Raw genomic sequence first — 55,862 nt, forward strand, 5'->3', positions numbered from 1 at the left:
CGCATCACCGCGTCGTGCGCACCGGCGCAGCCGCGCCCGCAGAACAAGGTGACCTTGCGACCACCGGCCAGCAGCCCGGCCAACTGGTCGAGCTGGTCCGGCGTAGGCACCACCACGGGCGCCACCGGCAACAGGCTGGCGGCATCGGCGACCGGGCCGGAGGCCTCGGCCAGCGCGACGTCGCCGGGAATCACCAGCACGGACACGCCGCGTTGCGCGACCGCCGTGCGCACCGCGATCTCGGCGGCGCGATGGATCTGGCTGGGGCTGCTCACCAGTTCGCAATAGTGGCTGCATTCCTGGAACAGGTTCTGCGGATGGGTTTCCTGGAAGTAGCCACTGCCGATTTCCACCGACGGTATGTGCGCAGCGATCGCCAGCACCGGCGTGCGCGAGCGCTGCGCGTCGTACAAGCCGTTGATCAGGTGCAGATTGCCGGGGCCGCAGGAGCCGGCGCATACCGCCAGCTGGCCGGTGAGCTGCGCTTCGGCGCCGGCAGCGAACGCCGCAGCCTCCTCGTGCCGATAGTGGATCCAGCGCATCTCCGGACGCTGGCGCAGCGACTCGGTGATGCCGTTGAGGCTGTCGCCGACCACGCCATGGATGCGGCGCACGCCGGCGTTGGCCAGGGTTTCGACCAGCACGTCAGCGACATTGCGGATGGCCATGACGCGCTCCTGAGGAAGGGGAGCGGCCATGCTGTCATGGGGATTCTTCGGGCGGCGTGAAGGGTGGCCTGCACGGTACGTGCACGGCCACCTTCATGCTCGTCCTTCAGCTGCCGGGGGGGGCTTCGCTTCAACAACGAACAATGGCGAAATTGAATTTGCTCGGACCCGCACGAGTGAATCCCTCTCCCTCCGGGAGAGGGTGCCCGAAGGGCGGGAGAGGGTTCGGGCAGAGCGAGATGACGGTGACTTGCGCAAGACGCCAGCAACGCGCTTCGCCCGAACCCTCTCCCCCAGCCCCTCTCCCGGAGGGAGAGGGGAGAAGAGCGCTCGCGAAATATCCCCGACAGCAGTGGCTCAGCGCGCGCCGACCACCACCGGCTCCGGCTCCAGCCGCACGCCGAACTTCGCCGCCACGGTGGCGATCACGTGTTGCGCGAAGGCCCACAGCTCGCCGCCGCTGGCGTGGCCGTGGTTCACCAGCACCAAGGCATGGCGGTTGGAGATGCCGGCGTCGCCGTCGCGGCTGCCCTTGAGGCCGGCGGCCTCGATCAGCCACGCGGCGGAGAGCTTGCTGCGGCCATCGGCTTGCGGCCACGCCGGCAGTTCCGGGTGGTCGCGCTTGAGCGCTTCGGCCTGTGCCGCGCCGACCACCGGATTCTTGAAGAAGCTGCCGGCGTTGCCGATCACCGCGGGGTCGGGCAGCTTGCGCGTGCGCAGGTGCACCACGGCTTCGGCGACGTGGAACGGCGCGGGCCGGGCCACGCCCATGCGCGCCAGCTCCTCGCGGATGCCCGCGTAGTCGAGCCGCAGTTCGCGCGAGCGGGGCAGGGCGAAGCGCACGGCGGTGACGATGTAGCGGCCGGGCTCGTGCTTGAACAGCGAGTCGCGGTAGCCGAACGCGCAGCTGGCGCGGTCGAGCTGGGCGACGCGGCGCTCGCGGGTGTCCCAGGCTTCCACGCTTTCGATGAACTCGGCCACTTCGGTGCCGTAGGCGCCAATGTTCTGGATCGGCGCGGCGCCCACCGTGCCGGGAATCAGGATCAGGTTTTCCAGGCCGGCGTAGCCCTGGCCCAGCGACCAGCGCACGAAGTCGTCCCAGCGTTCGCCGGCGGCCACCGCGATGCGTGCGGTGTCGCCATCTTGTTCCACCTGCACGCCGCGGGTTTCCATCGCCAGCACGGTGCCGTCGAAGTCGCCGGCGAGCAGCAGGTTGCTGCCTTCGCCCAGCACCAGCAGCGGCGCGCTGCGCACGGCTGGGAAATCCAGCAGCTCGGGCAGCTTGCTGGCGTCGCGCAGTTCGGCCAGCAGCTTCGCCCGAGCGTTCACGCGCAGCGTGTTGCGGCTGGCGAGCGGGGCGTTTTCGGTGAGCGTGTAGCCGCCCATGTCGATGCGCTCAGCCGGCATGCCGGTTTTCCTGTTGGCGGCGGATCTCGTCCACGCATTCGGCGATCAGGCGCGGGCCGCGGTAGATCAGCCCGGAATAGATCTGCACCAGGTTGGCGCCGGCAGCCAGTTTTTCCGCCGCGTCATCGCCGCCGAGGATGCCGCCCACGCCCACGATCGGCATGTGTTCGCCCAGGCGCTGGCGCATGCCGCGCAGTACATCGGTGGCGAGCGCGAGCAGCGGCTTGCCGGACAGCCCGCCGGTCTCGTGGCCGTTCGGGTCGTTCGCGACCAGGGCGCGGTCGACGGTGGTGTTGGTGCAGATCACGCCGTCGATGCCGCTGGCCAGCAAGGCTTCGGCGACACCGTCCTGTTCGTGTTCGGAGAGATCGGGTGCGATCTTCAACAACATCGGCTTGCGCGCGCCGCTCTGCGAGCCGAGTTGTTCCTGCCGCTCGCGCAGCGTGTCGATGAAGCGGCGCAGCGTGGCTTCTTCCTGCAGGTCGCGCAGGCCTTGCGTGTTCGGCGACGAGATGTTCACCGTGATATAGCTGGCGCGGGCGTACACGCGGTCGAGGCACAGCAGGTAGTCGTCCACCGCCTGCTCGTTCGGCGTGTCCTTGTTTTTGCCGATGTTGATACCGAGCACGCCGCGGTAACTCGACTGCTCCACGTTGCGCACCAGCGCATCGACGCCGGCGTTGTTGAAGCCCATGCGATTGATGATGGCTTCGTGCTGCGGCAGCCGGAACAGCCGCGGCTTGGGATTGCCGGCCTGCGGCCGCGGCGTCACCGTGCCCACCTCGACGAAGCCGAAGCCCAGCGCCCCCAGCGCGTCGAGATGGTCGGCATTCTTGTCCAGGCCGGCGGCGAGGCCGACGGGGTTGGGAAAGCGTATGCCGAAGGCTTCCATCGGCAGTTCGCCGGCGGGCTTGGCGACGAAGCGCATCAACTCGCTGCGATGGGCCACGTCCAGGCCATACAAGGTGAGGCCGTGCGCGGTTTCGGCATCCAGTGCGAACAGCAGCGGGCGGAGCAGGTCGTACATATTCAATCCAGGGAGCCGACGATGATGCGCGTGTCGTAGTCGAAGCTGATGCGGCCATTTCGCTGGCAGCGGTCGAACAGCTCGCGCAAGGCGGCGAGCATGGGTCCGTGCTGCGAATGACCGGGTTTCGGTGCGTAGGAAGAGGACATCAGACGCCCGCGCAGGCCGTCGAAATCCAGCAACTGCTTGTGTTCGAAGCGTGCCGTGCCGCGCCAGCCGGCACCGAACCACGCGCGCATGCTGTCGTCGTCCGCATAGCGCTCGGCCACGCTGGTGTAGTCGGTGCCGTAGCGCAGCAGCAGCGCCTCGTAGCCTTCGAGGAAGGGCGTGCCGGTGAGTCGGCGCGAATTCCAGAAGATCGCGGCAAGGCCGCCGGGGCGCAGGATGCGCGCGAACTCGCGCCGCGTGCTGGCCGGGTCGAACCAGTGGAAAGCCTGCGCCACCGTGACCAGGTCGACGCTGGCGTCGGGCAGCGTGGTGGCATCGGAGGTGCCATCGATGGCGCGGAAGCGCGGGTTGCCGCCCAGCCAGGCGACGGCGGCCTCGCGCATCGCCGCGTTCGGTTCCACCGCGGTCACCTCGTGGCCGGCGTCGAGGAACAGCTGGCAGGAGATACCGGTGCCGGCGCCCACGTCGGCCACCTTCCATGCAGGCGCAACGCCTTGCTCGCGATGCAACCAGTCGAGCATCGCGACGGGGTAGTCGGGGCGATAGCGCACGTAGTCGGCAACGCGGTCGCTGAAGCGTTCGGTGCTGTGCAGCTTGTTCATGGCGTCACCCCGAAAGCCCCTGGCCGCCATCCACGCACAGTGTCTGGCCGGTGATCCAGCCGGCGTAGGGCGAAGCGAGGAACAGCGCGGGGTGGGCGATCTCCTCCGGCGTGCCGTAGCGGCCGAACGGGATCTTCGCCAGCGTGGCGGCGTACAGCCCGGGTTCGTCGCGCTTGCGCCTGTCCCACAAGCCGTCGGCAAATTCGATGGAGCCGGGCGCGATCGCGTTGACGCGGATGCGCTGGCCGGCGAGCTGCAGGGCTTGCGAGGTGGTGTAGTGGCTGAGGGCGGCCTTCATCGCGGCGTAGGCGGAGCCGTTGCGGCGCGGATGAAAGGCAGCGATCGAGCTGGTGTGCAGGATGCAGGCGTGCGGCGAGGCCTGCAGATGCGGCAGCGCGCAGCGCGAGGCGCGAACCGCGGCCATCAGGTCGATGTTGAAATTCGCCAGCCAGGCCGCGTCGTCTTCGCTGAAGCCGTAGCCCGAGGCGTTGTTCACCAGTACGTCGATGCCGCCCAGCGCATCGGCGGCGTCGTCGATGTAGGCGGCGATGGAGGCATCGTCGCCAAGATCGCAGCTGGCGGAGTGCGTCGGGTGGCCGAAGCCGGCGATGTCGTCATGGGCGGCTTTCAACGCCGCGGCGCCGCGCGCGCAGACCGACACCGACGCGCCGGCCTGGGCGAAACCCAGCGCGATGCTGCGGCCGATGCCCTTGCTGCCGCCGGCAACGACGATGCGCCAGCCGCGGAAATCGAACGCTCCGGGCGCATCCGGCACGGTCAGTGCCATGCGTGGAGGCTGAGGCCGAGGAAGACGAAGCCGATGGCTACGATGATGAAGAGTACGCCGAACGCCAGTTGCAGATAGCCCAGCACCAGGCCGGCGACAGCCATGCCGTCGCCCTCCATGCTGCCCGGTGGCGCGCGGCGGATTTCGCCGCGGGCGAGATGGCCGCAGACCACGGCGATGATCGCCCCCAGCACCGGGAACATGCACCAGGCCGAGATGCCGGACACCAGGCTGACCACGGCCAGCGCATTGGTGCTGCGGCTTGCAGGAGGCTGATAGCTCATGGCGTACGTCCCTTGCGAGGTGCGGGTCGGCGTCGCAGCGCCCCGGTGCCGGGGCGCTGCAGGGGTACTGCGTTACAGGTCGAACTTGATGCCCTGCGCCAGCGGCAGCGAATCGGAGTAGTTGATGGTGTTGGTCTGGCGGCGCATGTAGGCCTGCCACGCCGTCGAACCCGACTCGCGGCCGCCACCGGTTTCCTTCTCGCCACCGAACGCGCCGCCGATCTCCGCGCCCGAGGTGCCGATGTTGACGTTGGCGATGCCGCAGTCGCTGCCGGCAGCGGACAGGAAGGCTTCCGCGCGCTTCAGGTTGGTGGTGAAGATCGAGGACGACAGGCCTTGCGGCACCGCGTTCTGCATGTCGATGGCGTCTGCGATGTCGCGGTACTTCATCACGTACAGGATCGGCGCGAAGGTCTCGTGCTGCACGATCTCGGCGTCGTTGGTGAGGCCGGTGACGATGGCCGGCAACACGAAGTTGCCGGGGCGCTCGATCGCGGCGCCGCCGCTTTCCACCTTGCCGCCCGCGGCCTTGGCCTTGGCGATGGCGTCGAGATAGGCGGCCACGCCTTCCTTGCTGTTGAGCGGGCCCATCAGGTTGGCTGGGTCGGTGGGATCGCCGATCTTGCCCTCCACCTGCTTGTACGCGGTGATCAGCTTGGCCAGCACCTCGTCGTACACCGACTCCTGCACGATCAGGCGGCGCGTGGTGGTGCAGCGCTGGCCGGCGGTGCCGACCGCGCCGAACACGATGGCCGGGATTGCCAGCTTAAGATCGGCGGTCTCGTCCACGATGATGCAGTTGTTGCCGCCGAGCTCCAGCAGCGAACGGCCCATGCGCTGCGCCACGCGCTCGCCGACCTGGCGGCCCACCTTGGTGCTGCCGGTGAACGAGATCAACCCGATGCGCTTGTCGTCCACGAACTGCTGCGCCAGCGCGCTGCCGGCGTCGTTGAACAAGAAGAACAGGTCGGGGAAGTCGGCCTTGTTCAGCGCCTCGTTGCAGATCTTCATCGAGGCGATGGCGGACAGCGGGGTCTTGGGCGAGGGCTTCCAGATGCTGATGTCGCCGCAGATCGCCGCGATGAAGCTGTTCCACGCCCACACCGCGACCGGGAAGTTGAACGCGCTGATGATGCCGACCAGGCCGATCGGGTGCCACTGCTCGTACATGCGGTGGCCGGGGCGCTCGCTGTGCATGGTCAGGCCGTACAGCTGGCGCGACAGACCCACGGCGAAATCGCCGATGTCGATCATCTCCTGCACTTCGCCGTCGCCTTCCGGCTTGGACTTGCCCATCTCCAGCGCCACCAGCGAGCCCAGCGCATCCTTGTGCGTGCGCAGCGCGTCGGCGCACAGGCGGATCGCCTCGCCGCGGCGCGGCGCCGGCGTGGTGCGCCACACTTTGAAGGCGGCCTGGGCGCGCTCGACGATGGCGTCGTAGTCGGCCTGCGAGGAAGCGTTCACGCGGCCCAGCACCTCGCCGGTGGTCGGGTTCACCGGCTCCAGCACGCCGGCGTCGCTGGTCTTCGACCATTCGCCGTTGCCGAGGTAGGTACCAGAATTCGTCTCGGCCAGGCCGAGCGCGGAGAGGATGCTGTGGGACATGCGGACTCCAGTGCCGGACGCGCGTAGGCGCCCCGTTTCAAAAGGGGGATTCTAGCAGGGGAGGCCGTGTCCCCGGTTTGCAGCGGGCGGCGATCTATGCCGGGGCGGCCGTCCGCGCCCATAGGGTGGCCGGGGTGCGCAGGCGTCCGCGGCGCCCGGTGCTTCAGGGGGCATGTGGCGGGGACGAGGGCGGCGTTCCTGCTGCGGGCACAGGGCCGGGCTCCGGAAGTCGGGTCGGGCCGCCGTCGTTCGCTCAGTCGTCGTCCTCGACCGGTGCGGACTTGCCCGGCTTCAGTCGTCCCGACTTGCGCAGCGCGTCGCGCAGCACGTATTCGATCTGGGCATTGAGGCTGCGCAGCTCGTCATCCGACCAGCGCTGCATCGCCTCCAGGACAGCAGCGCTGATACGCAGTGGATAGGCTTTCTTTTCGCCAGCCATGCTGCCGTCAGTTGTACAGCGTGCCGGTGTTGAGCACGGGCTGGGTGCCGCGCTCGCCACACAACACCACCAGCAGGTTGCTGACCATCGCGGCCTTGCGCTCCTCGTCCAGTTCCACCACGCCTTGCTTGCGCAGCTCCTCCAACGCCATGCCGACCATGCCTACCGCACCTTCCACGATGCGTGTGCGGGCGGCGACGATGGCGCTGGCCTGCTGCCGTTGCAGCATGGCCTGGGCGATTTCCTGCGCATAGGCGAGATGGCTGATGCGCGCCTCGGTGACCTCGACACCGGCCTTGCCCAGCCGGGCCTGGATCTCGTCGCGCAAGTGCGTGTTGATATCGTCGCCGTGGCTGCGCAGCGAGGGCTGACCGCTGTCGTGGGCATCGTAGGGATAGCTCTGCGCCATCTGCCGCAGCGCCGACTCGCTTTGGATGTGCACGTAGTTCTCGTAGTCGTCCACGCAGAACACCGCCTCGGCGGTGTCCACCACCTGCCACACCACCACTGCGGCGATCTCGATCGGATTGCCGTCGCTGTCGTTGACCTTCAGCTTACTGCTTTCGAAATTGCGCACGCGCAGCGAAATCATGCGCTTGGCATAGAACGGATTGGTCCAGCGCAGGCCTTCCTCGCGGACGGTGCCGGTGTACTTGCCGAACAGCTGCATCACCTGTCCGGTGTTGGGCGCGACCTGGAAGAAACCCTTGAGCAGAAAGACGTCGAGCACCCCCAGCAGGACGCCGAGCACTGCGTACGGACTGCGGGAGAGCAGCAGGATGAGGCCGGCGATGGCCACCAGCACACAGAGTCCGACAACCGGAATGCCGGCGACCGAAGAACCCTTGCGTTCGTTCATGGGTGATCCTCCTTAGGCTGCGGCTAGTAGATATCAAAATGATATCTACTTCAAGAGGGCGCGCAGGGACGCGGCGGCGGGGCGCGCTCGGACGATCACGGTTCCAGCGCTGCCGTGGCGATCGGCAATCTTGCTATGCTTGTCGGCTATGGCCCCGTAGCTCAGCTGGATAGAGCATCCCCCTCCTAAGGGGAAGGTCGCGCGTTCGAATCGCGCCGGGGTCACCAGATGCGCAAAGGCCGGCGAAAGCCGGCCTTTGGCGTTGGTGTTTCGAGGCTGCCATTGACGTCAGAGTTGGTTAGTGAGCGTCGCGCTACATGGGCGAAGTCTGTCGATAGGGCGACCAGCGCACATGTCGATCAATTTGTTGGATTGTGCCTAGAGGCCTCGTATAGGCGCTGACTTCTGCCGTTAAATACTTCCGAAGACGGCAGTTTCAAGTTCAGAGTATGTTCGGGTGTTCGGCTTGACCAGCGGGGCTAGAGTAATTCGTGCGAAGTCAGTTGCGTTATTCCCACACTGCGTCAACTGAAGGCGTCTCTTGCATTCGTTATACATTTGACCAGCTATAGCCTTGATGTCGTCGACAGGTTTTCCTAGTTGCGGGAGTTGATCGATCAGCCGTTTCTTCTCGGCGACAAGGGCCGGGGTCTCCGATGCGCGCCCGGAAGCTGCTGCGAGTTCGGAAAGAATTTCGTCATCCCAGAGGTAGCTCTCAAGATCTCGTCTAGCTAAGACGCGTGTTCCAGAGGCATTGAGTTCAGTTATCTCCGCAGCACTTCTGTCATCGCGATCGAACACCTTCCATGTACGTATACTTGGAAGCATTTGTGTCAGGACGGTGCTAAGTAATAGAGCATCCCTATCTAACTCACTTGTTCCGCCAAGTGGAACAAATTCGGTATCAGGGTGAAGAGCTCCAAAGATAGTGCGGTATACCGCGGCGTCAAAGGTTGATGTACTTCGGCTACCACCAGATTCCCGCCGGCCTTCACAGAAGACGATCTGCTTTGGCGATACAAGTTCTGAAAGATCGTCCAGCGCCACGGCAAACATCTTCTTCCAGAAAGTTCTGTCGATCACTGCTGGCTTCATCACAGTTGGCTGGTCGAAATCGAATGCTCCGAAGTCGAGAAAAACCACTTCATCGGGATTCGCGCGGTGCAATTCCATTGCGCGTCGCATCATGCCGATGGAGTGCGTGGAGAGCCAAAGTTGGCAGTGGGTCGGTATCTGTCGCAAAAGCTCATCGAGCAATTGACTTTGTAAGCGTGTGTGCATATGCAATTCAGGTTCATCGATGCAGAAGATTGAGTCATCGAAAACTTCTGTCTTCACTATGAAGTCCAAGAGAAGATCAAACGCGGCCTTCTCTCCGCCAGATAAATTCTTGTAGTGGTAACCCGTGCTTGCGCCCTTGGAAAAGAAAAAAGATCCGTCTTGCATAGGTCTGCCTGGCCCGTCCAAGCTGAGGTCATCGAACACGCGGCCGATCCCTTCTCTTATACGGCCGATAAGCCGGTCCACAATCTGGCCAGCTGTTGTGCTCTGGTTCGAGGGATTAAATAGGGCTTCTACGCTCGCTGACACTATGCGCTGGTAATTGTCAGAGACGCGAGCCTCGCCAATTATCAACTTCGGAGGCCTGCGACTGTCGAGGAGCATATCATCGGCTCGGTTCAACTGATTTACTGTGAAGTCAGGCTCGTGCCGATATGCAGATCTAATGTAGAACGACTTAATGGATTGTTGCGAATGAGCTTGAGGGTTGATTTGTTGCGTGTCGTGAAATTGCAGATCAATTTTCTGCAACATCTGAGACCAATCCGTGACGACGGGGCGCCCTGCCTTGGCATGGTATAGGGCGTCAAAATTGTTGTACTGCTGCCTCGCAATGGAGACCCAGTAGTTGAATGCTTCGAACAGCGAAGTTTTTCCAGCGCCATTTGGTCCGACAAGTACCACCAGCTTAGCTTTGGCCGGCACGTTTGTGATTGTTAGATCCGTAAAGCGTTTGAAATCTTGAATGTGTGCAGATGCCAGTTTCATTGTGGGTTTTCCTTCCGCCACGTCAATATGACACATCTGCGCCATTTGGTGGTTGATTCAAGTTGCGCCTCAAAATGATCCAGGTTAAATGGATTCCACGACTATGTTCAACGTGCCTGCTTCAGCATCCCAGTGAGCCGATCAAGCTGCGCCCGATACCCATCCAGCACCTTGGCCGTGATCACGGCATACCGATCCGCCTCATCCCACCGCCGCGCCTCCAGCGCCTCGCGGACACCCGGCACGGTCTTCACGCCATAACCCGTGAGCATCCCGGGCGCATAGATCATGTGCCGGAACCAGGTGCGGTCAGGCAGGCCGTCGGGGCTGGCGAGTGACTGTTCCATGCGGCCCATCAGCGCGTTCAATGTGCTGCGCTGGGCGTCGCTGAGGTCGAGTCCGCTGGCGGCGCGGGCGTGGTAGGCGGTTTCGTACGCTTGCGCGCTCTGCTTCAGCTTTTGCGCGGCATGGTCCAGCGGTGCGAGGTCGATCGCCGGCACGTCGGAGTCACGCGCGGGCGGCGCCAGCGGGCGGGTAGGGTCGTTGACCAGCGCGTAGGCGTGCAGGTCGAGCAGGTGGTGCTGTTCCTCGGTGGCCTTGCGGGTGTCGGCGACCAGTTCGTGCAGCTGCTTCATGTAGCGGTCCAGCGTGTCGCTGAAGTCGCCGAAGCGCAGCGGCAGCACGCTGGCATCGGCGGTGCGCAGCACGATGTGGCCGGCGACCTTGGACAGTGCCACGCCGTATTCGAAGCTGGGGTCGCCGAAGCGCACGTAGTGGTCGAACGAGTCGTAGCGCGAGTGGTACACGCCGCCGTTGTCGTCCTCGCCGCCGAAACCGAGATCCAGCGAGGCGATACCCAGGTGTTCGAGGAAGGCGCTGTAGTCGGAGCCCGAGCCCAATGCGTCGATCGGCAGGTCGCCGCCGGCGGCGGCCAGTCTGGCGTTTTCCTTGGCCTCCGGGTCCACGCCCTTGGCCGCACCGTCCACCAGCATGTGGGCGCGCCGGCGCTCGCGCACGCTGACGTGGGTCTCCGGATCGGCGACACCGGCGGCGACCTGGTTTACCAGGTGCTGCAGCGAATGGCTGCCGCCGGCGCCGAGGAAGCCGCGGCCGTTGGTGTCGGAGTTGACGTAGAGCACGGCCTTGGCCTGCAGTTCCTGCGCGTGCGTTTCGGCCCATTCGGTTGAGCCGAGCAAGCCGGGCTCTTCGCCGTCCCAGCTGGCGTAGACCAGGGTGCGCTGCGGCCGCCAGCCCTGCTTGTACAGGGCGCCGATCGCCTTGGCCTCGGCCATCAGCGCCACGTTGCCGGCGAGCGGGTCCCAGGCGCCGAACACCCAGCCGTCGTGGTGGTTGCCGCGGACGATCCACTGGTCTGGTTCGGTGGTGCCCTTGAGCGTGGCGATCACGTCGTAGACCGGCTTGCGGTCCCAGTTTGACTCGACGACCAGGTGCGCCTTCGCGGTGCCCGGGCCGACGTGGTAGCTGAGGGGCAGGGCGCCGCGCCAATCGGCGGGAGCCACCGGGCCGCCCAGCGAGGCGAGCAGCGGCGTGGCGTCGGCGTAGGAGATCGGCAGCACCGGGATCTTCATCAGCGTCTTCGCGTCTTTCAACGCGAGGTGCTTCGCGCCGGGGACCGAGCCGTAGCCGGGCGTGGTGGGATCGCCGGGGTAGACCTGCATGTCGGCCACCGAGCCGCGCTGCACGCCGTCGGCGGGGCGCCAGCCGCCGTCCGGATACGCGTCGCCGCGGTAGTAGCCGTCATCGCGCGGATCGGAGTAGATCAGGCAGCCCACCGCGCCGTGTTCCTGCGCGAGCTTCGGCTTCAGGCCGCGCCAGCCGCCACCGTAGCGCACGATCACGATCTTGCCCTTCACGGCTATGCCGCGCCGGGCCAGCGCCTTGTAGTCGTCCGGCATGCCGTAGTTGACGTAGACCAGCGGCGCGGTGACGTCGCCGTCGGCGCCGTAGACGTTGTAAGGCGGCAGCGTGCCTTCGCGGATCGAGGAGGTGGCGTCGCCGGGCAGCGGCGGCTCGCTGAGCTTCGCGGTGAACGGCTTGGGCCCGAGCAGCGACAGCGCCACTTTCTTCGGCGTGGGGTAGAGCACGTCGAAGGTCTCGATGTGCGCATCCCAGCCCCATTCGCGGAATTTCGCCAGCATGAACTCGGCGTTCGCCTTGTCGTGCGGCGCGCCCACCTGGTTCGGCTGCGAGGACATCTGCTTCAGCCATGCGCGCTGGTCGGCGGGATCGAGCAAGGCGTCGAAGCGCTGTTCCAGGCTTTGCTGCTGCGTGGCGCCGTCGGCGGTGAAACCGAGCATGCCGCCAGCGGGTGACAACGGGTCGGCTGGCAGGGCGGCAGCGCCGGTGAAGCTGAGCAGCAAGCAGGCCAGGGCCAGTGCCGGGCGGACGGTCGGGTGGATCATGCAGGGACTCTCCTTCGCGACGTGTAGCGTGGCGGCCGGTCAGCCGCTGCCATAGCGCCGCAGTACGCCGGGTTGGCAGGCTTGCGTCAACTAGTGCTGCCCCGGGCGCTTAGCGGCCGGGTCGCCGTTGCCACCCTTCGCCGGCACGGTGATGTTCCGGTGGTAGAGCGGATCGCCGTTCTCGGCGCTGAAGCGCAGGCGGTACTTGCCGGGGCGCAGGTAGAGATCGGAGCCTGGCACGCCTTGCACGTTGGCCGTCACCAGCATGTCGAGCGTGCCGACCAGCGGAGCCCGGTCCAGCACCATGCGGTCGGCCGGGATCGCGTCGTCGCTTTCGTCGGCGTAGCGCGCCTCGACCAGGCAGGGGAAGTGCTGCTGGCAGCGCGAGCCGTCGACGAACGTGGGGCGGCGCAAACCGCCCAGGCCCAGCCAGTCGGGCCGGCCGTGCACCGGGCGGATAGCCGGGAAGAATACGCTGACGTCATAGCCCGGGTGCAATGACCAGGGCTTGTCTGCGGTGCTGGTGAACACGATCGGCACGTCAGGATGCAGCTGTTCCATCACGGCAGCGTAGATCGGGTGGTCGTCGCTGGCGAGTGCGTGCGGATAAAGCATGGTCTGCTCGACCGACAGCATCGGCAGGCCGGTAAGCTTGTACAAGTGTTCGGCCATCGAGGAGCCCTCGAGGTAACGGCCGGACTTCACGATGTGCCCGTAACCGGCATCGACCACCAGTCGTGCCTTGGGATCGCGCTTGAACACGGCCTCGTAGAGGTTGCGCGCCTGCTCGGCCTCGCGCGCGTCGCCGGTGGCGTTGGGGCCGGCCTCGTAGGCGACCACCTTGAAACCCAGCTTCAAGGCGGTGCGGACCATCTCGGCGCATACCGGCTCCTCGGTATAGAAGCCGCTTTTGTCGACGGGGTAGCCGCGCGTCTGCAGGCCGGTGTCGGTCTGGTACAGCGTCTCGGCGGCGAAGTAGTCGAAACCCTCCTCGCGCAACCGGCCCAGCAACTGCACGGTGAGGCTGCGGGTGAGCGCCACGTTGTGGGCCTCGTTGAGCAGCACGATGGGGTAGGGCTTCGCCAGCTGCGGGATCGTCGCCAGCGCCGGATGGGCGTGGTAGTCGGACAGGTTCAGTGGCGAGGGGCTGTCATCCTGTTCGGGCACCTGCTTGATGGAGAAGCTGGCCGCTGCGTCCGGATAGTCGCCGATGAAACTCTGGTACCAGCTGACGTACTGGCTGAAGATCAGCCGGAATGCCGGTGACTTGTCCTCGTTGAAGGCGTTGCGCATCACCTGGTATTGCGCGAGTGGTCCCTGGCGCCGGTTTGCCGCAGCCATGATCCGTTCGGACTTGCTGGCCGCGGCGAGCTGCGGCGCCTGCCACTGTTCCGCTGTCTGGGCCGGTGCCTGGGCCGGCGTCTGGGCGGAGGCGGCACGCGGCGCGCACGCCAGCGACGCGCAGACGAACAGGACTAGCAGGCGACGGTGAGGGAACATCGGCTACCTCGGGGAGGGACAGCCCCGCCGCCTGCCGTTTTACCAGCCTGGCCGGAGGCTGTCCCGTGGCGGCCTCCGGAATGGGTCACGGGTCGTGGGCAAGTGTCATTGCAGGCCTTGCCACACCGCCTTGAGCAGTTCGTCGTCGGGATCGCTGGCCTGTTCCCAGTACATCAGGCCGCCGAGGTGCTGCGCCTTGACGTAGGCGCCCTTGGCGGCGATGGACTGCGGATCGTCGTAGGTGACGAAGCGGTGCGTCTGCTCATTCCACAGGTAGGGCGCTTCGGCTTTTGCGTCCCAGTAGCGCACGTAGCCGTTGTGGCCGATGAGGTTGGCCTTGAGCTCGGGCCAGTCGTGGCCGCCCTGGTAGTGGCCGAATTTCTGGAACATGCCGTGGTGGGCCGGGTCTACGTCGGCGAATTCGCGGCCGTAGAACGCCACGCCCGGCACCAGCTTGCGCGGCGGCACGCCGGCAGCGAGGAATTGCCGCACCGCGCGCGACAACGTGCGCGCATCGGCCGGCGCCAGCTCCGACGCGTGCAGGCCGGTGTGGTTGCAGGTGGTCGGCGTCATCACGTTGCAGAAGTCGTAGGTCATCAGGTTGAACCAGTCCAGCGACGGCGCCACCGCAGCGATGTCGATGCCGTCCACGAACGGGCCGTCGGCGGCGGCGATGCTCAGCAGGTAATGCTTGCCGTTGTTCTTGCCGGCACGATCCAACGTAGTGCGCAGCGCCTTCATCAAGGCGGTGAAATTCGCGCGGTCCTGCGGGCTGGAGGCGATGCCGGACTCGTGATGGCCGGGATATTCCCAGTCCACATCGAGGCCGTCGGCGTGCGTTTCGACGAGCAGCGCAGCAGCGCTGTCGGCAAAGCGCTGCCGGCCGGCCGCGGTGGACGCCGCCTCGGAGAAGCCGCCCACGCTCCAGCCACCCACCGACACCGTCACCTTCAGCCCGGGATGCGCGGCCTTCAGCGCGATCCGCTGCTGCAACCGCTCGCGGGCGGCGGGGACCAGCGTGACGCGGCCGTCGGCCACCCCCGCGAACGCGAAGATCAAGGTGTCGATGCGATCCACGTCTTCGGCGGGGATGGGGTGTTGCACGGTGTCGTAGGCCACCACGCGATAATGCGCAGGCTGCGCGGCGAGTGCGCAGGTGGGCAGGGTCAGCGTGGCCAGCAGTGCGAGCAGGCAGCGGATACGGCGCGACGTCATCAGGGGAGCTTCCGCAAGGGGGAACCCCGATCATCGCAGCGCATGGGCCGCGAGGCCAGCGCGGGGCGATACACTGCGCGGGCTGTTTCCGACCGGAACCCCTGCACGTGAGTCCTGCCGACACGTCCGTCGATTTCCCGGACGACCCGCGGCCCCAGCCGCCCCCCGAGCCCGATCCCGGCGAATGCTGCGGCAATGGCTGCGATCCCTGCATCTACGACCTCCACGGAGAGGCGATGGAGCGCTACCGGGCCGCGCTGGCCGCGTGGCGGGCGCGGCATCCCGGAGCCTGAATCCGCGGCGGCGGATTGGCAACGGCCGCCGGTGCCCCCAGATCAGGGCGCATCGTGTTACCGGATGCCACCATGATTCCCTTTTCCGTCCTCGACCTCGCGCCGATCACCGAAGGCAGCGACGCCTCGCAGGCGTTCCGCAACACTCTGGACCTGGCGCAACGCGCCGAGCAGCTGGGTTACGCACGCTACTGGCTGGCCGAGCACCACAACATGCCCGGTATCGCCAGCGCGGCGACGGCGGTGCTGATCGGTCACGTGGCCGCCGGCACCGCGACCATCCGCGTGGGCGCGGGCGGCATCATGCTGCCGAACCACGCGCCACTGCAGGTGGCCGAGGCGTTCGGCACGCTGGCCTCCTTGCATCCGGGGCGGATCGACCTGGGGCTTGGCCGCGCGCCCGGCACCGACCAGCCCACCGCGCGGGCGTTGCGCCGCTACTACGACAGCGCCGATGCGTTTCCGCAGGACGTGGCGGAACTGCTCGCTTATTTCGAACCGGCGGAGCCGGGGCAGGCGGTGCGTGCGGTGCCCGGTGCGGGCAGCGACGTGCCAGTGTGGCTGCTCGGCTCCAGTTTGTTCGGCGCTCAGCTGGCTGCGCAGCTGGGCCTGCCGTACGCCTTCGCCTCGCACTTCGCGCCCGACGCGATGGACGAGGCGCTGGCGCTGTATCGCCGCGACTTCCGGCCATCGGCGCGACTGGCGAGGCCTTACGCGATGCTCGGCCTCAACGTGGTGGCGGCCGGCAGCGACGCCGAGGCGCGGCGGCTGTTCACTACCCAGCAGCAGAGCTTCATCAATCTGCGCCGCGGCCGGCCGGGGTTGATCCCGCCGCCGATCGACGACATCGAGTCGTATTGGACGCCGCCGGAAAAACTGATGGTAGAGCGGTCACTGGCGTGTGCCGTGGTGGGGGACGCCACTACCGTGAAGCAAGGCATCACGGAGTTCATCGCACGCCATCGGCCGGATGAGCTGATGATCACCAGCAATGTGTTCGACCACGCGCTGCGGCGACGTTCGTATGAACTGGTGGCCGCCGCGCGCGCCTAACCCGCGCCCCTCTCCCGCTTGCGGGAGGGGGCTTTTGCTCCTGCGCGCAGGAGCAACGGTCGAAGCTGGGTGCCGCGCGACTTGAGGCGGTGCGTTTGCGGCTTACTACTGCCCCACGCCCACCAGCTTCACGTCGAACACCAGCGAGGCATCGGGCGGGATCACTCCGCCCGCGCCGCGCGCGCCGTAGCCGAGTTCGGCCGGGATCAGCAAGGTGCGCTCGCCGCCCACGCGCATGCCGGCCACACCTTGGTCCCAGCCCTTGATGACCTGGCCCTGGCCCAGCGGGAAGGAGAACGGTTCGCCGCCGTGGTCGTCGGTGCTGTCGAACTTGCTGCCGTGCTTGTCCTTGGCGTGCTCGTCGTACAGCCAGCCGGTGTAGAGCACCTGCACGGTCATGCCCGGCTTCGCCTCGGCGCCGCTGCCGACCTTCGCGTCGACAATGCCTAGCTTGTCCACGTGGCCGCTGCTGGCCGGTGCGGGCGGCGGCGCGCCGTTGTTGCAGGCGGTCAGCGTGGCGAGCGCGAGCGCGGAGGAGGCGAGCAGGGCGAGCGAACGGCGCATGGCGGGTATCCGTATGGGCAAAGCCGCATCATCGCAGATCGTCGCCAGCCCGGATCGCCGTTGCCTCAAGCCGCCGCGGCCTGCACCTGCGGCCATGCGTGCGCCGGATAGTAGAGACGCATCATGCGCGCCACGTAGTCGACCAGGTTGGGGTGGCGTTCGGCGGCCGTGCGCAGCGGCGTGTTGAAGAACGGCGTGAGGATCGCCGCGAGCACGCCGAACGCGGTCGCGTCCACCGCGTGCGGTCGCTCGCCGAACAGGTACGCGCGGTCGCCCAGCAGCGCCGCCAGCGTGTCGATCGAGCGGGTGCCGAGTTCGGCGATCTGTTCGCGGGCGTGCCGGCCCAGGCCGTGCGCATGCAGCTCGTTCTGCTTCGCGGCCTGCATGTCCTCGCGCAGGCGCTCGCGGATCGCCTCGGGCGCGCGGTCGGCGAAATGCGCCGGACCCTTGGCGAAGTTGGCCGCATCGATCCAGCGGAACCACACCATCGCCCAGTACAGGTGATCCTCGACCAGTCGTTCGATGGCCCAGGCCTCGGCGCGCTGGCGCGCATCGAGCCCGGCGTCCAGATCCAGCGCGTGCTTGCGCTCGAGATGGGCGCGGATGAAGCTGGAATCGCACACCACCTCGCCCTGGTCGTCGATGTACGGCAGCTTGCCCTTGGGCGCTTCCGGCGGTATCGCGAACAGCTTGCGGTAGGGCAGGCCGGCCATTTGCAGCTGCACTTCGGTCTTGGTGACGAAGGGGCTGGGATCGGGCAGGCCGAAGGCCGGGGCGCAGCCGTACAAGGTGATTTGCGGTGTGGTCATGGCGGGACTCCTCGTTGGGACGGAGCCGAGTCTGGCCGGGTGCTGCTGACAGCCTGCTGTCAGCAGGCCGCCGCCGTCAGCCTGTCGACTTGTGTGCGTCCAGCAGCGGCTTGATCAGCTCCATCGGTAGCGGGAACACGATGGTGGATGCCTTGCCGCTGTTGGACATATCGGCCATCGTCTGCAGGTAGCGCAGCGACAGGGCCTGCGGCTGTTGCGCGAGCAGGGCGGCGGCATCGCGCAGTTTCTCGGCAGCCTGCAGTTCGCCGTCGGCATGGATCACCTTGGCGCGTCGTTCGCGCTCGGCCTCGGCCTGGCGAGCGATGGCGCGCACCATGGTCTCGTTGAGATCCACGTCCTTGAGCTCGACGTTGGTGACCTTGATGCCCCAGGGGTCGGTGGCCTCGTCGAGGATCTGCTGCAGGCTGTGGTTGATCGAATCGCGCTGCGACAGGATCTCGTCCAGCTCGTGCTGGCCCAGCACCGAGCGCAGCCGGGTCTGCGACAACTGGCTGGTGGCCTGCAGGAAGTTCTCCACCTGCAGCACCGATTTGTCCGGCTCCACCACGCGGAAATACACCACCGCGTTCACGCGCACCGAGACGTTGTCACGCGAGATCACGTCCTGCGGCGGCACATCCATCACGGTCACCCGCAAGTCCACCCGTGTCATGCGCTGCACGATCGGCACCAGGAGCACCAGGCCCGGGCCTTTGATGCCGGTGTAGCGGCCCAGTGTCAGCACCACGCCGCGCTGGTATTCCGGCAGCACCTTGATCGTCAGGAACAGCAGCATGACCACCACGATGACGACGACACCACCAAATCCGATCATGGGAGCTCTCCTTTGTTCGCCTGCAAGGGCGTGACTTGAAGCAGCAGACCGCGCCGCCCGGTGACGCGTACGCGCGCCCCGGCAGGCAGGGCGACTTCGCAGTGCACCTGCCAGCTTTCGCCGCCGATGCGGGCCCAGCTTTCGCCGCCGGCGGACACCGCCTGCAGCAGATTGCCGCTGGCCTGCAGCATCGACGCGTCGCCGACGAAGGGCTTGGCCCGGCGCGCGCGCGACACCAGCCGCAGCAGCATGGCCAACAAGGCGACGGCGCAGAAGGCGAGGCCGGCGATCACGCCAACGTTCACCTCGTAACCCGGCACGCCGCGGTGGAACAGCATGATCGAGCCGATCACGAACGCGATCACGCCGCCGATGCCGACCACGCCCGCAGTGGGTACGAAGGCCTCCGCCAGCAGCAGGCCGATGCCTAGCGCCATCAGGACCAGCCCTGCGTAGTTCACCGGCAGCAGCTGCAGCGCGTACAAGCCCACCAGCAGGCAGATGCTGCCGGTGACGCCGGGCAGGTAGGTGCCGGGGTGGAAGGCTTCCAGGATCAGCCCGTAGATGCCGGCCAGCAGCAACAGATAGGCGATGGTCGGGTTGGTGATGGTGCCGAGCAAGCGTGCCCGCCAGTCCGGCGGGTAATCGCGCACCGGCAGGCCGCGCAGCTTCAGCATCACCGTCCGTTCGCCCAGCCGCACGCCGCGGCCGTCGGCCTGTGCCAGCAGCGAGGCGACATCGGCGGCGACGAAGTCGACCACGTGCTGGCTGGCCGCCTCGCTGGCAGTGAGCGTGGATGCGCCGCGCACCGCCTGTTCGGCCCAGGCCACGTTGCGTCCGTGCAGTTGCGCCAGCGAGCGGATGTAGGCGATCGCGTCGTTGAGCACCTTGCGGGATTCGGCATCGGCGGAGGAGTCGCCGGAGGCGGGCGTGCCGCTGCTCCTGGATGAGGCGGGCTGCATGCCGCCGCTCGGCAGCGGCGAGTCGCCGCCGAGGCTGACCGGGGTCGCCGCGCCCAGGTGGGTGGCCGGCGCCATTGCCGCGACCGGGCAGGCGTACAAGATGTAGGTGCCGGCCGAGGCGGCGCGCGCGCCGGCCGGTGCCACGTAGCCGAGCACCGGCAAGCGCGATGTGAGAATCGCGCTGACGATCCGCCGCATCGATCCGTCGAGGCCGCCGGGCGTATCCACCTGCAGCACGATGGCGGTGGCGCCGTCGGCATTGGCCTGTTGCATCGCAGCATCCACGTATTCCGCTGCGGCCGGGCCGATCGGGCCGTCCAGATCGAGGCGCGCCACGAAGCCGGCGTCGCCGTGCGCGGCCAGCGGCGATCCGGCCGCGAGCGCGAGCAGCGCCAGTGTCAGCGCAGTGGCGGCGCCCAAGACGGTCCACGGTCTGCGCCACATGTACTCGCCTCCCTAAAGGGAATCCCGAAAACCGCCTGCGGGCGATTCGTTGAGTCGACGAGGCCGGCGCCTGCCGGGACTCGTCGCCGTCGACCAGCCGCCTGCGTGCTTGCTGCGTTCCAGCGTCGACACAGTGCGCCGGCAGGTGTTGCGGCAGTGTCTAGATCGTGCCCGGGGGCGTGCCTGCCATGCCGGGCGTTGCGGCAGCAATATTTCGCGGTTTGCCCGATCCACGCTATCTTGCGCGGCAGCGTCCATCCGGGGAGTACCAGTGTGAACCCACAGCCAGCGTCCAGCGCGCCCGCGCGCGCCGAACTCACCCTGCGCGGTCTGATCATCGGCATCGTGATCACCGTGGTGTTCACTGCGGCCAATGTTTTCTTCGGCCTCAAGGCCGGCCTCACCTTCGCCACCTCGATCCCGGCGGCGGTGATTTCGATGGCCTTGCTGCGCGGGTTCAAGGACTCCACCATCCAGGAAAACAACATCGTGCAGACCATCGCTTCGGCGGCGGGCACGTTGTCGTCGATCATCTTCGTGCTGCCCGGCATGATCATGATCGGCTGGTGGGCCGACTTCCCGTTCTGGACCTCGTTCGCGATCTGCGCGCTGGGCGGCACCCTGGGCGTGATGTATTCGATCCCGCTGCGCCGCGCGCTGGTGACCGATACCGATCTGCCGTACCCGGAAGGCCTGGCCTGCGCCGAAGTGCTCAAGGTGGGCGCCGGCGACGACGCGAATGCCGATAGTGCGGAAGAGGGCCGAGCCGGCCTGCTTGCCGTGATGTGGGGCTCCATCGTCTCGGCGTTGTTCGCCGTGGTGGTCGCCACGCAGGTGTTCGCGTCCGATTTCGTGCGCAACTTCCGGGTGAACGACAAGGGCGCGGTCAGCGGCTTCGATTTCAATCTTTCGTTCGCGCTGTTCGCCATTGGTCACCTGGTCGGCTTGTCGGTGGGCATCGCGATGCTCATCGGCGCCATCATCGGCTGGGGCTGGGGCGTGCCGCATTACTCGGTGCTGGGCGACATGTCCGCCACGGTGTCGGACCTGGCCAACGCCACCTGGAGCCACAAGGTGCGCTTCGTCGGCGCCGGCGCCATCGGGGTGTCGGCGATCTGGACGCTGGCCAAGCTGGTGAAGCCGGTGATCAGCGGCCTGACCTCGGCGATGGCCGCTTCGCGCGTGCGCAAGGCCGGCAAGGCCGACTCGCTGCCGCGCACCGAGCGCGATATCCCGATCGGCATCGTGGGCCTGATCACGCTGGCCTGCTTCGTGCCGATCGCCTGGTTGCTCGGCTACTTCGGCGAGATCAGCGGCCTGGGCGATCACGTGGCCGTACTCGCCATCGGTGGCGTGGCCTTCGTCGTGCTGATGGGTTTCTTCGTATCCACCGTGTGCGGCTACATGGCTGGCCTGATCGGTTCGTCCAACAGCCCGCTGTCGGGCGTGGGCATCCTGGTGGTCATTGCTGCCGCGCTGCTTCTCGTGGCATTCGTGAAGCCGCACGTGGGGCCGCAGGAGGGCAAGGCGCTGGTGGCGTTCGCGTTGTTCATCACCTCGGTGGTGTTCACGGTGGCGGCCATTGCCAACAACAACCTGCAGGATCTGAAGACCGGCCAGCTCGTCGACGCCACGCCGTGGCGCCAGCAGGTCGCGCTGGTGGCCGGCGTGGTCGCCGGCGCGGCGGTGATTCCGCCGGTGCTGGACATGCTCAACAAGGCCTACGGTTTCGTGGGCGTGGCCGGTGCGGGCGCGCACGCGCTGCCGGCGCCGCAGGCTGGCCTGATCTCCGCGCTGGCACAAGGCGTGATCACCAACAACATCGACTGGAGCCTGATCATCACGGGCATCTGGATCGGCGTTGGCGTCATCGCGATCGACGAAATCCTTGCGCGCACCACCAAGCGCATGCGCGTGCCGCCGCTGGCGGTGGGCCTGGGCATCTATCTGCCGACCGTCAGCACGCTGATGGTGGTGGTGGGTTCGGTGGTGGGCTGGTTCTTCGATCGTCGCGCCGACCGCGCGAAGAAGCCTGAAACCACTAAGCAGCTCGGCGTCCTGCTTGCGTCGGGCCTGATCGTGGGCGAGAGCGTGATCGGCGTAGTCATCGCGTTCATCGTCGGGCTCTCCGGCAAGGCGGCGCCGCTGGCGCTGGTGGGCGTGGGCTTCGGCGAGGCGGCGCAGTGGATCGGCGGCATTGCTTTCGCGGTCATCGTCTTCGTCATGTACCGCTGGGTCGCGCGCCTGGCGCAGGGCACGTCCGCGAAGTGACGGCGGGCGCTGTTCATCGCCTGCAACAAGGCCTGCTTTAAACTAGCGGGATACCGGGTCCGGCGCCGTGTCGGCTCCGGCGGTCGGTCGCTTGGGCGATCGGCCGGCGATGATCCATCCGTGAATCGAGTCATCGGGTCGTTTCTCAACGGCCCACCAGGTACCTCCCAGGGAAACGAGCGTCGCGTGGAGCAGGAAAAAATCGAGCAGGTGCCACGCACGGATGATGTCCTGAACCCGCCCAGCCAGCGGGTGGTGCTGCTGCGCCGGATCGCCGGGCCGCTGCTGTCGGTGGGCATGCTGGTGCTGGCGCTGTGGGGGCTGCGCCAGCTGGCGCGCCACGTCACCTATCACGAGATCCGCGAGTACGTGGCCAGTGTGTCGCGCACGCGGCTGCTGCTGGCGATCGTGTTGACCACGCTGGGCTTCGGCGTGATGTCGCTGTACGACCGCTTCGGCCTGCAAGCCATCGGCAAGTCGCTGCCGTGGCGACGGGTCACCCTGATCTCCTTCATCAGTTATGCCTTCAGCAACGCGGTGGGCATGTCGTTCCTGGTGTCGGGGTCGATCCGCTACCGCTTCTACGTGCAGAACGGCCTCTCCACCGCCGAGATCGCCAAGCTGGTGCTGTATTGCACGCTGAGCTTCTGGCTGGGCTTGCTGGCGCTGACCGGCGTGACCTTGCTGATCGTGCCCCTGCCGGCGGGCCTGCCGCTGAGCGACTGGCGCATCACCGTGGCTGTCGCGCTGACCGCGATTCCGCTGGCCTGGATCCTTGGCGGTTTCATCCGCAAGCCGATCAGCCTGTGGCGCTGGCGCGTGCTGCTGCCGCGGCCGCTGTCGGCGTTGCGCCAGGTGCTGGTGGGTGCATTGGACTGGTGGCTGGCGGCGGCGGTGATGTACGTGCTGATGCCGGACAGCTTGCATGCAGGGTTCGGGCATTTCCTGGCGATCTTCGTGATCGCGCAGATCGTCGGCCTGATCAGCCACGTGCCGGGCGGGCTGGGTGTGTTCGAGACGGTGATGTTGGCCGGCTTCCACGCCACCGACGACAAACATCTGGCCGCGCCCATCCTGGGGGCGCTGGCGATGTTCCGCGTCGTCTACTACCTGATGCCGCTGTGCGCGGCGACCATGCTGGTGCTGCAGCGCGAGGCGCGCGGCCTGCGCCAGCAGTCGCTGTGGTCGCCGTGGTTCAACAGCTTGCTGCCGTCGTTCTTCGCGGGGTTGACCCTGGTGTCCGGCGCGGTGCTGCTGTTCTCCGGCGCCACGCGTGCGTTGCCGGAGCGCATGGCGATCCTGCGCGATGTGTTGCCGCTGTCGGTGCTGGAAGTCTCGCACCTGCTGGCCAGCGTGATCGGCATGCTATTGCTGATACTCGCCCGCGGCCTGCAGCGGCGGTTGGATGCGGCTTACTGGGTGACCCTGGTGCTGCTGGTGGCCGGCGCGGTGCTCTCGCTGCTCAAGGGCATCGACTACGAAGAGGCCAGCCTGCTGGGCTTGCTGGCGCTGGCGCTGGCGCCGGCGCACCGGCTGTTCTACCGGCGCGCCTCGTTGTTCAGCACCAATTTCTCGGTGGGCTGGATCGTGGCGATCCTCGCCGTGTTCGGCTGCGCCACCTGGCTGGTGATGTTCAGCTACAAGCACGTGGACTACAGCAACAGCCTGTGGTGGGAGTTCAGTTTCCACGAGGGCGGTGCGCCGCGCGCGTTGCGCGCGCTGGTGGGCGCGGCGGCGGCGGGCCTGCTGTTTGCGTTGGCTGCCTTGATCAAGCCGCAGCGCCTGCGTCGGGCGCCGCCCAGTGAGACGGAGCTGGAGCGGGCGTTGCCGCTGATCCGCAACTTCCATTCCGCCCAGGCGCATCTGGCGCTGATGGGCGACAAGCGCCTGCTGTTCGATGCCGACGGCAAGGCCTTCCTGATGTACGACACCGAGGGCCGCAGCTGGGTCACCATGGGCGATCCGGTGGGCGAGGACGACGACGCGCGGCGCGAGCTGGTGTGGAGCTTCCTCGAACAATGCGAACGCGCGGGCGGCTGGCCGGTGTTCTACCAGGTCAGCCCCGAAGACCTGGACATGTACCTCGAAGTGGGCATGAACCTGCTGAAGATCGGCGAAGAAGCGCGCGTGCGGCTGGAGGACTTCAACCTCGACGGCAAGTCGAAGAAGACCTTGCGCGGCACGATCAACAAGCTGGGCCGCGACGGCCTGCGGCTGGAGATCGTGCCGGCGGACGCAGTGGCGCCGCTGTTGCCCAGGCTCAAGGCGATTTCCGACGCCTGGTTGCGCGACAAGAACGCGCGCGAGAAGCGCTTCTCGCTGGGCGCGTTCGATCCGCGCTACCTGGTACGCACGCCGATGGCGCTGGTATGGCAGGGCGAGCAGATCGTGGCCTTCGCCAACCTGTTCCTGTGCGAGACCCGGGAAGAGGCTTCGCTGGATCTGATGCGCTTCGTGCCGGAGGGGCCTTCCGGCCTCATGGATTTCCTGTTCGTCGAGCTGATGCAGTGGGCGAAGCGCGAGGGCTACCGCTGGTTCAACCTCGGCATGGCGCCGCTGGCCGGCCTCACCAGCCGGCGCCAGGCACCGCTGTGGAACCGTTTTGGCGCGCTGGTGTTCGGCCGCGGCGAACGCTTCTACAATTTCCAGGGCCTGCAACGCTACAAAGACAAGTTCGATCCCGAATGGGAGCCGCGTTACATGGCTGTACCGGGCGGCATTGCGCTGCCGATGATCCTCGCCAACGTGGCCAGCCTGATTTCCGGCGGCCTCACCGGGGTAGTGCGCCGATGAGCATGTCGAAAAAAGGAAAGCGGATCATGTGGGCTGGGATGGGTGCGTGCGTGCTTGGACTGGCACTGGTCTGGACGCCGTTCTCCAAGCCGAGCCTGGAGCAGTCCACCATCGTGCTCGCGCCCGCGGCCGGCGTGCAGGCGCCGGCGGGCAAGGACGACGTGCTCACCATCCTGTACTCCGGCGACGGTGGCTGGGCCGACCTCGACAAGCAGCTCGGCAACGCCTTCGTGGCCCGCGGCGTCCCGGTGCTGGGCGTCAACGTGTTCAAGTATTTCTGGCGCAACCGCGATCCCGACGTGGCCGCGGAGCAGCTCGACGCGCTGATGACCAAGTACCTGGATCAGTGGCACAAGCGGCGCGTGTGGCTGGTGGGTTTCTCCTTCGGCGCCGACGTGCTGCCCACCATCATCGGCAAGCTGAGCCCGGCGAACCGGGCGCGCATCACCCAGCTGGTACTGCTCTCGCCCAGCCGCGACACCAGCTTCGAGATCCAGTTCGAGGGCTACATGATCACGCAGGGCCGCTTCAAGGCGTTCTTGAAGACCGTGCTGGAAAAGTTCAACAAGGTGCCGCATTACGATGCGCTGCCGCCGGTGGTGGCGCTCAAACAGCAGTTCCCGGTGATCTGCTACTACGGCAAGGACGATGCCGACGACGCGCTGTGCACCGATCCCGGCCTGCCCACGTGGGTGACCGTGCACGCCAAGAACGGCGACCATCATTTCGAGGGCGGCTACCAGCCGCTGGCGGCGCAGATGGTCGACGAGATCCCTGCCGACGCGACGGGCGGTAACACGGCGCATTGACGGGCTTCGCGCGACACTCCCCGCCTTTCGCACGGTAGACGGGGAGACGCGCTCATGCTCGACTGGCTGGAATACCGCAAAGAGTTGCTCGGCCGCATCGGCGAGATCGGCAAACTAAGCCCCGACACGCTGCGTGGCTACCAGACCCTCAGCGCCGCCGGCAGCAAGACCGGCCACCTGGATGCCAAGACGCGCGAGCTGATCTCGCTGGCGGTGGCGGTGACCACGCGTTGCGACGGCTGCATCACCGTGCATACCGGCGAGGCGTTGAAGCACGGCGCCACGCGCGAGGAAATCGCCGAGGCGCTGGGCGTGGCCGTGGCGATGAATGCCGGCGCCGCGCTGGTGTATTCGGCACGCGTGATGGACGCGGTGAGCCAGCACGGCGCTGCCTGATCGGCGGGCCGCCACGTACAATGGTGTGCTGATCTCCTCGACCCGGACCTGATGTGAGTGCTGGCGGTTTTTCCGCGCCTGCGCCCGAAGCGGCGCTGGCTGCGTTGTTCGTGCCTTTCGATACGGCGGTGCTGCCGCTGCCGGCCGGCGGGCGCGTCTTGTTCCTGCGCGCCCGCGCCGGTGTGCGCCTGCGCGAACTGGCGCAGCCAGGCTGGTTGTGCGAGCAGGGCTTTCTGCCGTTCGCCGACGAGCTGGCGCGCTGCGGCCTGCGTGTGGGCGAAGCGGGTGAGGGGGAAACCTTCCCATGGGTGCTGTTGCTGCCGCCACGCCAACGCGACGAGGCGCGCGCGCTGTTCGCGCGTGCGCTGGATCATCTCGCGCCGGGCGGCACGCTGATGGCCAGCATGGCCAAGGCCGAAGGCGCGAAGTCGGGCGAGGCCGACCTGAAGCAGCTCGCCGGCACGGTGGGCAGCCTGTCCAAGCACCATTGCCGGGTGTTCTGGGCCACGCCGCAGCCGGATGCCATCGACCGTGCATTGCAGGACACATGGCGCGCGCTGGACGCGCCACGCGAAACTGCCGACGGCTGGTGGAGCCGCCCCGGTCTGTTCGCCTGGGACCGCGTCGACCGTGCCTCCGCCTTGCTCGCGGCGCATTTGCCTGCCGACCTTACTGGCCGCGTGGCCGACCTCGGTGCGGGCTACGGTTACCTCGCCACACAGTTGATTGCGCGTTGCCTCGACGTGACGGCGCTGGACCTGTACGAAGCGGAGGCGCGCGCGTTGGAACCGGCACGCCGCAACGTCGCGAACGCGCTGCACGCGGCGGCGCGCAGCCTGCCGGTGAATGTGCACTGGCACGATGTTACCCGCGGCCTGCCACAGCGCTACGACGCCATCGTCAGCAATCCGCCGTTCCACCTGGGCCGCGCCGACCTGCCGGAACTGGGCCGCGCCTTCATCACCAGTGCCGCCGACGCGTTGACGGCATCCGGTCGTCTGCTGATCGTGGCGAACCGCCACCTGCCTTACGAAGCCCTGCTTGCCGCGCGTTTCGCGGAGGTGCGCCAGCTCGCCCTGCAGGATGGCTTCAAGGTGATCGAGGCCAGGAGCCCGCGCGCATGAAACTGGTCAAGCTGATCGCCAACCTCGGCTACGGCAGCCGCAAGGACGTGGCCTGGATGTTCCGCGAGGGCCGCATCACCGACGTCGATGGCGAGGTGCTGTACGCGGACGACAAGGTGGAGCATGCGTGCATCCGCCTCGACGGTGAGCCACTCGACCCGCCGCCCGGCCTGGCGCTGATGATGCACAAGCCGCTGGGCGTCACCTGCTCGCGCAAGGACCCCGGCCGCGTGGTCTACGACCTGCTGCCGCCGCGTTACCGCGTGCGCGACCCCGCGCTTTCCACCGTGGGCCGGCTCGATCGCGACACCTCGGGCCTGCTGCTGTTCACCGATGATGGCGCGCTGCTGCACCGGATCATCTCGCCCAAGGCCGAAGTGACCAAGGTCTACGAAGCCACCTTGGCCGAAGACCTGCGCGGCGACGAAGCCGCGTTGTTCGCCAGCGGCACGCTGCTGCTGGAATCGGAAACCACGCCGCTCGCGCCGGCCGCACTCGAGGTGCTGGGCCCGCGTCATGCCCGCCTCACCGTCACCGAAGGCCGCTACCACCAAGTGCGCCGCATGTTCGCCGCCACCGGCAACCGCGTGGAAACACTGGAACGGGTGGCGATCGGCACGCTCGGCCTGGATGGGCTGGCGCCGGGGGCGTGGCGCGCGCTCGACGCGGATGACGTGGCGCGCATCTTCAGCGCCACGTCTGTGTAACCGGCGTCGGACGCAAAAACGAAAAACCCCGGAAACCTGAGGCTTCCGGGGTTCTTCGTCTGGATGGTTTGGTGGAGCGGAGGAGGATCGAACTCCCGACATTCGCATTGCGAATGCAAATTTCAATCTTTATAAAACAACAACATATGAATTAATATTGCTTTTATGGGAGGATTTTGGGAGGATTCGTGACGGTGACGGGAGGCTTTCATGGCATGGTTTGAAAAGCGTGGCGCGTGTCAGTGGCGGGTGGTGATCGCTCGACGAGGATACCCGCGGCAATCCAAGACCTTCACCACCAAGGCCGAGGCCGAAGCGTGGGCGAAGATGATCGAGTCGGAAATGGCGCGGGGCGTCTGGATCGATCGCAGTGAAGCCGAGTCCACCACGCTGCGGGAGCTGCTCGACCGATATGAGCGTGAAGTGGTGCCAGGCAAGCGTGGCGCCGTGCAGGAATGCTCCGTGCTTGCGACTTGGCGCGACACGCCGCTGGCAGTCCGAACCGTTGCGACGATCCGGGGCGCCGATGTAGCGGCGCTGCGGGACGAGTGGCTGAAGGACTATGCACCAGCCACCGTGCTGCGCCGCCTTGCCGTGCTCTCCCATGTCTTCAACGTTGCCAGGAAGGAATGGGGCATGGAGAGTCTGGCGAATCCTGTTGAGCTGGTGCGCAAGCCTTCACCGAACAATGCGCGTACGCGCCGAATCGTCACGGCGTCTCCGTCAACCGGCCGCAGCCGCGGTCGCACACAAGATGAGCTTGCGCTCGTCGTAGAGGCCAGCGAGTCGCCCATGCTGCCCGCCCTCGTTACCTTGGCCGTTGAGACAGCGATGCGGCGCGGAGAGATTGCGGCCTTGCGTTGGGAGCATGTCGACCTTGAGCGGTGTGTGGCCCATCTCCCAGAAACGAAGAATGGCAACAGCCGCGATGTACCGCTTTCGCCTGCGGCCGTCGCCGCGCTGGTTGCGCTACTGCCCGAGCCACCGGCCAAGCGTCGCAAAGTCCCGGCAGTGCCCAGTGAGCTGCGGGGCCGGGTCTTTGCCATGCGCCCTGATGGCATCACGCAGGCTTTTGACCGGGCGCAGCACCGTGCACGTGCCGTTTACGAAGCCAAATGCACGCGCGAGTGCCTATCCATCGATCCGGGCTTCTTGAACGACCTGCGCTTTCATGACCTACGACATGAAGCGACATCGAGACTGGCGGCGAAATTTCAGCTTCATGAGCTGGCCAAGATCACCGGGCACCGCGATACAAGAATGTTATTGCGCTACTACCATCCGGATGCCGCAGATCTCGCCAAGAGGCTGCGCTGAGCCGCCATCAAAGGCAGGCTTGGCGGAAACGGGATATGGCGCTCAGCGGGCCTACTGGCAAGACTACTTTGGATCAGGCATGTATCGATGTCGGCCCGTCTTGATGAACAGCTCGGCGAAAGCCGCCCAGTCGTGCTGGTAAACAAATTCAGTAAGCCCATCGTTGCCTGCGAGAGAGGTTGAGCCGGCTGCGCTGTCTTCCCAGAACTCGCAGAAGGACAGTCGCTGTATGTCCGCCTTGCGCACGACACGCGTTCCTCTCGACTCAACGACCTCCAGTCCAAAGTAGGTACGCCTGCACACGGTCATGGAAGGCACTCTCTGGTCGCCGTGCGCACGCTGTTGGTCGGCATCGCCGTCGTCTTGCGGCTTCTTCCGTTCGACTCGGTGTCCATGCATGGGAGGCCGCACAATTTGAATCAGCTTTCCGTCCAGTCCAACACTACGGCCACTTCCTGACCCTGGAGGGGTTCACCGTGCAATGCGTCCGCGTCGAGGTATGCGCCGCAGCCAATACCAACCCAGCCCGAAGGGACGATTGGCTGCTCCGTGAAGGCAGTAATCTCGTCGTAACCACGCTCGAAATGAGGCGTGACCACGCGCGCTTCGGTCGGATACCTCTGCAATCGGGAAATCAGCTCGCCGACGTTCATAGGCCCTCTCCAACATTCGTTGTGCGTACGATGTTTCCTTGCTCATCGTGGATTGCGCAGTAGCCGACTGAGAACGGCCGGAAGCCAAGCCGTTTGGCTTCGTCCTTGCGGTAGTCGGCCTGCCTGTGATGGTGACCGTGATAGACCATCTGCACTCCAAGGCTAACCGCCAGATCGTCGATCGCCTGAAAGCCATGCGGGTGGCAGCTCGGAGCCTCGTGCGCGACCAGCACGTCTGCCTTCGACTGCAAGAGCGTGCCGTAGTCGCTCGGGAAGATGCTGCTTCGGTGCTTGCGGGGTAGGCCACCACGCCAGCGGTTGCCCTTGCCGCACCGGGCAAGAAAGGCCTCCGGCGAAGGATAACGTGGCTGGTCGGCTGGGGCCCAAACCTGACCGCGGAAGATCCCACCAAGGCCCGCGATGCGAACACCAGCAACCTCAACCACACGGCCGTGCAGGTTGCGATCAGCCAGTGATGATCCGAACAGGTTGTCGTAGTCAGCATCACTGTCGGTATCGTGGTTTCCGTGGATCCACCAGACCTCTGTGAGATCGATGATCGACCGCAAGGCCACCTCCAAGGGCTCCGGTGCCTGCACGTCGCCCAGCAGCACGATGGCTACAGGCCTGCGGGCGTGCACTGCCTCGATGATGTGTTCGAAGTGGCCGTGGGGATCGCCGCAGAAGAAGATTCGGTTCACGATTGCTGGCTCAACCAGGCGCCGCGCAAAGCAAGCGCGTCTACCCGGGCATGGTGCCGCTGCGGTTGATGTTCCGGGTGATCCCGCCACCATCGTTCGCGGGCCGTATCCAGTTCCAGGTGTCGCCAACCGATGCTCGATAGCGTCGGGCCTTCTGGCTCTGGTTCGTCCATGCCATCGAGTACGAATTGGCACAGCGCGCGGTCGTGCGGCGAGTCGTAACCGATCAACGGGTTCGGGATCGCAGCGAGGAACGTTCGAAGACGATGGGTGAGAAGGGCGTCGGACATGGCTGCCTCCCCACGCTCCAATAGTGGGTACACGGCAACCCGCACAAACGGCATCGGGTCGAAGGGCAGGGGATCGCGCTCGGCATAGAACACATGGCGCAGGTCAGAGGACACCAGCCCAATCGATACCAGTTGGCTGGCCAACACGTCCGCCCACTCGCAGTCGAGGAAGAGGTCAGTCACGGCATTTGCGCTGCCAGGTTTCCCAGCGAATCCAGCCAGTCCTGCAAGGCCTCTTTCAGGCGTGGCTCGTTGAAGCCAATGGTCATCCAGCACCATCCGAGATGATGGTGCTGATCGCTTGGCCATTTCTTGAAGTCATCTTCCAAGGCAAACCATGTACTGGGCTTGCGCCACGCCGCGTCGGCTGCGATCTGCTCGTATCGCGATAGGGGCCGTTCGCGATCTTCCACGGGCACGCGGTACGAACGAGCTTGCTGATCCCATGCCGCCCCTACCACGCGCTGCTGCAGGCCGGGTTTGAGGTAAAGCAGTGCGCCGGGACCGGTTTTGTTCTTGGCCCACGTCGTGGAAAGTACGATCTTCACCTGCGGGTAGGGTTCAAGCTGCGCTTCGAGCAGCGGCGCGAAGCGGAAAAGCGACTCCTCTGGAATTTCGAAGTGGCCATCTTCGGTCGGGTAAGGGTGCAGCACGCCGTCGAAGTCGAGATAGAGCACGGGCTCGTCGCGGCCGCCGTCCGCAGGAACATTGAGCGTCAGAGTGTCGAGCAGCTTCTGCATGGATTCCACGTTCCAGCCGCCCGCGATCAAGTGCCGCACCGTCAGGATCGCGGTCGCGCCGTCGCCCTGGTCGAGCAGAAAGCTGATGCTTCGCTCGAACTCACCGGCTGCCGCGGGACTTTCCTTGATCCTCGCCACGATATGGGGAAGCAATTCGGGTTGCGGATTCATGGTTCACGCCAGGCAGTGATAGACCACGCCGTCGCGCGGTGCTTCCCAGAGCGGATCAGCGGTGATCGCGCGCGCCTTGCGCAAGGCGTACAGAAATTCCTTCCAATCCTCCGCGTAGGCATATCCGGGGAGATCTGTTGTGTGTGATCCCTTGTATCCCGCGAACGCCTCGTACGCCCGCTCGTTGTGTGCACCAACGGCTTGCCAGGAGACATAGGGAAAATCCTCAATGGCGGCACCACCGCCATCCTTCCCCCGCTGTGGCCTTGGTCGAGGGATCATCACGACAGGCACGTCGGCAGCGAGCTGATCGGGATCGAGATCCAGCCACGCCACGATGATCGTGTTCTTGAGGTTCGCTTGGTTCATCCCCAGGCCTCCAGCTTCGCCTTCAGTTTTGCTTGGGCTGCTCCACCGCTCAATCCGACCAGTGGCGAGCACCCCACCACATGCTTCCGGTCATCGTCGGGCCAGCCTTCAAGGTCGTCGTCGATGGCGAACCACTGTGTCGGCTGTCGCCGCTCCACGTCGCGCAGGATCTGCCGATAGCGGCTCGCGTAGCGCCACCAGAATCGTTCCTCTGAATCCTTTCCGAAGTCGGAGTGCCACGTAGCGCCGATGACCCGATCGCGCAAGTCCTTCGGAAGGCGTTTGAGCACCCACCCGTAACCCTTCAAGCGCACCCACGACGTGGACAGCACGATGCGCACGTCGGGGTAGGGGGCAAGCGCTTCGATCAGCACCGGCGAGTGCTCGAACAGCTGACCATGGTCGCGCAGATACACCCGCCCTTGGTGATCCTGATACACCTCGTCCGAGTGCAGCACGCCGTCGAAATCCAGATAGATCACTCTCATGGGTCGACCACCAACACGAAGGCATAGCGCAATGCCTCGGCATCGACGCCCGCATGGTGGCGTCGCGCCAGGGCCTCAGGGTTGTTCTGGAAATACCGTTCCAGCTCGTCCATCACGTCCTGACGACTGACGTGCACCGGCACATAGGGCGGGATGCCGCATTTGTCGCAGCCGAACCCAGCCAGCGCCTGGTTCAACTGAACCATGTCGATCTGGCCGTCGAAGTGGATGCGCGGGTTGTCGCAGGAGGCCACGAAGGCGCGCAATCGCTCGGTGAAAACGTGATCGGGAAGCGCCGAGTCGCCACGCTCCAGCAGCGGGTACACGAACTTCCGCACGAACGAGGACGCGACCTCGGGCAGGGGATCCCGCTCCGCGTAGAAGCGCTTGCTGCCGTCGGCATTGACCAGCGCCAGGCTCACCAGCTGGCGACTGGCGTCCGTCACCCATTCGGTATCGAGAAAAAGCAGCTCGGTCATGCGATGCCTCCTTGGTCGGAGGCTTCGCCCATCTGCGCCATTGAGGGCGACGGCGCACCATCCCCGAAAGGTGCAGGCATACAACGCAGCGAAGCGTAGTCACTGCGACGGAATTCCACCCCAGCCACGGTAAAGGTGCTTTCGTCGCACGCGATCCGCCGGGTCGAGCCGCCGCCGAAGTCGAGGTACAGCAGGCAGTCGAACAACGAATCAGGATCTTCCTCTGCCACCAGATACACGGTGTCTCGACCAAGGTAGCCGCACTCGGCGTCCTCCTTGGCGATGCCAGAGACGAGCACAAAGTCGCATGCGGTTCCGTCGAACCTCCAGATCGCCATGAAACCCTCCTTTTTATTTCTAGGAAATAATTTCCTAAAAACACGCGGCCGCACAAGTGCCGGGGCCTTTTTGGCATCATTGAGGGCATGGCTAAACCGGACGCTAGGCTTCACGCCCCCAACCCCACGTACTTGCGGGAGTTGTTGGAGCATGCTGGCTTGAGCCAGAGTGAAGCGGCCCGCCGCTTGGGTATAAGCGACCGCATGATGCGGATGTACCTGGCTTACCCGGAGCGTCAGGACGGCCAAGGCAAGGTAGCCAGACGCGTCGAGTGCCCATACGCCATCCAGTACGCCTTGGAGCAGCTTGCTTGTGGTCCCAAGTCGTAGAGTGGGGTGCACACGTCGGATTTCGGCGAGATATGCCGAGCCGGTGTGTCGCCTTGATGACCTCTGCCACCGCGGAGTGCAAACCTTCGGTGCTTAATGGAGCCGGGTGGCTTCAACCATCGTGTGCAGCGCCAAGGCCGTCGAAGGCCGCATTGGCAACGTTTTCACGCGTCGCAAAGCGAGTGCCGGCGAAGGGTGATTAGGGTGCGTTATCGGGGGCTAACCTGAGTGCGGATTTTTGGGCCAATCAAGCGGTTGACTACGGTTAGTCACGGTAGCGGTTGGGGAAGCAGGCGGTCGTACTCTTTCTTGACCACGGCATAGCATTCGCAAGTGCGCTGCTCGAGTCCGGCGCGATCAATGACCGTGATGTGGCCGCGCTGGTAGCGGATCAACCCGGCTTGCTGCAGGTTGCCGGCGGCTTCAGTGACGCCCTCGCGGCGCACGCCGAGCATGTTGGCGATCAGTTCTTGTGTCATCGCCAACTCTTCGGAATTCAGCCGATCCAGGCTCAGCAGCAGCCACCGACAGAGCTGCTGGTCCAGCGTGTGATGGCGGTTGCATACCGCCGTCTGGGACATCTGGGTAATCAGAGCTTGCGTGTAGCGCAGCAGCAGATGGAGGACGGGGCCGCCACGATTGAATTCCTGCAGCATCAGGTCCGACTTGAGGCGGAATCCCTGGCCAGCGCTCTGTACCAGTGCGCGGCTTGGCGTCGATTCGCCGCCCATGAACAGCGAGATGCCGACGATGCCTTCGTTGCCAACGACCGCGATCTCGGCGGAAGCGCCGTCTTCCATCACGTACAGCAACGAAACGATCGAGGTCGTCGGAAAGTACACATGGCTCAAGCGGCTGCCCGACTCGTAGAGCACCTTGCCGAGCGGCATGTCCACGGGTTCGAGGTGCGGCAACCAGCGTCCCAATTCGGCTTGGGGCAGAGCAGCGAGAAGTTGATTCCGCCGCGGACCGGAAGCTTCAACCATACTTTTCCTCCATGCGTTCGGGAAGTTGATTTTAGTGTCCCTCAACGATGTGCCTGTTGGCATGGCCAACATGGCGCCGCACAACCCATCTCCAATGGCTTAACTCGTGAAGAGTAGATGACGGCAAGTCGCCATGATGTGAACGGCCAATGTTCCCAGCCATGCCGGCCCACCGGGGGCACACGCGGCGACAGCCAACCACCATCGTTTTCGGCGTGGGCGAGGCTTTGTGGATGGCCGACCGGTCCGCGCCATCCGTATCGGCGTGGGCATGTGTGCGCCGGCGTACAGAGGCTTGGGCGCTCCGCGCGTAGGTTGTGTCATGTCATTGATATCGCAATCCGGCGATGGGAGATGATCATGGACAAGAATCGCATCGAAGGTACCAAGCACGAGGTCAAGGGCGCAGTGAAGGAGGCCGCAGGGAAAGTCACCGGCAATCCGGTGAAAGAGGCTTCCGGCCAAGCCGAGAAACAGGTTGGCAAGTTCCAGAAGGAAGTAGGCAAGAGCCGCGACGACTACAAGAAGCACACATGAGCGATGGTCGGCGGCAGGCCATGCCTCCGTCGCCCGTGAGTCCGCTGTAACAAACGGGAGCCCCCGGGATGGAACCCAGGGGCTTTCGCTTATGCCCCGGCATCGTCGCCCAAGGGTCTCGTATACCAGCGCATCAACGGCCGCATCGACGCACCGTGCACCGGGATGGAGACAGCCACGCAGACCAAGGTGAGCGTGACCAGTTTCTGTGCGAGCGGATCGTTCGCGCCATGCCGGATCGTGAACAGCACATAGAACACAGACCCGGTCAGCACCATGGCAATAAGCAACACGCCGAGCAGGAGCGACCACAACGGGTCAGACATGCGGATCCCGCAGTTGGTGGACGGCCGCATCGCCCGTCGGGCAATGGACGGACGGAAAAGCGGCGTCAGCAGCTCCGGCTTGAAAGCCTGGCATGGCCATGTTGGCGCCCATGGAGAGGGCGAACCCCTGCAGCGCGTCGATGCCGCTGGCTCCGGCCGCACGCACCCATTGCATCATCGACTCCGCCACATGGTCCGCACAGCGGCTTTCCATCAACGCGGCAAGCTGTGTCCGGAACCGGCAGATGGTGCGCAGGCGCGGCCGGGCATCGATCCACGCATCAAGGCGCCTCCGCTCGTCCGTCGACAGCCAGCGGCCGCCGTCGGCCAGCGCGTGGCGCAGTCGTATCGAAAGTGGCGGCGTGCGGCGATCCCTGCGTAGAACTTCCTCGCGCACAGCCGGCAAGGTGACCTTGCGGAAGAATTCCGTCATGACTTTCACCCGTGGCGCCAATGTCACCGGTTGTGCCTTGCGAATGGCCAGGTGGTTCGTCATGTTTGCCTGTTCGACGACGGCGATGCGCTTGACCTCCGCGAGCCCGAGTCTGGAAAGGGCCTGGATGACGAACCATCCCAGATCGAATTCGAAGCGGCGTACCGAGAACTTCGCCGAACCGGGAAAGGCGTGATGGTTGTTGTGCAGCTCCTCGCCACCGACCCAGATGCCCAGCGGCACGACGTTGGTGGACTTGTCCGCAGTCTCGAAATTGCGATAACCCCACCAATGGCCGATGCCATTGACCACGCCGGCGGCCCAGAAGGGAATCCACATCATCTGGACTGCCCATATCGCCATGCCGCCGACGCCGAACAGAGCCACGCTGATGAACGCCAGCAGCGTCGGACCCCAATTGCAGTGAGGCGTGTACACGTGGCGTTCGATCCAGTCATCTGGCGTGCCACGGCCGTACTTGGCCAGCAGCTTTCCGTCGTGGCGTGCCGCGGTATAAAGCTCGCTGCCTTCCCACAGCAACCGGCGGATGCCGACGATGTAAGGGCTGTGCGGGTCTTGCGCGGTATCGGCGTGCGCATGGTGCTTCCGATGCACGGCAACCCATTCGCGGGTGACCACCGCGGTGGTCAACCAGCTCCAGAAACGGAAGAAATGCGCGAGCGCGGGATGGAAATCGACCGAGCGGTGTGTCTGGCTGCGATGCAGATACAGGGTCACGCTGAATATGGTGAGCTGCGTCGTCACCAGCAGATAAAGCAGCACTGTCGTCGGCCCTGCGTGGAGCAGACCGTGCGAAGCCATGTCTAGCAAGTCATAGGGCATGAGGCTTTCTGATGGGGTCGGTGTGTCTTCTGCTGCGCCACCACAGGGCGGACGAGGCGGAGCAGCCGATGGCTGCATCGGGCCGCGAAAAGCTCCCGGTCTTCAAGCGCACAGGGCGACCGATGCTTTCATCCCGATGCACTGGTGCAAGGTCATGATGCAGCGGGTGGTGTACGCCGTCTGTACCCGACCGCACACAGTCCATAGTGCCCATTGTCAAGGCTTCTCCGGAAGCCCTGGCGTTCGTTATCGAACAGATATCGGCCTACCACTTGGATAATGTGATTTGCGGCAAGGCACGCATGAAGAATCCTGCCATCCGAGGTCGAGGTTTCCGAGGTGCAGTGCTTGCTTCACCGATCCCAAGGAGAATCGAAATGACCATTGGCACCATCATCCTGGTGGTACTCGTCCTGCTGCTGATCGGCGCGATCCCGCGTTGGTCGTACAACCGGCAATGGGGCTACGGTCCAACCGGTGGCCTGGGTCTCATCGTGCTTGTCGTCGTCGTATTGATCTTGATGGGGCGAATCTAGCGTCTACGGGCCCGGGACCCGGCTTCACCGGCCATGTCCGCCGGAACTGCATGCACGAAGCGCGCGCACAGGCAACGAAAGGACGGTATCGACCATCGACTGCTCCGTACGCCATATGCGCGTGCCAGCATGGGGGGGCTGAGAGGTGACAGCAGGAATCCTTGCAGCCGGTTGCCGAGGGACTACCACGCTGGTCGCTGGCCGCTGTCGCGGGAGGAGCGCAACAGGGCGGGATCGGCAGTCCCATAAGCCGGCGCCAACGAGCGCTCGACCGATCGAATCGGCACGCCTCCAGCGGAGAGGCGTCTAAGGAAATTCTGATTTTGCTCGTCATTCCTGCTTGACCAGCCTCCGGCTGTTGAAAAGCGCCTCGCAGGAATGACGAGCGAGAAGCCGATTGATCAGACTCTTCCCTAGCGTTCCCCGGCCACCGCGAATTGGCGATACAGGCCGTAGCACAGCGCGCATGCGCCGGTGAGCATGGCCGGTACCAGCAGGGCGTGGGCCTGCATGCGTTCGAACAACAGCGCGCCGATCGCGCTGCCGATCATGAAGCTGGTCGTCACCAGTACGCAGACGCGCAGGCGCAGCCCGTCTACCGCCATGCCGCGCAACAGGCGGCCGAGATAGATTCCGAAATCGGTGAAGATACCGGTGACGTGGGTGGTGCGGATCACTACGCCGCTGTAGGTGCTGACCATGCCATTCTGGAGACCCATGGCAATCGACGCCAGGTAAAGGCCGGCTGCCCTGGAGGCATCCAGTAGCGGGACGGCGGCGAACAGCAACAGCGACTCCAGCGCCAGCGCCACGCCATAGCGACGTCCCAGCTTTAACGTGCTCTGCTACACGATCATGTCGCTCAGCATCGCACCGCATACGAACGAGCCGATGGCCAGCGTCCAGTGCAAGGTCGCGCCACCGTCCGCCTTGCCCAGCGCGATGCCGAGCAGGCTGGTGTTACCAGTCATGTTGCTGATCGATTCGTGCCGGAACCCGAGATAGCCGACCGCATTCACTAAGCCCGCGATGAACGCCAGCACTCCGGTGCCAAACCACGCCCAGCGCGGCAACTGACGCAAAACGGGCATCGGCTAGGGCCTTGAATAAAGCGATAGGCAGCGCTGCAGCCCAGCAAAGGCCTGCGCCGTGCGGCCCGGCTTCGTGTCGCGGCCGCCAGGCCGACAGCAGCAGCCGTGCCGCCGCGTCCGCCGATCTCCTAGAGCACCAGCCATGCGTACATGTACAGTGTGTCGTTGTCCGATGCCCGCCGGCCTGCACCGTCCACGTTGGTGACCAAGCCGCTGAATCGCGAGTACCAGGTGTATTGCAGGCCGAGGCGGATGTTGGCGAATGGCTGCTCCCACGACTCAGCCTTGCCGAACGGATTCCAGTTCAGCTCAACCACGCCGCCACGGGTGTCGGGGCTGCCGTTGTTGCCGTAGAGCACGAGATCGCGGCTACCGTCGTCGGCGAATCCGCCCAGCGTGACGCCCCAGGTGTTCCGGTACCAATAGCTGGCGTTGAGGTTCAACGCGCGCAGGCTGTCGTGGAGATTCGAGGAGCCCCCGGCGAGGAAGGTGGCGTCGAGGCGCTGCCGCTCGGTCAGGTACAGCCCGTTGACGGTCACGATGTGCTTGCTTCCGACGAAGAGCTGATAGCTCGCATCGGCCCCGAGGTCGGTGAACTTGTCGGTGGGACCCGCCACGGCCACGGCATCGCCCTGCGCATTGGTGCCGGGCAGCCCGCGCGAGGCGTGGAAGGCGAACATGCCGGCCTGCAGATTGCCACTGGCGAGGTTCCATGTGTAGGCAAGCCGCGCATAGGGAGCGACGCCGGACAACCGTCCGCTGAAGTCCGCGTTCACGTTGCGCAGGAAGGCGGGCGACAGCGAGCGGTAACCGCCGGCTTCCACGTAGAGCTTGCCATCGATTTGCATGTAGGCGTTTAGGCCAAGCACTTGCCCGGCGAGCCCCTCCATCAGTATGGGCGTCGCCGGGGCGCCGGGAGCCAGATCGGGCGCCATGTACGGAAACTGCCACGCCGGCGCCGTGTTGAAGACATCGGTCACGCTGGGGTTGTTGTTGAGCGAGATGCCCCACACCATGCCGTGGCTGCCCCAACTGGCGCTGCGCGCATAACGCAGATCACTGTTGTCCCAGCCGAGCAGGCCACCGTTCTCCGAATAGGTTGCCTGCGCCATCACGCCGAGGTGATCGGTGATGCGGCCCGCGAGAAAGGCTGAAGCCTGCTGCAGCTCGGTATTGTTGTTGTCGCTGAAGCCGTTGGCCGGCGGCGACGCCTGCGCTTTGGCGGTCTTCGTGTACGTCTCCACCACCATCAGCGACAACGGCACATCCGTCGCGTCGCCGGCCTTGAGCGTGTAGCCCAGCAGCTTGAACTGGCGGCCGAACGGCGTGAGCTGAGGGCCGAAGCCACCAACGTGGCAGGCCACGCAGGGAGTGTGGGTCTGTCGCGCAAAGGCCGGTATCGCCAAGGCTTTGGGTGCAACGATCAGCAGAGCGAATAGCCCGGCGACAAGCACCGCGAAGCGGGCGGCGCGCCGGTGAAGCCAGAGGCGTCGAACGACGTGACGGGAGGCCATGATGTTCTCCAGGGAAACAAGACGTCGGCAAACCGATATGGCAGGCCCACGGAACCCAGTCGGCAACAATGTGTCACACCCCGACGCGACCGCTTTTGATTTTTGTCAACAAAGCATGCGGTTGGACCGGCGCGCGCCGCGGCGGGTGGACCAAGGCTCCAGCTGTCGACGCCAAGTCAGGACTTCCCTAAGTTCGGTTCGCAGCGACTCGTTTTCCTGCATGAGTCGTTCATTAGTGTTGCAGAAGAATGTCGAAATCCCGTTCGAGACGGCTGTCGCCGTTGCAGGTTGTAGTCATGGCTTTTCCCGACAATCCGCACGGATGTAGAAAGACGGGCACTGCGAAGCATGCGAACCGAATCCCGGAAGTAGCAGGTGGTCACTGGTTGTCGATTGCCGCGTCTGTCCCCAGGCAACGAACCCTGGACATGGGCGACGCTGCCGTGGTCATTCCTGCATGCCACCAGAGCCGCCGCAGTTCCGTCACTTTGTGCGCGAGAGCGTGACCTCTCCGACGTCGACGCCAAGATCGATGCCTTTACCGGTGCCGGACAGCGCAAGGGAAACCTCTCCCTTGGTGAGCACCTGCGCCTCGCTTGCGTTACCGGCTCCCGCATGAGCTTCGGCGTCACCGTAGTGGCCGAGAATCTCCGATATCGAATGCACGTCGGTGAAACGGCCCGTTCCGTCGTCGATACGGGACTTGCCAACCGTCAGGCCACCGCCCCTGGCGACAATCTTGACGTGCATGGACTGGCCATCCCGGCAGGTGACGAAGCCGCGTCCCTCCGACTGCTTGTAGACAAGCGACCAGGTTGAAAGAGAGAACTGCATCGTGCAGTCCAGGTCGGCGGAATGTTGGGCGCGCGCCAGACCTGGATGAACGGCCATGGCCGTGACGATCAAAGCCGAATTCAATGCGAGAAGATGGCGCTTCATGAGATGTGTCCCTTTGTCCGCGTTGCCACTTGCCACGCCCATGCGCACGGAAGTGGTGACAGGGGGCGTTGGGTGGATGTCTGAACCGGGCCATTTTTGTGGCATTCCGGTCACTGGAGGTGTCTGTCCCGGGCGAACCGCCCGAGCTTTGGAGATTGCCGCGAAGTCGCGCCGAGAGCAGCGAGTGCACACAGGCATCATCGAACATCCCGTGCCGGCTGTATGTACGATGCGACACACAACATTTGCGGAGGCAGATGCGCGATGTGACGGGGCGGCCGAACCGATTGTGGATAGTGCGCTGAAGCCTGCCTGGTCCCCGACCTTCTCGTCAGCCTTCTCCTCTCAGAGCATGCCCTCGATCGGCAACAGCCGGAGCGCCCATACTTCCAGCCGACGCATCATGCTGACGCCGGGATCGCGGTCGTAACTCACCGGCTTGCCGTCGTCGCTCGTCAGCCACCGCATCTGGCCGGCGTGCGGCAGGCCTCTCGCGACCAGGATCACCCGATAGGCGTTCGCCGGCCGGGAGGCATTGTCGAAGAACTGCTTCACCGCGGCCGCCAATGCCGGACTGTCGACGATGATGCCCATTTCGGTGTTCAGCAGCTTCGAGCGCTGGTCCATGTTCATCGAGCCGATGAAGACCTGCTGCCGGTCCACCACGATCGCCTTGGCATGCAGGCTAACGCCGGACGAGGTGCCCTTGGCGGTCGCCGGTTGCGGGGCGCCGACGGCGGGACGCAGTTCCCACAGCTGCACGCCGCCTTCCAGCAGCGCGCGCCGATGCCGTGAATAGCCTGCATGCACGGCCGGCTCGTCGGTGGAGGCGAGCGAATTGGTGAGTACCTTTACCGTCACGCCGCGTGCTACCAGGCCGACGAGATAACGCACGTCCTGCTTGCTGGGCACGAAGTACGGCGAGACCAGCAGCAGTTCGTGTTGCGTCTGGTCGGTCATCGCCCGGATTCGGGGGCCGATGCGCAGCGCCGGGTTGTCCTGATGCGGTTCGATCTTGGCCGGCTGGTCGGCGACCAGCCGCGCCGGCCCCCAGAACCACGCACCATGGCGGTCGCCCGAAGGGCCGTCGGGATAATCCTGCGCTGCCGCCTGCGCGTAATCCGTTTGCGCGAAGTGGCGCGCGTCGCGCCCGAGGTTGGCGCGCAGTTGCGCCAGGTCGTAGTGGTTGGCACGCTTGCCGCGGAACGCCGTGACCGGGTAGGCGGCGGGGCAGTTCCAGTATTCGTCGAACGCGCGCGAGGCTTCCTTCACCACCGGCCCGATCGCGATCAGGTCGAGGTCGCGGAAGTCGGTGGTGCGGTCGACGCTGAAATAGTCGTCGCCGATGTTGCGGCCACCGACGATCGCCACGTTGTTGTCCACGATGAACGACTTGTTGTGCATGCGGTGGTTGAGCCGGCTCGGCGAGAACAGCAGCTGCACGGTCTTGGACAGCAGCGAGGGCTTGCGCGTGTGGAAGGGGTTGAACAGGCGCACCTTGAAGTTCGGGCTCGCGTTCAGCGCATCGAGCATGCCGACCTCGTGGCTCACGTTGATGTCGTCGATCAGCAGGCGCACGCGCACGCCGCGATCCGCCGCGGCCAGCAGGTGCTGCGCCACCAGCCGGCCGGTCGCGTCGTTCTTGAAGATGTAGTACTGCAGGTCGACCGCGTGCTTGGCCTCGTCGATCAGCGCCACGCGGCTCATCAGCGCATTGGTGCCGTCGGTCATCAGGCGGAAGCCGGACTGCTGCGGATGCTGGTCCGCCGCGGCATGCACGTAGCGCGCGCTGGGCGTGCTGGTGGTCGGCGGCAAGGCATGCGACGGACGCTTCACGAAATCGGTGCGCAATGCCGAGCAGCCGCCGAGCGCCAGCCCGAGCAGCGCCAGCGCCGCGCAAGCGTTCGTACGTCGCAACCAGACGTTCATGGTGTTGCCGCCGACGCGCAACGGAATCCAGGCGGCCTGCCTCGTTCCGCGTCCATGCCACTGGAGCGCCCGGATCAGGACGCCGGTCCGGTGGTGGAATCCCACCCGGACTCCACGACTGTGCGCTGCGTGCCGTCAATATGGCGCGACAGCGGGTGCTGCTCACTCGCCCCAGGTGACGAACATCACCGCCGCCGCGGCCGCCATCACCGCGGTGGCGAGCCAGCCGAACAGTTTCAGTGTCCAGTGCATGGTGAACGTGCCCATCACCTTGCGCCGCGAGCCCATCAGCATCATCACGACCATCAGCGGCGCCGCCACCACGCCGTTGATCACCGCACTCCAGTAAAGCGCCTTCACTGGATCGATCGACGTGAGATTGAGCGCCATGCCGGCGAGGCTGGCCACCACCAGTACGGCGTAGAAGAATTTCGCTTGGTGCAACTTGTGCTCCAGCCCGGAGCGCTGGCCGAACGCGCCGGCGGCTGCGTAGGCGGTGGCGCCGGCCAGCACCGGCACCGCTAGCAGACCGGTGCCGATGATGCCCGCCGCGAACAGCGCGAACGCCAGCTTGCCCGCCAACGGCCGCAGCGCCTCGGCCGCCTCGGCGGAGGAAGTGATGTCGGTCTTGCCATGCGCGTGCAGCACCACCGCGGCGGTGAGGATGATAAAGAACGCGATCAGGTTCGAGAACAGCATGCCCACCGTGGTGTCCACGCCGATCCGGCGCAGTGCGCCGGTGCCCTGCCACGGCGTGTGCTTCAACGGCCTGCGGCCGCTGCCGGGGCCCATCTCCTCGACCTCCTGCGCGGCCTGCCAGCAGAACAAGTAGGGACTGATCGTGGTGCCGAGCAGGGCCACCACGCCGACCGCGTACGCGGCGTTCCAGCTGATCGGCGGCATCACGATGCTCTTGAACACCGCCGCCCACGGCACGTGGATCACCATCACGGTGCCCACGTAGGCGAACAGGCTCAGCGTGAGCACTTTCAGGATCGGCGAGTAGCGCGAGAACGGCATGAACAGCTGCAGCCCCAGCGACAGCAGCGCGAAGCCCAGCGTGTAGAGCAGGGGCGGGCCGCCGATCAACAGCTTCAGCGCCGCGCCCATCGCGCCGATGTCCGCCGCCAGGTTGATCACGTTCGCCACCACGATCGAGACCACCAGCGCATAACCCAGCGGGCGGGGGTAGTACTTGCGGATGCCGTCCATCAGGCCCTGGCCAGTGACCCGGCCGATGCCCGCGCTCACGCCCTGGATCGCGATCATCAGCGGCATGGTCAGCAAAATGCACCACAGCGTGCCGTAGCCGAACGCCGCGCCCACCTGCGAATAGGTGGCGATGCCGCTGGGGTCGTCGTCGGCGGCACCGGTGATCAGTCCCGCGCTGAAGCGGCGCCACAGCGGCACGGCCGACTTGCCTTCCCCTGCGGGTGACTGTTCGACCATGGCCTTTGCTTTCGATAGGAGCCTGTTCAATAGCTCCCCGCAGCCCGTTTGGGGATCATGGCAGGCTCCGGGTGCCTCCGCTCTTACGCCAGCGCTCGGTGTTGGTCTTCGGCGGATTTGCCGAAAGCCCGGCCTGCCATCATGCCTTCGCCGCCGGGGGCGTCTGATGCCGCCATGTTCCGCCTTCGTCGACAAAGCTGCCCGCCGCCTGGGAAAGGCTCCATGAGGCGAGCGCTTCGACGGTCAGGCTTATGGTTTTCTCGCAAGGCCGGGATGGATCGTTCGTGGCTGCGCGGGATTGCAAGTCGGATCCGGAGATGACGGCGCAAACACCACCATCGTACAAAATCATGGATTTCAAGAAGGCACTCCTCTGGTGGAGCATGGCGCTGCTGTGGCCGACGTCAGGTGTGTGCGCAAGCCTATTCATGAGGTTCGATTTTTCTCACGGACCAACACTGAATGACCGGCATGATCTAGGTATCCAATGTCATTGCAGAAAAGGCCGACGGTACGTCAAGGCGGCCCCACGCATGCACGGGGCCGCCTTTTCATGTGATCGCTTGCCACCTATGGGGGATCAATGACTCAGCAGAATGCTGCTGATCACGCCGGTGGTCACGGCAACGAGCAGGAAATCGCCATTGTCGCTGCGTACCCAGTGGTACCCTTGCGGCGGCTCACGCAGGTGCTCGGAACGCCAGTCCGACACGACATAGCGGTTGTTGCGGTAGTCATTGGGCATGACGCCGCCTTTCTTGTACCAACCTTCATGCGCGCCCCGGTCATGCATGACCGAACTGCTCTGGTGGTGGCCGTTGTTGTCGTGGCCGTCGGATTGGGATGCCATTGCCACACTGGTCATCAACAGGGCCGCGCAAACGGCCATGGCCAATTTCATTTTCATGACGTACTCCTTCGTGAATGCCATGTTTGCGGGGATGCCGCAAACGGTGACAGTGGCATATGTCTGCGTACGTGCTGTCCAGAGGCAGATCGTTTCGAAGGCACGGCTACTGCAAGGCGGTTATTGCATTGCATCGACCTGATGCACGCGGGCAGGATGTCGTCACGGCATCGACTTGCCGCCGTTGTTTTCAGCCCGATCGCCGCGGTTGGTTTGGACGGGTCGAATATCGGGGCGCGGCCATTTACGCAGAAAATCCGCGGATGATCCGTTCGGTCGCGCACAGACGACCGGAGTGTGCGCGGTGAAGTTTGGGGCGCCGGGTTCGGAACCGCCTTGCACGGGAATGCGCGGTGGCGGGCTTGGCCTGTGGCTGTGTCTGCGCGTCCGCCTCGCAACGTCGGGTGCTGACACCACGGATACATCTTCATCGGGCGCCCTCAAGGAAGCGCGACACGCTGCCCGCAATGCCGCGACAAATCCCGCCACCAGGAAGCAAGCCATGTCCGCCGAACTCGACCAGCAATGCGTCAACACCATCCGCTTCCTGGCGGTGGACATGGTGCAGAAGGCCGACAGCGGTCATCCCGGCCTGCCGCTGGGCGCGGCGCCGATGGCCTATGCGCTGTGGACGCGCTGGCTGAAATGCAACCCGCACAACCCGGGCTGGGTCGACCGCGACCGCTTCGTACTTTCGGCCGGCCACGGCTCGGCGCTGCTGTACAGCCTGCTGCACCTGACCGGCTACGCGCTTTCGCTGGACGACATCAAGCAGTTCCGCCAATGGGGCAGCAAGGCGCCCGGGCATCCCGAGCGCGGCCACACGCCGGGCGTGGAAACCACCACCGGGCCACTGGGGCAGGGCATGGCCAACGCGGTCGGCATGGCGATGGGCGAGGCGCAACTGGCGGCGCGCTACAACCGGCCCGGCCATGCGGTGATCGACCACCACACCTACGCTCTCGTCAGCGACGGCGACCTGATGGAAGGCGTGGCCTCCGAAGCCGCCTCGCTGGCCGGGCACCTGCAACTGGGCAAGCTCACCTGCCTGTACGACGACAACTACGTGACCCTGTCCGCCGGCACCGACATCACCTTCTCCGAGGACCGCGCCGGGCGCTTCGAAGCCTATGGCTGGCACACGGTAATGGTGAGGGACGGCAACGACCTCGCCGCGATCGACGCCGCCCTGAAGGCCGCTCGCGCGGAAACAGCACGGCCTTCGCTGGTCCTGGTGCGCACGCATCTCGGTTACGGCTCGCCCGAGCAGGACAGCTTCAAGGCACATGGCTCGCCGCTTGGCGTGGACGACGTGCGCGCGACCAAGCAGAAGCTTGGCTGGCCCCCCGAGCCGGCTTTCCTGATTCCCGATGCGGCACTCGCCCATTTCCGCGAGGCGTTGCAGCGCGGTGCGCAGGACGAAGCGGCCTGGGACGAGCGCATGGCCGCCTATGCCAAGGCCTTCCCCGAACTGGCGCGCGAGCTGCAGGGCCGCCTGCGCGGTGAGTTGCCGCCGGGCTGGGACATTGACATGCCGGTGTTTCCCGCTGACGCCAAGGGGTTGGCCACGCGCGATGCCTCGGGCAAGGTGATGAATGCCATCGCACCGTCGCTGCCCGCGCTGTGCGGTGGCTCAGCCGATCTCGATCCATCCACCAAGACCGCGTTGAAGGGGCAGGGCGATTTCAACCCACCGCCATCGCAAGGCGAAGATCAGCAAGGCTCCAGCGGCGGTGGCTGGAGCCGTGCCGGGCGCAATCTGCATTTCGGCGTACGCGAGCACGCGATGGGCGCCATCGCCAACGGCCTGGCCGCACACGGCGGCTTCATCCCGTTCACCGCGACCTTCCTGATCTTCTCCGACTACATGCGCCCGCCGATGCGCCTGGCCGCATTGATGGGCCTGCACGTCGTCAATGTGTTCACCCACGACAGCATCGCGCTGGGCGAGGACGGCCCCACGCACCAGCCGGTGGAACAGCTGGCGAACCTGCGCGCGATTCCCAAGCTCATCGTGATCCGGCCCTGCGACGCCAATGAAACCGCCGTGGCCTGGAAGGTGGCGGTGGAAACGCGCGATCACCCGGTGGTGCTGGTGCTGACGCGGCAGGCGCTGCCCACGCTCGACCGCACACGCTGCGCGGCGGCGGACGGCCTGCGCCACGGTGCCTACGTGCTAAGCGATGCGCCCGACGGCAAGCCGAACCTGATCCTGATCGCCAGCGGTTCCGAGGTGAGCCTGATCGTGGCCGCGTCAGAACGCCTGCAGGCGCAGGGCATCGCCGTGCGCTGCGTGTCGATGCCGAGCTGGGAGCTGTTCGAGGCGCTGCCGCAGGCCGCGCGCGACGCGGTGCTGCCGCCATCCGTCGGCGCGCGGCTGGCAGTGGAGCTGGGTGTGCGGCAAGGCTGGGAACGCTACATCGGCGCGCACGGCGACATGCTCGGCGTGGAACGCTTCGGCGCCTCCGCACCGGCCGACGTTCTGCTGCGCGAATACGGGTTCACCGTCGACAACGTCTGTGCCCGAGCGAAGGTGTTGCTCGGCTGAAGGCGTCAATCATCCGGATTCTCGAGCATGTCTTCCCCTTTCAAACCACACCAGCAGGAGCAACAGCATGGCCACAAGCAAGAAAGCTGCGTTCGAAACGATTCCAGTCGGAACCAAGGTCACGTGGCACTACCGCAGCGCCATAGGCCACGGTACCGTCAAGGGTGTTCACGAAATGGGGACCAACACCGACAATACGATGTATTCGGTGGCACAGCACGACCATCATCCCGGTGAGCCGGCCATCGTCCACCACTCCGGGAAAGCACTGACCGTAGCCAAGTAGAGTGCTGACATTGACGCAGGGCTCTCAGAAGTTGAAAGCGCCCTTGCAGCGGCGTTCTCAAGATTGATGCCATTGCGTCCAGGTTGAAGGCACATCGTCATCCAGAGACTGGAGATGCAGTATGCACAAACCCGTTTGCGCCGTGGTCGGCGTTGGCCCCGGAAACGGCGCCGCAATCGCCAGTCGCTTTGCCGCTAGGTCTACGCCGTTGCGTTATTGGCGCGCACCACGAGGTTTACCGAGAGCCTGGCGCGAAACCTCGACGGCGCGAGAACCTGTGCCTGTGACCTGACAAGCGAAGCGGCGGTTGCCGCGACGTTCGATGGCATCCGCGCGGAGCTCGGCGAAGTGGAAGCACTGGTGTACAACGCCGAGTCGAGTGTCTGGGGCGACGTTGAGACCATCACCGCTGCCGATTTCGAATCCACATGGCGAGACAACGCGCTTGGTACGTTATCGGTCGCCAAGCAAGTCGTTCCGGCAATGAAGGGCAACGCCAAGGGCAGCATCATCCTGATTGGCGCCACCGCATCGCGTCGAGGCGTCGCCCGCACTGCCGCTTTCGCACCGGCCAAGGCGGCCCAGCGCTGCCTCGCCGAATCCATGGCGCGCAGTCTGTGGCAGGCCGGGATCCATGTGGCCATGGTGATCATCGACGGCATGGTCGATCTCGAACGGACACGCCGCGCGATGGCGGACAAACCCGACAGCTTCTACGTCAAGCCTGCCGACGTCGCCGCCACGGTGTACTGGCTGAGCCAGCAACCCTCATCAGCTTGGGCGTTCGAGATCGAGGCGCGCCCGTTTGGCGAGGACTGGTAGCGAGGCCAAATCAGCCATTGCCGTCAGTTTTCGTCGGCAAGTCCGGAATCAAGGTGCTCGGCGTGCTCGATCTGGTCCAGCCACAGGTTCCAGGCGCCATACGGCGCATCCGGACACTCCAGGGTGATCTCGGCGTTGATTCCTTCTACTCCTTGCGGATCGCGAAACACTTGTGCGCTGGCCCGCACCTTGACGATGCCGGTGTACGTGCGTCCATCACGCAGCGACACCACAACACGACCGTGCGCGGGGAGCTGCGCGATCAACGTTTCCAGCCGCTGAACGTCGGTGTGAGTGGTGCATATCCGCGGTGCTTGCCTGCTCATGATTCGACTCTTCGTCTGAAAGGTTCATCGCATCAAGATGAGTGTGCTCGCTTCCCGTATCAAAAGGCGGGATGCGATTTTTCCTCAGTAACCGGAAAATTCCTCGGTGCGGATATTGTCCTCGTTGATCTCAAGGCCGACCAGCAAAGCACGCATGGCCTTGACCATGCCGTCCGGACTGGACAAGTAGAAAATGGGTTTGTGCAGGTCCGGCACATGCCTCTTCACCATCGCGGCATCGACGCGTCCGTGCTCATCCTTCCAGCCGTCGAGAGCCGACTCGAAGGTCATGACATAGGTGAAGTTCGAGTTGTCCCTGGCCAGTTGCTCGAAGACCCCTTTCAGCGGCAAGTCGGCCGGAGTCCTGCTGACGTGCAGCAAGGTGATCTCGTGCGCGGTTTTGTCGTGGGTGGCCTGGGCGATCATGCTGCGCACCGGGGTGACGCCGATGCCACCGGTGATGAAAACCGCCCGGGTGGATTGGGTCTTGTGCAACGAGAAATCACCGTAAGGCGCGTCGAGTTTGATCTCGCTGCCGATCGGCAAATCCTTCTGCACGCGCTTGAAGGCGGTGTCGCGCTTCCGCGTCGCCGCAACCAGGTCCTCCTCGAAAGGCGCCTGCACAAGTGAAAGCCCGCGGGTGTTGCCTTCGGTGTCGGTCTCCGGCGGGTCGATCAGCGTGTAATCGGCAAATTGCCCGGCGCGAAACTCAAAGCCTCTTGGCTTGGAAAAATGAAAAGCCATGGTGCCGCTGGCAATCGTTTCTTTCCGAATCAATTTGACGTTGATCTGCATGTCGTCATTCTCCATTTTCCGATCATTGCGTAACCCTCTTTGTTGCCAGCGCAAAACGCAGCACGACGATACCGGGTGCTCACTTCTGCGCGTCGCCGAGCAGCTGGCGCAGCATGTACGGCAGGATGCCGCCATGGCAGTAGTAATCGGCCTCGACCGGCGTATCGATGCGCACGATGGCATCGAACTCCGTTATCTTTCCTTGCCCGTCCGTGGCACGCACGTGCACTTCGTGTGGAGGTACGCCCTTGCCGGCAAGACCATTGATGTCGAAGCTTTCCTCACCGGTCAGACCCAGCGAGTCTGCGCTGTCGCCGGTTTTGTACTGCAACGGCAGCACGCCCATGCCGATCAGGTTGGAGCGGTGGATGCGCTCGTAGGACTCGGCAATCACCGCGCGCACGCCCAGCAACGCGGTGCCCTTGGCGGCCCAGTCGCGCGACGAGCCGGAGCCGTATTCCTTGCCGGTCAGGATGACCAGTGGCGTGCCCGCCTTGATGTAGTTGACCGACGCGTCGTAGATGCTGCTCAGCGGTGCATTGCGTTGCGTGAAATCGCGGGTGAAACCGCCCTCGGTGTCCGGTGCCAACTGGTTGCGCAGACGGATGTTGGCGAAGGTGCCGCGGATCATCACCTCATGGTTGCCGCGGCGCGAACCGTAGGAGTTGAAGTCCTTGCGCTCGACGCCGTGGTTGGTGAGGTACTTGCCGGCGGGCGAGTCGACCTTGATCGCACCGGCCGGGCTGATGTGGTCGGTGGTGACCGAATCGCCCAGTTTGGCCAGCACGCGCGCGCCCTTGATGTCCGCCAGTGGCTGGGTTTCGCGGCCGACGCCCTCGAAATACGGCGGCTGGCGCACGTAGGTGGAATCACTGCTCCATTCAAATGCGTCGCCTTCCGGCACCCGCAGGTCGCGCCAGTTGTCATCGCCGGCAAACACGTCGGCGTAGCCCTTGGTGAACATCTCCGCCTGTACGCAGGCATCGATGACTTCCTTGATCTCGTCGACCGATGGCCAGATGTCGCGCAGGTACACCGGCTTGCCGTCGCTGCCTGTGCCCAGCGGCTCCTTCAACAGGTTTGCGTGCATGGTGCCGACCAGTGCATAGGCGACCACCAGCATCGGTGAGGCCAGGAAGTTCATCTGGGTCTGCGGGTGAATGCGGCCCTCGAAGTTGCGATTGCCCGAGAGCACGGCGCTGACGTTGAGCTGGTGTTCGTCCACGGCCCTGGCCACTTCCGGAATCAGCGGACCGGAGTTGCCGATGCAGGTGGTGCAGCCGTAGCCGACCAGGTTGAAGCCGAGCTTGTCCAGGTACGGCGTGAGCCCCGCCCGGTCGTAGTAATCGGCCACCACGCGCGAGCCCGGTGCCAGCGACGTCTTGACCCACGGCTTGCGTGTCAGGCCTTTTCCCACTGCGTGTTTGGCCAGCAGGCCGGCACCGACCATGACCAGCGGGTTGGAGGTGTTGGTGCACGAGGTGATGGCGGCGATGACGACGTGGCCGTTGTCGACCTTGGCAAGGGTGCCGTCAGCCAGCGTGATGTCCACCGGCGCATGCGGCCAGTCGTGGACCATGTCGCAGCGGCCCGGGACCCGCGGAGGTTCGGTGTTGCAGTCACCGGTAATGGAAACCGGGTCGCTGGCAGGGAACGTTTCGTCAATGCCTTCGTCCAGGCACCCCAGGATCGCCTTCTCATAGGGCTGTCCGCCCAGCAATGCGCCGACGGCGCTCGGGGCGATGCGCACCGGAATACGATCCTGTGGACGCTTGGGACCGGCGATGGAGGGTTCCAGCGATCCCAGATCCAGCTCCAAGATCTGCGAGAACTCCGGCTCGTTGTCAGGGTCGTGCCACATGCCTTGCGTCTTGGCATAGGCCTCGACCAGGCGCACCTGGTGCTCGGGGCGACCGGTCAGGCGCAAATAGGAAAGCGTCTCCTCGTCGATCGGAAAAATCGCGCAGGTCGCGCCATATTCCGGACTCATGTTGCCCAGTGTGGCGCGGTTGGCCAGCGGAATACGCGCCACGCCCGGGCCGTAGAAATCGACGAACTTGCCGACCACGCCGGTCTTGCGCAGCAGCTCGGCCACGGTGAGTACCAGATCAGTGGCAGTCGTTCCGGGTGGGAATTCGCCAGTCAGCTTGAGCCCGACCACCTGCGGAATCAGCATGCTCATCGGCTGGCCCAGCATCGCCGCCTCGGCTTCGATACCGCCGACACCCCAGCCGAGCACGCCCAGTCCATTGACCATGGGCGTGTGCGAGTCGGTGCCAACCAGCGTATCCGGATAGGCCATCGTCCCATCCGGCCCTTCGCGGGTGAATACGACGCGCGACAGGTATTCCAGATTGACCTGATGGCAGATGCCGGTGTCCGGCGGCACCACCTTGAAGTTGTTGAATGCCTGCTGTGCCCAGCGCAGCAGCTGGTAGCGCTCGATGTTGCGCTCGAACTCCAGCTCGGCGTTGGTGGCGAATGCGTTGGCACTGCCGAACACGTCGGCGATGACGGAGTGATCGATGATCAACTCGCTGGGCACCAGTGGATTGATGCGTTGCGGGTCGCCGCCCAGCGCGATTATCGCATCGCGCATGGCCACCAGGTCCACTACACAGGGCACGCCGGTGAAATCCTGCATCAGCACGCGCGCCGGCGTGTACTGGATCTCCTGCGTTGGCTTGGCGGCGGGCTGCCAGCCGACGAGTGCCTCGATCTGCCTGGCCGTGACCAGGCGGCCATCCTCGTTGCGCAACAGGTTTTCCAGCAGCACCTTCAGGCTGTACGGCAGCCGTTGCGTGCCCTTGATACGGTCCAGCCGATGGATGACATAGTTGATGTTGTCGACCGAAAGTCGGTCGCGGGTGCGGAAACTGTCGTTGGTCATGAGCCGGTCCGGTGAATCGTGAGTAGAGTGCCGTTCCGACTTCCAGCGCGTCCGCGATCGGGATCAGCGCAGGGCAATCAGCAGCACGGCGAAGATGCCGGCCGTCATCAGCGCATAACTGATGCCGTGAATGGCCGCCGTTACGGCGAACCTGATGCGATCGGCATGCACGTAGTCCTCGGCGACGACCTGCAGACCCAGGCGCAGGTGCTGGAACATCGCCACCAGCAGCAGGATCATCAGCACCGCCGTCACTGGCCGCGCGAGCCAGGCGACGAGTTCGGCGTGACCAGCGCGGGCGTGGCTGACCAGCGCCGCCAGAAACCACATCAGCAGCGGAATCAGTGCAACCGCCGTGGCCCGTTGCAGCCACCAGTGCGAGGCGCCAGCCTTGGCCGAGCCCAGTCCGATGGATCGATGCAGCGCCGTGGCGCGACCGCCCGGTTGATTGCGCTGCAGTGGATCACCGCGTTTCCATTCCGACATGCGCTAAGCCCTCATGTTCAGGGTAATCGCCCAGGTGAGCCCGGTCAGCAGCACACTGACCGCCACTACACACCAGCCGCTCAGATAGATGCTGCGCAACTCGAATCCATAATCCAGGTCCCAGGCGACGTGGCGGATGCCGTTACACAGGTGGTAGTACAGCGCGAGCGTCCAGCTGAACAGCAGCACAGACTCGATCCAGGAGCCAAGAAAGCTTTCCAGCACTGCGTACGCGCGGCCACCTGCGACCACGATGATCAGCCAGGCCACGAGCGCAATGGCACCCAACGCTAGCCAGACGCCGCTGGCGCGGTGGGTGATCGAAAGGACCGAGGTCAGTTGCGGCCGGTAGATCTGCACATCCGGCGAGCGCGGGCGGGGACGCTCAGGCATGGCCGGTCACCCGCGACGCTGCTGCATCATCAGCTTGATCTCGGCAATTTTCTTGCCGGGATTCAGGCCTTTGGGGCAGGTGCGCGTGCAGTTGAGGATGGTGTGGCAGCGATACAGTTTGAACGGATCCTCGAGATCGTCCAGACGCTCTTCGGTTACGTCGTCGCGGCTGTCCACCAGCCAGCGATGCGCCTGCAACAACACGGCCGGGCCCAGAAAGCGATCGCCGTTCCACCAGTGACTGGGGCAGCCGGAAGTGCAGCAGAAGCAAAGGATGCACTCGTAATCGCCATCGAGCTTCTTGCGCTCCTCCGGCGATTGCAGACGCTCGTGCGTCGGCGGCGGCGTGCTGCTTCGCAACCAGGGCTTGATGGAAGTGTACTGGGCCAATGCGTGGCTCTGATCACCGACCAGGTCCTTGACCACATCCATATTGTTGAGCGGATACACCGTCACCGGATCGCTGACTTCGTCCAGTGGGCGGATGCAGGCGAGCCAATTGGTGCCATCGATATTCATCGCGCAGGAACCGCAAATGCCTTCCCGGCAGGAGCGGCGGAACGTGAGCGTGGGGTCGACCTCGTTCTTGATCTTGATCAGCGCATCTAGAAGCATCGGCCCGCATTTGTCGCGATTGATGGTGTAGGTGTCGATGCGGGGACCGTGGTCGGAATCCGGATCGTAACGATAGATGCGCAAATGGTGGGGTCGCGTCAGGTTAGCCGGCTTCGGCCAGGTCTTGCCTTCCTCGGTCCGCGACGTCGCGGATGCGTCGGAATTGATCGGCACCGGGAACCGTTTGGGAGTGTGCCAATGTGACACCTGTTTGGAGCTCCTGATCAGCACGGCACCATCCTCTCGCGATTTGCCGGATCGGCAGAACCGGGGCCATCGTTGTCCGCCCAGACCTGCTGTCGACATCAACATTTGCTACCAATCGCACCACCATCTTCGAGGCCATCGAGATGATGCAGTTCAAGGCCGGCAACGTGGATGCACCGCAGACCTGCATGACCTTCACCGATACCCTCACGCCAGCAATATTTGGCTACGTGCTCACCACTCCCCGCGCGATTCGATCCACCGCGCGCACTCCCCGCCAGGCCTTAATCGCTGCAATCGCTAGCGGAACCGAGCCGAAGATGATGAATACCAGGTCGCCCGGCATGCGCATCCATTCCAGGATTCGGGTGCGTTCCATATCCAGGTATTGGAAGCGGCGGGCGTGCCAGTAGCCGTGCTCGATCACGTCCAGCAACTGCAGGACACCGTTCGGGAACAGGCTGAACACGATCATCATCGCCAGCCCGATATTCGTACCCCAGAACGTAACCTTGACGTACTTCTCGATATGCAGCCAGTCCTCTTCGGTGGCGGTTTGGCGCAGTACGAACACCATCAGCGCGATCGCCAGCATGCCGAACACGCCCATCAAGGCTGCGTGCGCATGGTTGGGGGTCAACATGGTGCCGGTTTCGTAGTAGCTGACGATCGGCAGGTTGATCAGGAACCCGAACATGCCGGCACCGACGAAGTTCCAGAAACCCACCGCCATCAGGAAATAGAAGGTCCACTTGTGCGGCACGCGGGTCGGTTTGCCATCCACGTCGACCATGCCCTTGGTGGTCTTGACGAAGTCCCACGCATCGAGTGTCAGCAAGGTCAGCGGTACCACTTCGAGTACCGAGAACATTGACGACATCGCCATGTTGAACGTGTTGTGGCCTTCGAAGTACCAGTGGTGGCCAGTGCCGATCAGGCCGCCGAGAAAGTACAGGATCGCATCAAGATAGATCACACGTAGCGCCACGTTGCGCTGCGCCAGTCCCAGTTGGTAAAGCACCAGCGCAACCACCG

Annotated in this window: 55 protein-coding genes, 1 tRNA gene and 1 pseudogene (2 of these 57 cut by a window edge); 15 read left to right on the plus strand and 42 right to left on the minus strand. The window is 65.0% G+C overall.

Annotated features, from left to right (window positions below; genetic code table 11):
- The 9 genes from poxB to ISP14_RS10095 all read right to left on the minus strand — a co-directional run.
- A protein-coding gene (poxB, locus tag ISP14_RS10055) for a ubiquinone-dependent pyruvate dehydrogenase (protein ID WP_404538978.1) crosses the window boundary here: on the minus strand, positions 1 to 668 show its 5' portion. Its footprint begins 1,063 nt before the window's first position; 668 of the gene's 1,731 nt are visible here — the first part of the coding sequence; it begins with the start codon at positions 666 to 668; its stop codon lies beyond the left edge, outside the window.
- Positions 669 to 1,025: 357 nt separating this feature from the next.
- Positions 1,026 to 2,054, minus strand: coding sequence for a UDP-N-acetylmuramate dehydrogenase (gene murB / locus ISP14_RS10060; protein ID WP_404539181.1), 1,029 nt, complete (start codon positions 2,052 to 2,054; stop codon positions 1,026 to 1,028).
- A 10-nt stretch (positions 2,055 to 2,064) separates the two neighbouring features.
- A complete protein-coding gene (locus tag ISP14_RS10065; protein ID WP_404538981.1) occupies positions 2,065 to 3,102 on the minus strand; it encodes a quinone-dependent dihydroorotate dehydrogenase in 1,038 nt (345 codons plus the stop codon).
- Between the two features lie 2 nt (positions 3,103 to 3,104).
- Positions 3,105 to 3,872, minus strand: coding sequence for a class I SAM-dependent methyltransferase (locus tag ISP14_RS10070; RefSeq protein WP_404538985.1), 768 nt, complete (start codon positions 3,870 to 3,872; stop codon positions 3,105 to 3,107).
- 4 nt (positions 3,873 to 3,876) lie between these two features.
- The gene (locus tag ISP14_RS10075) at positions 3,877 to 4,659 is read right to left on the minus strand and encodes an SDR family NAD(P)-dependent oxidoreductase (protein ID WP_404538990.1); all 783 of its coding nucleotides are present in this window, start codon (positions 4,657 to 4,659) and stop codon (positions 3,877 to 3,879) included.
- Positions 4,650 to 4,943 carry a DUF4190 domain-containing protein gene (locus ISP14_RS10080; protein ID WP_404538993.1) on the minus strand — a complete coding sequence of 98 codons (294 nt, stop codon included), beginning with the start codon at positions 4,941 to 4,943 and terminating at the stop codon, positions 4,650 to 4,652. The genes ISP14_RS10075 and ISP14_RS10080 overlap by 10 nt, the downstream gene beginning before the upstream one ends.
- 72 nt (positions 4,944 to 5,015) lie before the next feature.
- Entirely contained in the window at positions 5,016 to 6,548 is a 1,533-nt protein-coding gene (amaB, locus tag ISP14_RS10085; protein WP_404538996.1) for an L-piperidine-6-carboxylate dehydrogenase, read from the minus strand.
- 253 nt (positions 6,549 to 6,801) lie between these two features.
- On the minus strand, positions 6,802 to 6,987 hold the full coding sequence (locus ISP14_RS10090) for an Arc family DNA binding domain-containing protein (RefSeq protein WP_404538999.1): 186 nt from the start codon (positions 6,985 to 6,987) through the stop codon (positions 6,802 to 6,804).
- Between the two features lie 7 nt (positions 6,988 to 6,994).
- Entirely contained in the window at positions 6,995 to 7,846 is an 852-nt protein-coding gene (locus tag ISP14_RS10095) for an SPFH domain-containing protein (RefSeq protein ID WP_404539000.1), read from the minus strand.
- A gap of 150 nt (positions 7,847 to 7,996) precedes the next feature.
- Between ISP14_RS10095 and ISP14_RS10100 the strand changes: the two genes are divergently transcribed.
- Positions 7,997 to 8,073, plus strand: a tRNA-Arg gene (locus ISP14_RS10100).
- A gap of 184 nt (positions 8,074 to 8,257) precedes the next feature.
- On the opposite strand, the gene ISP14_RS10105 is transcribed toward ISP14_RS10100, so the two are convergent.
- The 4 genes from ISP14_RS10105 to ISP14_RS10120 form a co-directional block, all read right to left on the minus strand.
- Positions 8,258 to 9,895: an AAA family ATPase gene (locus ISP14_RS10105; protein WP_404539003.1), complete on the minus strand. Its 1,638-nt coding sequence runs from the start codon at positions 9,893 to 9,895 to the stop codon at positions 8,258 to 8,260.
- Positions 9,896 to 10,002: 107 nt separating this feature from the next.
- Complete coding sequence (locus ISP14_RS10110) at positions 10,003 to 12,318, minus strand: transferrin receptor-like dimerization domain-containing protein (protein ID WP_404539006.1); 2,316 nt, start codon at positions 12,316 to 12,318, stop codon at positions 10,003 to 10,005.
- Positions 12,319 to 12,408: 90 nt separating this feature from the next.
- On the minus strand, positions 12,409 to 13,818 hold the full coding sequence (locus tag ISP14_RS10115; RefSeq protein WP_404539009.1) for a hypothetical protein: 1,410 nt from the start codon (positions 13,816 to 13,818) through the stop codon (positions 12,409 to 12,411).
- A gap of 105 nt (positions 13,819 to 13,923) precedes the next feature.
- Positions 13,924 to 15,033: a glycoside hydrolase family 18 protein gene (locus ISP14_RS10120; protein WP_404539011.1), complete on the minus strand. Its 1,110-nt coding sequence runs from the start codon at positions 15,031 to 15,033 to the stop codon at positions 13,924 to 13,926.
- A gap of 107 nt (positions 15,034 to 15,140) precedes the next feature.
- Between ISP14_RS10120 and ISP14_RS10125 the strand changes: the two genes are divergently transcribed.
- Complete coding sequence (locus ISP14_RS10125; RefSeq protein WP_404539014.1) at positions 15,141 to 15,326, plus strand: oxidoreductase-like domain-containing protein; 186 nt, start codon at positions 15,141 to 15,143, stop codon at positions 15,324 to 15,326.
- A gap of 72 nt (positions 15,327 to 15,398) precedes the next feature.
- Positions 15,399 to 16,379, plus strand: coding sequence for an LLM class flavin-dependent oxidoreductase (locus tag ISP14_RS10130; protein WP_404539017.1), 981 nt, complete (start codon positions 15,399 to 15,401; stop codon positions 16,377 to 16,379).
- A 105-nt stretch (positions 16,380 to 16,484) separates the two neighbouring features.
- Here the strand turns inward: ISP14_RS10130 and ISP14_RS10135 are convergent, their stop codons facing one another.
- The 4 genes from ISP14_RS10135 to ISP14_RS10150 form a co-directional block, all read right to left on the minus strand.
- On the minus strand, positions 16,485 to 16,943 hold the full coding sequence (locus tag ISP14_RS10135; RefSeq protein ID WP_404539020.1) for an FKBP-type peptidyl-prolyl cis-trans isomerase: 459 nt from the start codon (positions 16,941 to 16,943) through the stop codon (positions 16,485 to 16,487).
- A 65-nt stretch (positions 16,944 to 17,008) separates the two neighbouring features.
- Entirely contained in the window at positions 17,009 to 17,752 is a 744-nt protein-coding gene (locus ISP14_RS10140) for a glutathione S-transferase family protein (protein ID WP_404539022.1), read from the minus strand.
- 76 nt (positions 17,753 to 17,828) lie between these two features.
- Complete coding sequence (locus tag ISP14_RS10145) at positions 17,829 to 18,587, minus strand: slipin family protein (protein WP_404539024.1); 759 nt, start codon at positions 18,585 to 18,587, stop codon at positions 17,829 to 17,831.
- Positions 18,584 to 19,993 (minus strand): NfeD family protein, encoded by a 1,410-nt coding sequence (locus tag ISP14_RS10150; protein ID WP_404539027.1) that lies wholly within the window; start codon positions 19,991 to 19,993, stop codon positions 18,584 to 18,586. The genes ISP14_RS10145 and ISP14_RS10150 overlap by 4 nt, the downstream gene beginning before the upstream one ends.
- Before the next feature lie 273 nt (positions 19,994 to 20,266).
- On the opposite strand from ISP14_RS10150, the gene ISP14_RS10155 reads away from it, so the two are divergent.
- From ISP14_RS10155 to ISP14_RS10185, 7 genes are all read left to right on the plus strand, one after another.
- Positions 20,267 to 22,264: an OPT family oligopeptide transporter gene (locus ISP14_RS10155; RefSeq protein ID WP_404539029.1), complete on the plus strand. Its 1,998-nt coding sequence runs from the start codon at positions 20,267 to 20,269 to the stop codon at positions 22,262 to 22,264.
- Between the two features lie 186 nt (positions 22,265 to 22,450).
- Positions 22,451 to 25,057, plus strand: coding sequence for a bifunctional lysylphosphatidylglycerol flippase/synthetase MprF (mprF, locus tag ISP14_RS10160; protein WP_404539030.1), 2,607 nt, complete (start codon positions 22,451 to 22,453; stop codon positions 25,055 to 25,057).
- Between the two features lie 26 nt (positions 25,058 to 25,083).
- Entirely contained in the window at positions 25,084 to 25,866 is a 783-nt protein-coding gene (locus ISP14_RS10165; RefSeq protein WP_404539032.1) for an AcvB/VirJ family lysyl-phosphatidylglycerol hydrolase, read from the plus strand.
- Positions 25,867 to 25,920: 54 nt separating this feature from the next.
- Positions 25,921 to 26,262 (plus strand): carboxymuconolactone decarboxylase family protein, encoded by a 342-nt coding sequence (locus ISP14_RS10170; protein ID WP_404539034.1) that lies wholly within the window; start codon positions 25,921 to 25,923, stop codon positions 26,260 to 26,262.
- Between the two features lie 53 nt (positions 26,263 to 26,315).
- A complete protein-coding gene (locus ISP14_RS10175; RefSeq protein WP_404539037.1) occupies positions 26,316 to 27,386 on the plus strand; it encodes a class I SAM-dependent methyltransferase in 1,071 nt (356 codons plus the stop codon).
- On the plus strand, positions 27,383 to 28,093 hold the full coding sequence (locus ISP14_RS10180; protein ID WP_404539039.1) for a pseudouridine synthase: 711 nt from the start codon (positions 27,383 to 27,385) through the stop codon (positions 28,091 to 28,093). The genes ISP14_RS10175 and ISP14_RS10180 overlap by 4 nt, the downstream gene beginning before the upstream one ends.
- A 210-nt stretch (positions 28,094 to 28,303) precedes the next feature.
- Positions 28,304 to 29,410 carry a site-specific integrase gene (locus tag ISP14_RS10185; RefSeq protein ID WP_404539041.1) on the plus strand — a complete coding sequence of 369 codons (1,107 nt, stop codon included), beginning with the start codon at positions 28,304 to 28,306 and terminating at the stop codon, positions 29,408 to 29,410.
- A 419-nt stretch (positions 29,411 to 29,829) separates the two neighbouring features.
- On the opposite strand, the gene ISP14_RS10190 is transcribed toward ISP14_RS10185, so the two are convergent.
- From ISP14_RS10190 to ISP14_RS10230, 9 genes are all read right to left on the minus strand, one after another.
- Positions 29,830 to 30,063, minus strand: coding sequence for a hypothetical protein (locus ISP14_RS10190; protein WP_404539044.1), 234 nt, complete (start codon positions 30,061 to 30,063; stop codon positions 29,830 to 29,832).
- Positions 30,060 to 30,764 carry a metallophosphoesterase family protein gene (locus tag ISP14_RS10195; protein ID WP_404539046.1) on the minus strand — a complete coding sequence of 235 codons (705 nt, stop codon included), beginning with the start codon at positions 30,762 to 30,764 and terminating at the stop codon, positions 30,060 to 30,062. Before ISP14_RS10195 ends, ISP14_RS10190 begins: the two co-directional genes overlap by 4 nt.
- Positions 30,761 to 31,237 carry a hypothetical protein gene (locus ISP14_RS10200; protein WP_404539048.1) on the minus strand — a complete coding sequence of 159 codons (477 nt, stop codon included), beginning with the start codon at positions 31,235 to 31,237 and terminating at the stop codon, positions 30,761 to 30,763. Before ISP14_RS10200 ends, ISP14_RS10195 begins: the two co-directional genes overlap by 4 nt.
- Entirely contained in the window at positions 31,234 to 31,965 is a 732-nt protein-coding gene (locus ISP14_RS10205) for an HAD domain-containing protein (RefSeq protein WP_404539050.1), read from the minus strand. The genes ISP14_RS10200 and ISP14_RS10205 overlap by 4 nt, the downstream gene beginning before the upstream one ends.
- Positions 31,966 to 31,968: 3 nt before the next feature.
- Positions 31,969 to 32,334, minus strand: a complete 366-nt coding sequence (locus ISP14_RS10210) for a hypothetical protein (protein WP_404539052.1) — start codon at positions 32,332 to 32,334, stop codon at positions 31,969 to 31,971.
- On the minus strand, positions 32,331 to 32,822 hold the full coding sequence (locus tag ISP14_RS10215; RefSeq protein WP_404539055.1) for an HAD domain-containing protein: 492 nt from the start codon (positions 32,820 to 32,822) through the stop codon (positions 32,331 to 32,333). Before ISP14_RS10215 ends, ISP14_RS10210 begins: the two co-directional genes overlap by 4 nt.
- On the minus strand, positions 32,819 to 33,301 hold the full coding sequence (locus tag ISP14_RS10220) for a hypothetical protein (RefSeq protein ID WP_404539057.1): 483 nt from the start codon (positions 33,299 to 33,301) through the stop codon (positions 32,819 to 32,821). The genes ISP14_RS10215 and ISP14_RS10220 overlap by 4 nt, the downstream gene beginning before the upstream one ends.
- A complete protein-coding gene (locus ISP14_RS10225) occupies positions 33,298 to 33,639 on the minus strand; it encodes a hypothetical protein (protein ID WP_404539059.1) in 342 nt (113 codons plus the stop codon). The genes ISP14_RS10220 and ISP14_RS10225 overlap by 4 nt, the downstream gene beginning before the upstream one ends.
- Before the next feature lie 599 nt (positions 33,640 to 34,238).
- Positions 34,239 to 34,955, minus strand: coding sequence for a Crp/Fnr family transcriptional regulator (locus tag ISP14_RS10230; protein ID WP_404539062.1), 717 nt, complete (start codon positions 34,953 to 34,955; stop codon positions 34,239 to 34,241).
- A 360-nt stretch (positions 34,956 to 35,315) separates the two neighbouring features.
- Between ISP14_RS10230 and ISP14_RS10235 the strand changes: the two genes are divergently transcribed.
- Positions 35,316 to 35,492 (plus strand): CsbD family protein, encoded by a 177-nt coding sequence (locus ISP14_RS10235; protein ID WP_404539067.1) that lies wholly within the window; start codon positions 35,316 to 35,318, stop codon positions 35,490 to 35,492.
- Between the two features lie 89 nt (positions 35,493 to 35,581).
- On the opposite strand, the gene ISP14_RS10240 is transcribed toward ISP14_RS10235, so the two are convergent.
- Together ISP14_RS10240 and ISP14_RS10245 are read right to left on the minus strand one after the other, a co-directional pair.
- Positions 35,582 to 35,818, minus strand: a complete 237-nt coding sequence (locus ISP14_RS10240; protein ID WP_404539070.1) for a hypothetical protein — start codon at positions 35,816 to 35,818, stop codon at positions 35,582 to 35,584.
- Positions 35,811 to 37,094, minus strand: a complete 1,284-nt coding sequence (locus tag ISP14_RS10245; protein WP_404539073.1) for a DesA family fatty acid desaturase — start codon at positions 37,092 to 37,094, stop codon at positions 35,811 to 35,813. Before ISP14_RS10245 ends, ISP14_RS10240 begins: the two co-directional genes overlap by 8 nt.
- Positions 37,095 to 37,471: 377 nt before the next feature.
- On the opposite strand from ISP14_RS10245, the gene ISP14_RS10250 reads away from it, so the two are divergent.
- The gene (locus ISP14_RS10250; protein WP_367854972.1) at positions 37,472 to 37,630 is read left to right on the plus strand and encodes a DUF3309 family protein; all 159 of its coding nucleotides are present in this window, start codon (positions 37,472 to 37,474) and stop codon (positions 37,628 to 37,630) included.
- A gap of 413 nt (positions 37,631 to 38,043) precedes the next feature.
- Here the strand turns inward: ISP14_RS10250 and ISP14_RS10255 are convergent.
- From ISP14_RS10255 to ISP14_RS10285, 7 genes and pseudogenes are all read right to left on the minus strand, one after another.
- Positions 38,044 to 38,721 (minus strand): annotated as a pseudogene (locus ISP14_RS10255) (YoaK family protein).
- Between the two features lie 128 nt (positions 38,722 to 38,849).
- A complete protein-coding gene (locus ISP14_RS10260) occupies positions 38,850 to 40,235 on the minus strand; it encodes a cytochrome C (protein WP_404539076.1) in 1,386 nt (461 codons plus the stop codon).
- A gap of 483 nt (positions 40,236 to 40,718) precedes the next feature.
- On the minus strand, positions 40,719 to 41,126 hold the full coding sequence (locus ISP14_RS10265; protein ID WP_404539184.1) for a hypothetical protein: 408 nt from the start codon (positions 41,124 to 41,126) through the stop codon (positions 40,719 to 40,721).
- A 393-nt stretch (positions 41,127 to 41,519) separates the two neighbouring features.
- On the minus strand, positions 41,520 to 43,103 hold the full coding sequence (locus ISP14_RS10270) for a phospholipase D family protein (RefSeq protein WP_404539078.1): 1,584 nt from the start codon (positions 43,101 to 43,103) through the stop codon (positions 41,520 to 41,522).
- Positions 43,104 to 43,265: 162 nt separating this feature from the next.
- On the minus strand, positions 43,266 to 44,552 hold the full coding sequence (locus tag ISP14_RS10275; protein ID WP_404539081.1) for an NRAMP family divalent metal transporter: 1,287 nt from the start codon (positions 44,550 to 44,552) through the stop codon (positions 43,266 to 43,268).
- 139 nt (positions 44,553 to 44,691) lie between these two features.
- Positions 44,692 to 44,913, minus strand: a complete 222-nt coding sequence (locus tag ISP14_RS10280) for a hypothetical protein (protein WP_404539083.1) — start codon at positions 44,911 to 44,913, stop codon at positions 44,692 to 44,694.
- 219 nt (positions 44,914 to 45,132) lie between these two features.
- Positions 45,133 to 45,459, minus strand: a complete 327-nt coding sequence (locus ISP14_RS10285) for an RcnB family protein (protein WP_404539084.1) — start codon at positions 45,457 to 45,459, stop codon at positions 45,133 to 45,135.
- A 502-nt stretch (positions 45,460 to 45,961) separates the two neighbouring features.
- Between ISP14_RS10285 and tkt the strand changes: the two genes are divergently transcribed.
- The 3 genes from tkt to ISP14_RS10300 all read left to right on the plus strand — a co-directional run bounded on the left by tkt (position 45,962) and on the right by ISP14_RS10300 (position 49,115).
- On the plus strand, positions 45,962 to 48,007 hold the full coding sequence (tkt, locus tag ISP14_RS10290; protein WP_404539086.1) for a transketolase: 2,046 nt from the start codon (positions 45,962 to 45,964) through the stop codon (positions 48,005 to 48,007).
- 67 nt (positions 48,008 to 48,074) lie between these two features.
- On the plus strand, positions 48,075 to 48,293 hold the full coding sequence (locus ISP14_RS10295; protein WP_404539089.1) for a hypothetical protein: 219 nt from the start codon (positions 48,075 to 48,077) through the stop codon (positions 48,291 to 48,293).
- A gap of 216 nt (positions 48,294 to 48,509) precedes the next feature.
- Positions 48,510 to 49,115, plus strand: a complete 606-nt coding sequence (locus tag ISP14_RS10300; protein WP_404539090.1) for an SDR family NAD(P)-dependent oxidoreductase — start codon at positions 48,510 to 48,512, stop codon at positions 49,113 to 49,115.
- A gap of 23 nt (positions 49,116 to 49,138) precedes the next feature.
- Here ISP14_RS10300 and ISP14_RS10305 read toward each other — a convergent pair whose 3' ends face one another.
- From ISP14_RS10305 to ISP14_RS10335, 7 genes are all read right to left on the minus strand, one after another.
- Positions 49,139 to 49,441 (minus strand): DUF3247 family protein, encoded by a 303-nt coding sequence (locus tag ISP14_RS10305; protein WP_404539093.1) that lies wholly within the window; start codon positions 49,439 to 49,441, stop codon positions 49,139 to 49,141.
- Between the two features lie 84 nt (positions 49,442 to 49,525).
- Positions 49,526 to 50,236 carry an FAD-dependent oxidoreductase gene (locus tag ISP14_RS10310; RefSeq protein WP_404539096.1) on the minus strand — a complete coding sequence of 237 codons (711 nt, stop codon included), beginning with the start codon at positions 50,234 to 50,236 and terminating at the stop codon, positions 49,526 to 49,528.
- A 79-nt stretch (positions 50,237 to 50,315) separates the two neighbouring features.
- Positions 50,316 to 53,126, minus strand: a complete 2,811-nt coding sequence (gene acnA, locus ISP14_RS10315; protein ID WP_404539099.1) for an aconitate hydratase — start codon at positions 53,124 to 53,126, stop codon at positions 50,316 to 50,318.
- Between the two features lie 63 nt (positions 53,127 to 53,189).
- Entirely contained in the window at positions 53,190 to 53,612 is a 423-nt protein-coding gene (gene sdhD / locus ISP14_RS10320) for a succinate dehydrogenase, hydrophobic membrane anchor protein (protein ID WP_404539101.1), read from the minus strand.
- 3 nt (positions 53,613 to 53,615) lie between these two features.
- Positions 53,616 to 54,005 carry a succinate dehydrogenase, cytochrome b556 subunit gene (gene sdhC, locus ISP14_RS10325; RefSeq protein WP_404539104.1) on the minus strand — a complete coding sequence of 130 codons (390 nt, stop codon included), beginning with the start codon at positions 54,003 to 54,005 and terminating at the stop codon, positions 53,616 to 53,618.
- 6 nt (positions 54,006 to 54,011) lie between these two features.
- Entirely contained in the window at positions 54,012 to 54,794 is a 783-nt protein-coding gene (locus ISP14_RS10330) for a succinate dehydrogenase iron-sulfur subunit (RefSeq protein WP_404539187.1), read from the minus strand.
- Between the two features lie 259 nt (positions 54,795 to 55,053).
- A protein-coding gene (locus ISP14_RS10335) for a nitric-oxide reductase large subunit (protein WP_404539107.1) crosses the window boundary here: on the minus strand, positions 55,054 to 55,862 show its final stretch. The gene runs 1,579 nt beyond the window's last position; the window shows 809 of its 2,388 coding nt (coding positions 1,580–2,388); its start codon lies off the right edge, out of view; it ends in the stop codon at positions 55,054 to 55,056.

The organism is Dyella agri (genome assembly GCF_044904705.1).
Lineage (GTDB): Bacteria > Pseudomonadota > Gammaproteobacteria > Xanthomonadales > Rhodanobacteraceae > Rhodanobacter_A > Rhodanobacter_A agri.

What these genes read in the sequence shown, in the direction of transcription:
- murB (WP_404539181.1), bottom strand. Translation starts at nt 2,054, where the DNA reads ATGGGCGGCTACACGCTCACCGAAAACGCCCCGCTCGCCAGCCGCAAC.
- ISP14_RS10065 (WP_404538981.1), bottom strand. Translation starts at nt 3,102, where the DNA reads ATGTACGACCTGCTCCGCCCGCTGCTGTTCGCACTGGATGCCGAAACC.
- ISP14_RS10070 (WP_404538985.1), bottom strand. Translation starts at nt 3,872, where the DNA reads ATGAACAAGCTGCACAGCACCGAACGCTTCAGCGACCGCGTTGCCGAC.
- ISP14_RS10075 (WP_404538990.1), bottom strand. Translation starts at nt 4,659, where the DNA reads ATGGCACTGACCGTGCCGGATGCGCCCGGAGCGTTCGATTTCCGCGGC.
- ISP14_RS10080 (WP_404538993.1), bottom strand. Translation starts at nt 4,943, where the DNA reads ATGAGCTATCAGCCTCCTGCAAGCCGCAGCACCAATGCGCTGGCCGTG.
- amaB (WP_404538996.1), bottom strand. Translation starts at nt 6,548, where the DNA reads ATGTCCCACAGCATCCTCTCCGCGCTCGGCCTGGCCGAGACGAATTCT.
- ISP14_RS10090 (WP_404538999.1), bottom strand. Translation starts at nt 6,987, where the DNA reads ATGGCTGGCGAAAAGAAAGCCTATCCACTGCGTATCAGCGCTGCTGTC.
- ISP14_RS10095 (WP_404539000.1), bottom strand. Translation starts at nt 7,846, where the DNA reads ATGAACGAACGCAAGGGTTCTTCGGTCGCCGGCATTCCGGTTGTCGGA.
- ISP14_RS10105 (WP_404539003.1), bottom strand. Translation starts at nt 9,895, where the DNA reads ATGAAACTGGCATCTGCACACATTCAAGATTTCAAACGCTTTACGGAT.
- ISP14_RS10110 (WP_404539006.1), bottom strand. Translation starts at nt 12,318, where the DNA reads ATGATCCACCCGACCGTCCGCCCGGCACTGGCCCTGGCCTGCTTGCTG.
- ISP14_RS10115 (WP_404539009.1), bottom strand. Translation starts at nt 13,818, where the DNA reads ATGTTCCCTCACCGTCGCCTGCTAGTCCTGTTCGTCTGCGCGTCGCTG.
- ISP14_RS10120 (WP_404539011.1), bottom strand. Translation starts at nt 15,033, where the DNA reads ATGACGTCGCGCCGTATCCGCTGCCTGCTCGCACTGCTGGCCACGCTG.
- ISP14_RS10130 (WP_404539017.1), top strand. Translation starts at nt 15,399, where the DNA reads ATGATTCCCTTTTCCGTCCTCGACCTCGCGCCGATCACCGAAGGCAGC.
- ISP14_RS10135 (WP_404539020.1), bottom strand. Translation starts at nt 16,943, where the DNA reads ATGCGCCGTTCGCTCGCCCTGCTCGCCTCCTCCGCGCTCGCGCTCGCC.
- ISP14_RS10140 (WP_404539022.1), bottom strand. Translation starts at nt 17,752, where the DNA reads ATGACCACACCGCAAATCACCTTGTACGGCTGCGCCCCGGCCTTCGGC.
- ISP14_RS10145 (WP_404539024.1), bottom strand. Translation starts at nt 18,587, where the DNA reads ATGATCGGATTTGGTGGTGTCGTCGTCATCGTGGTGGTCATGCTGCTG.
- ISP14_RS10150 (WP_404539027.1), bottom strand. Translation starts at nt 19,993, where the DNA reads ATGTGGCGCAGACCGTGGACCGTCTTGGGCGCCGCCACTGCGCTGACA.
- ISP14_RS10165 (WP_404539032.1), top strand. Translation starts at nt 25,084, where the DNA reads ATGTGGGCTGGGATGGGTGCGTGCGTGCTTGGACTGGCACTGGTCTGG.
- ISP14_RS10170 (WP_404539034.1), top strand. Translation starts at nt 25,921, where the DNA reads ATGCTCGACTGGCTGGAATACCGCAAAGAGTTGCTCGGCCGCATCGGC.
- ISP14_RS10180 (WP_404539039.1), top strand. Translation starts at nt 27,383, where the DNA reads ATGAAACTGGTCAAGCTGATCGCCAACCTCGGCTACGGCAGCCGCAAG.
- ISP14_RS10185 (WP_404539041.1), top strand. Translation starts at nt 28,304, where the DNA reads ATGGCATGGTTTGAAAAGCGTGGCGCGTGTCAGTGGCGGGTGGTGATC.
- ISP14_RS10190 (WP_404539044.1), bottom strand. Translation starts at nt 30,063, where the DNA reads ATGAACGTCGGCGAGCTGATTTCCCGATTGCAGAGGTATCCGACCGAA.
- ISP14_RS10205 (WP_404539050.1), bottom strand. Translation starts at nt 31,965, where the DNA reads ATGAATCCGCAACCCGAATTGCTTCCCCATATCGTGGCGAGGATCAAG.
- ISP14_RS10210 (WP_404539052.1), bottom strand. Translation starts at nt 32,334, where the DNA reads ATGAACCAAGCGAACCTCAAGAACACGATCATCGTGGCGTGGCTGGAT.
- ISP14_RS10215 (WP_404539055.1), bottom strand. Translation starts at nt 32,822, where the DNA reads ATGAGAGTGATCTATCTGGATTTCGACGGCGTGCTGCACTCGGACGAG.
- ISP14_RS10220 (WP_404539057.1), bottom strand. Translation starts at nt 33,301, where the DNA reads ATGACCGAGCTGCTTTTTCTCGATACCGAATGGGTGACGGACGCCAGT.
- ISP14_RS10225 (WP_404539059.1), bottom strand. Translation starts at nt 33,639, where the DNA reads ATGGCGATCTGGAGGTTCGACGGAACCGCATGCGACTTTGTGCTCGTC.
- ISP14_RS10230 (WP_404539062.1), bottom strand. Translation starts at nt 34,955, where the DNA reads ATGGTTGAAGCTTCCGGTCCGCGGCGGAATCAACTTCTCGCTGCTCTG.
- ISP14_RS10235 (WP_404539067.1), top strand. Translation starts at nt 35,316, where the DNA reads ATGGACAAGAATCGCATCGAAGGTACCAAGCACGAGGTCAAGGGCGCA.
- ISP14_RS10240 (WP_404539070.1), bottom strand. Translation starts at nt 35,818, where the DNA reads ATGTCTGACCCGTTGTGGTCGCTCCTGCTCGGCGTGTTGCTTATTGCC.
- ISP14_RS10245 (WP_404539073.1), bottom strand. Translation starts at nt 37,094, where the DNA reads ATGCCCTATGACTTGCTAGACATGGCTTCGCACGGTCTGCTCCACGCA.
- ISP14_RS10250 (WP_367854972.1), top strand. Translation starts at nt 37,472, where the DNA reads ATGACCATTGGCACCATCATCCTGGTGGTACTCGTCCTGCTGCTGATC.
- ISP14_RS10260 (WP_404539076.1), bottom strand. Translation starts at nt 40,235, where the DNA reads ATGGCCTCCCGTCACGTCGTTCGACGCCTCTGGCTTCACCGGCGCGCC.
- ISP14_RS10265 (WP_404539184.1), bottom strand. Translation starts at nt 41,126, where the DNA reads ATGGCCGTTCATCCAGGTCTGGCGCGCGCCCAACATTCCGCCGACCTG.
- ISP14_RS10270 (WP_404539078.1), bottom strand. Translation starts at nt 43,103, where the DNA reads ATGAACGTCTGGTTGCGACGTACGAACGCTTGCGCGGCGCTGGCGCTG.
- ISP14_RS10275 (WP_404539081.1), bottom strand. Translation starts at nt 44,552, where the DNA reads ATGGTCGAACAGTCACCCGCAGGGGAAGGCAAGTCGGCCGTGCCGCTG.
- ISP14_RS10285 (WP_404539084.1), bottom strand. Translation starts at nt 45,459, where the DNA reads ATGAAAATGAAATTGGCCATGGCCGTTTGCGCGGCCCTGTTGATGACC.
- tkt (WP_404539086.1), top strand. Translation starts at nt 45,962, where the DNA reads ATGTCCGCCGAACTCGACCAGCAATGCGTCAACACCATCCGCTTCCTG.
- ISP14_RS10295 (WP_404539089.1), top strand. Translation starts at nt 48,075, where the DNA reads ATGGCCACAAGCAAGAAAGCTGCGTTCGAAACGATTCCAGTCGGAACC.
- ISP14_RS10305 (WP_404539093.1), bottom strand. Translation starts at nt 49,441, where the DNA reads ATGAGCAGGCAAGCACCGCGGATATGCACCACTCACACCGACGTTCAG.
- ISP14_RS10310 (WP_404539096.1), bottom strand. Translation starts at nt 50,236, where the DNA reads ATGCAGATCAACGTCAAATTGATTCGGAAAGAAACGATTGCCAGCGGC.
- acnA (WP_404539099.1), bottom strand. Translation starts at nt 53,126, where the DNA reads ATGACCAACGACAGTTTCCGCACCCGCGACCGACTTTCGGTCGACAAC.
- sdhD (WP_404539101.1), bottom strand. Translation starts at nt 53,612, where the DNA reads ATGTCGGAATGGAAACGCGGTGATCCACTGCAGCGCAATCAACCGGGC.
- sdhC (WP_404539104.1), bottom strand. Translation starts at nt 54,005, where the DNA reads ATGCCTGAGCGTCCCCGCCCGCGCTCGCCGGATGTGCAGATCTACCGG.